49 protein-coding genes (2 of these 49 only partly in view) are annotated in these 57,671 nt (G+C 39.8%); 14 read left to right on the top strand and 35 right to left on the bottom strand.

All coding sequences use genetic code 11. The features are described 5' to 3' along the window. From H9L23_RS03050 to H9L23_RS03040, 3 genes are all read right to left on the bottom strand, one after another. A protein-coding gene (locus H9L23_RS03050) for an immunoglobulin domain-containing protein (protein ID WP_187593616.1) crosses the window boundary here: on the bottom strand, window positions 1-308 show its 5' end (the start). It extends 1,759 nt beyond the left edge of the window; only the first 308 of its 2,067 coding nucleotides appear in the window; the start codon lies at window positions 306-308; its stop codon lies off the left edge, out of view. Window positions 309-856: 548 nt separating this feature from the next. Beyond that, entirely contained in the window at window positions 857-2,818 is a 1,962-nt protein-coding gene (gene glgB / locus H9L23_RS03045; RefSeq protein WP_246474828.1) for a 1,4-alpha-glucan branching protein GlgB, read from the bottom strand. Between the two features lie 58 nt (window positions 2,819-2,876). After that, complete coding sequence (locus H9L23_RS03040) at window positions 2,877-5,339, bottom strand: glycoside hydrolase family 31 protein (RefSeq protein ID WP_187593614.1); 2,463 nt, start codon at window positions 5,337-5,339, stop codon at window positions 2,877-2,879. 337 nt (window positions 5,340-5,676) lie between these two features. Here H9L23_RS03040 and H9L23_RS03035 point away from each other — a divergent pair, with 337 nt between their 5' ends. From H9L23_RS03035 to H9L23_RS03025, 3 genes are read left to right on the top strand one after another with little or no spacing between them, the layout of a single operon-like run. Continuing rightward, the gene (locus H9L23_RS03035) at window positions 5,677-6,315 is read left to right on the top strand and encodes a type IV toxin-antitoxin system AbiEi family antitoxin domain-containing protein (RefSeq protein WP_187593613.1); all 639 of its coding nucleotides are present in this window, start codon (window positions 5,677-5,679) and stop codon (window positions 6,313-6,315) included. Further along, window positions 6,312-7,172 carry a nucleotidyl transferase AbiEii/AbiGii toxin family protein gene (locus H9L23_RS03030; protein ID WP_187593612.1) on the top strand — a complete coding sequence of 287 codons (861 nt, stop codon included), beginning with the start codon at window positions 6,312-6,314 and terminating at the stop codon, window positions 7,170-7,172. The genes H9L23_RS03035 and H9L23_RS03030 overlap by 4 nt, the downstream gene beginning before the upstream one ends. A gap of 57 nt (window positions 7,173-7,229) precedes the next feature. Continuing rightward, on the top strand, window positions 7,230-7,685 hold the full coding sequence (locus H9L23_RS03025; RefSeq protein WP_187593611.1) for a helix-turn-helix transcriptional regulator: 456 nt from the start codon (window positions 7,230-7,232) through the stop codon (window positions 7,683-7,685). Window positions 7,686-7,887: 202 nt separating this feature from the next. On the opposite strand, the gene H9L23_RS03020 is transcribed toward H9L23_RS03025, so the two are convergent. Beyond that, a complete protein-coding gene (locus tag H9L23_RS03020) occupies window positions 7,888-10,809 on the bottom strand; it encodes a TonB-dependent receptor (protein WP_187593610.1) in 2,922 nt (973 codons plus the stop codon). A 221-nt stretch (window positions 10,810-11,030) separates the two neighbouring features. On the opposite strand from H9L23_RS03020, the gene H9L23_RS03015 reads away from it, so the two are divergent. From H9L23_RS03015 to H9L23_RS03005, 3 genes are read left to right on the top strand one after another with little or no spacing between them, the layout of a single operon-like run. Next, entirely contained in the window at window positions 11,031-13,460 is a 2,430-nt protein-coding gene (locus H9L23_RS03015; protein ID WP_187593609.1) for a penicillin acylase family protein, read from the top strand. A 5-nt stretch (window positions 13,461-13,465) separates the two neighbouring features. Then, entirely contained in the window at window positions 13,466-13,825 is a 360-nt protein-coding gene (locus H9L23_RS03010) for a hypothetical protein (protein ID WP_187593608.1), read from the top strand. A gap of 19 nt (window positions 13,826-13,844) precedes the next feature. Continuing rightward, on the top strand, window positions 13,845-14,828 hold the full coding sequence (locus tag H9L23_RS03005) for a LuxE/PaaK family acyltransferase (protein WP_187593607.1): 984 nt from the start codon (window positions 13,845-13,847) through the stop codon (window positions 14,826-14,828). Here the strand turns inward: H9L23_RS03005 and H9L23_RS03000 are convergent, their stop codons facing one another. Genes H9L23_RS03000 through H9L23_RS02965 form a run of 8 tightly spaced genes read right to left on the bottom strand, consistent with a single transcriptional unit; the run spans window position 14,829 to window position 19,008 of the window. Continuing rightward, on the bottom strand, window positions 14,829-15,266 hold the full coding sequence (locus H9L23_RS03000; protein ID WP_187593606.1) for a Fur family transcriptional regulator: 438 nt from the start codon (window positions 15,264-15,266) through the stop codon (window positions 14,829-14,831). It lies immediately after the preceding gene. 20 nt (window positions 15,267-15,286) lie between these two features. Further along, entirely contained in the window at window positions 15,287-15,736 is a 450-nt protein-coding gene (locus H9L23_RS02995) for a hypothetical protein (RefSeq protein WP_187593605.1), read from the bottom strand. After that, window positions 15,733-16,167 (bottom strand): hypothetical protein, encoded by a 435-nt coding sequence (locus H9L23_RS02990; RefSeq protein WP_187593604.1) that lies wholly within the window; start codon window positions 16,165-16,167, stop codon window positions 15,733-15,735. The genes H9L23_RS02995 and H9L23_RS02990 overlap by 4 nt, the downstream gene beginning before the upstream one ends. Then, the gene (locus H9L23_RS02985) at window positions 16,167-16,607 is read right to left on the bottom strand and encodes a hypothetical protein (RefSeq protein ID WP_187593603.1); all 441 of its coding nucleotides are present in this window, start codon (window positions 16,605-16,607) and stop codon (window positions 16,167-16,169) included. Before H9L23_RS02985 ends, H9L23_RS02990 begins: the two co-directional genes overlap by 1 nt. Beyond that, window positions 16,608-17,819: an ABC transporter permease gene (locus tag H9L23_RS02980; protein ID WP_187593602.1), complete on the bottom strand. Its 1,212-nt coding sequence runs from the start codon at window positions 17,817-17,819 to the stop codon at window positions 16,608-16,610. Further along, the gene (locus H9L23_RS02975) at window positions 17,819-18,445 is read right to left on the bottom strand and encodes an ABC transporter ATP-binding protein (RefSeq protein ID WP_187593601.1); all 627 of its coding nucleotides are present in this window, start codon (window positions 18,443-18,445) and stop codon (window positions 17,819-17,821) included. Before H9L23_RS02975 ends, H9L23_RS02980 begins: the two co-directional genes overlap by 1 nt. Continuing rightward, the gene (locus tag H9L23_RS02970) at window positions 18,438-18,602 is read right to left on the bottom strand and encodes a hypothetical protein (RefSeq protein WP_187593600.1); all 165 of its coding nucleotides are present in this window, start codon (window positions 18,600-18,602) and stop codon (window positions 18,438-18,440) included. The genes H9L23_RS02975 and H9L23_RS02970 overlap by 8 nt, the downstream gene beginning before the upstream one ends. 10 nt (window positions 18,603-18,612) lie before the next feature. Continuing rightward, a complete protein-coding gene (locus tag H9L23_RS02965; RefSeq protein WP_187593599.1) occupies window positions 18,613-19,008 on the bottom strand; it encodes a MerC domain-containing protein in 396 nt (131 codons plus the stop codon). A gap of 87 nt (window positions 19,009-19,095) precedes the next feature. Here H9L23_RS02965 and H9L23_RS02960 point away from each other — a divergent pair, with 87 nt between their 5' ends. Next, window positions 19,096-20,304 carry a GTP-binding protein gene (locus tag H9L23_RS02960; protein WP_246474827.1) on the top strand — a complete coding sequence of 403 codons (1,209 nt, stop codon included), beginning with the start codon at window positions 19,096-19,098 and terminating at the stop codon, window positions 20,302-20,304. Between the two features lie 354 nt (window positions 20,305-20,658). Here H9L23_RS02960 and H9L23_RS27030 read toward each other — a convergent pair whose 3' ends face one another. The 3 genes from H9L23_RS27030 to H9L23_RS02945 all read right to left on the bottom strand — a co-directional run bounded on the left by H9L23_RS27030 (window position 20,659) and on the right by H9L23_RS02945 (window position 24,512). Continuing rightward, window positions 20,659-20,847, bottom strand: coding sequence for a LytTR family transcriptional regulator DNA-binding domain-containing protein (locus H9L23_RS27030; RefSeq protein ID WP_394355251.1), 189 nt, complete (start codon window positions 20,845-20,847; stop codon window positions 20,659-20,661). Between the two features lie 1,026 nt (window positions 20,848-21,873). Beyond that, window positions 21,874-23,160 carry a tyrosine--tRNA ligase gene (tyrS, locus tag H9L23_RS02950; protein WP_187593598.1) on the bottom strand — a complete coding sequence of 429 codons (1,287 nt, stop codon included), beginning with the start codon at window positions 23,158-23,160 and terminating at the stop codon, window positions 21,874-21,876. Window positions 23,161-23,210: 50 nt separating this feature from the next. Continuing rightward, on the bottom strand, window positions 23,211-24,512 hold the full coding sequence (locus tag H9L23_RS02945; RefSeq protein ID WP_187593597.1) for a patatin-like phospholipase family protein: 1,302 nt from the start codon (window positions 24,510-24,512) through the stop codon (window positions 23,211-23,213). 119 nt (window positions 24,513-24,631) lie between these two features. On the opposite strand from H9L23_RS02945, the gene H9L23_RS02940 reads away from it, so the two are divergent. The 4 genes from H9L23_RS02940 to H9L23_RS02925 all read left to right on the top strand — a co-directional run bounded on the left by H9L23_RS02940 (window position 24,632) and on the right by H9L23_RS02925 (window position 29,018). After that, window positions 24,632-25,309, top strand: a complete 678-nt coding sequence (locus tag H9L23_RS02940) for an ACP phosphodiesterase (RefSeq protein WP_187593596.1) — start codon at window positions 24,632-24,634, stop codon at window positions 25,307-25,309. Window positions 25,310-25,549: 240 nt separating this feature from the next. Then, window positions 25,550-27,562 (top strand): NAD-dependent DNA ligase LigA, encoded by a 2,013-nt coding sequence (gene ligA, locus H9L23_RS02935; protein ID WP_187593595.1) that lies wholly within the window; start codon window positions 25,550-25,552, stop codon window positions 27,560-27,562. Window positions 27,563-27,650: 88 nt separating this feature from the next. After that, window positions 27,651-28,538 carry a 4-hydroxy-tetrahydrodipicolinate synthase gene (gene dapA / locus H9L23_RS02930; RefSeq protein WP_187593594.1) on the top strand — a complete coding sequence of 296 codons (888 nt, stop codon included), beginning with the start codon at window positions 27,651-27,653 and terminating at the stop codon, window positions 28,536-28,538. Window positions 28,539-28,757: 219 nt separating this feature from the next. Then, on the top strand, window positions 28,758-29,018 hold the full coding sequence (locus H9L23_RS02925) for a hypothetical protein (RefSeq protein WP_187593593.1): 261 nt from the start codon (window positions 28,758-28,760) through the stop codon (window positions 29,016-29,018). 55 nt (window positions 29,019-29,073) lie between these two features. On the opposite strand, the gene H9L23_RS02920 is transcribed toward H9L23_RS02925, so the two are convergent. From H9L23_RS02920 to mraZ, 17 genes are all read right to left on the bottom strand, one after another. Beyond that, entirely contained in the window at window positions 29,074-29,547 is a 474-nt protein-coding gene (locus H9L23_RS02920) for a GNAT family N-acetyltransferase (RefSeq protein WP_246474826.1), read from the bottom strand. Window positions 29,548-29,752: 205 nt separating this feature from the next. Beyond that, on the bottom strand, window positions 29,753-30,727 hold the full coding sequence (locus tag H9L23_RS02915; RefSeq protein ID WP_187593591.1) for a helix-turn-helix domain-containing protein: 975 nt from the start codon (window positions 30,725-30,727) through the stop codon (window positions 29,753-29,755). Between the two features lie 346 nt (window positions 30,728-31,073). Further along, window positions 31,074-31,250, bottom strand: a complete 177-nt coding sequence (locus H9L23_RS02910; protein ID WP_187593590.1) for a histone H1 — start codon at window positions 31,248-31,250, stop codon at window positions 31,074-31,076. A gap of 258 nt (window positions 31,251-31,508) precedes the next feature. Then, window positions 31,509-32,750, bottom strand: coding sequence for an aminotransferase class I/II-fold pyridoxal phosphate-dependent enzyme (locus H9L23_RS02905; RefSeq protein WP_025144499.1), 1,242 nt, complete (start codon window positions 32,748-32,750; stop codon window positions 31,509-31,511). Window positions 32,751-32,920: 170 nt separating this feature from the next. Further along, window positions 32,921-34,552, bottom strand: coding sequence for a cell division protein FtsZ (ftsZ, locus tag H9L23_RS02900; RefSeq protein ID WP_187593589.1), 1,632 nt, complete (start codon window positions 34,550-34,552; stop codon window positions 32,921-32,923). A gap of 130 nt (window positions 34,553-34,682) precedes the next feature. Continuing rightward, window positions 34,683-36,041: a cell division protein FtsA gene (gene ftsA, locus H9L23_RS02895; protein ID WP_086545007.1), complete on the bottom strand. Its 1,359-nt coding sequence runs from the start codon at window positions 36,039-36,041 to the stop codon at window positions 34,683-34,685. 5 nt (window positions 36,042-36,046) lie between these two features. Continuing rightward, window positions 36,047-37,282, bottom strand: coding sequence for a cell division protein FtsQ/DivIB (locus tag H9L23_RS02890; RefSeq protein ID WP_187593588.1), 1,236 nt, complete (start codon window positions 37,280-37,282; stop codon window positions 36,047-36,049). After that, entirely contained in the window at window positions 37,275-38,630 is a 1,356-nt protein-coding gene (murC, locus tag H9L23_RS02885) for a UDP-N-acetylmuramate--L-alanine ligase (protein WP_187593587.1), read from the bottom strand. Before murC ends, H9L23_RS02890 begins: the two co-directional genes overlap by 8 nt. Before the next feature lie 109 nt (window positions 38,631-38,739). Beyond that, window positions 38,740-39,843, bottom strand: a complete 1,104-nt coding sequence (gene murG, locus H9L23_RS02880; RefSeq protein ID WP_187593586.1) for an undecaprenyldiphospho-muramoylpentapeptide beta-N-acetylglucosaminyltransferase — start codon at window positions 39,841-39,843, stop codon at window positions 38,740-38,742. A gap of 184 nt (window positions 39,844-40,027) precedes the next feature. Next, a complete protein-coding gene (locus H9L23_RS02875; RefSeq protein WP_187593585.1) occupies window positions 40,028-41,221 on the bottom strand; it encodes an FtsW/RodA/SpoVE family cell cycle protein in 1,194 nt (397 codons plus the stop codon). 14 nt (window positions 41,222-41,235) lie between these two features. After that, the gene (gene murD, locus H9L23_RS02870; RefSeq protein WP_187593584.1) at window positions 41,236-42,624 is read right to left on the bottom strand and encodes a UDP-N-acetylmuramoyl-L-alanine--D-glutamate ligase; all 1,389 of its coding nucleotides are present in this window, start codon (window positions 42,622-42,624) and stop codon (window positions 41,236-41,238) included. Between the two features lie 114 nt (window positions 42,625-42,738). After that, window positions 42,739-43,986, bottom strand: a complete 1,248-nt coding sequence (gene mraY / locus H9L23_RS02865) for a phospho-N-acetylmuramoyl-pentapeptide-transferase (protein ID WP_187593583.1) — start codon at window positions 43,984-43,986, stop codon at window positions 42,739-42,741. Then, the gene (locus tag H9L23_RS02860; protein WP_187593582.1) at window positions 43,986-45,443 is read right to left on the bottom strand and encodes a UDP-N-acetylmuramoyl-L-alanyl-D-glutamate--2,6-diaminopimelate ligase; all 1,458 of its coding nucleotides are present in this window, start codon (window positions 45,441-45,443) and stop codon (window positions 43,986-43,988) included. Before H9L23_RS02860 ends, mraY begins: the two co-directional genes overlap by 1 nt. A gap of 75 nt (window positions 45,444-45,518) precedes the next feature. Then, the gene (locus tag H9L23_RS02855; protein ID WP_187593581.1) at window positions 45,519-47,621 is read right to left on the bottom strand and encodes a penicillin-binding protein; all 2,103 of its coding nucleotides are present in this window, start codon (window positions 47,619-47,621) and stop codon (window positions 45,519-45,521) included. Further along, on the bottom strand, window positions 47,611-48,033 hold the full coding sequence (locus H9L23_RS02850) for an FtsL-like putative cell division protein (protein WP_187593580.1): 423 nt from the start codon (window positions 48,031-48,033) through the stop codon (window positions 47,611-47,613). Before H9L23_RS02850 ends, H9L23_RS02855 begins: the two co-directional genes overlap by 11 nt. Beyond that, the gene (rsmH, locus tag H9L23_RS02845) at window positions 48,030-48,935 is read right to left on the bottom strand and encodes a 16S rRNA (cytosine(1402)-N(4))-methyltransferase RsmH (protein WP_187593579.1); all 906 of its coding nucleotides are present in this window, start codon (window positions 48,933-48,935) and stop codon (window positions 48,030-48,032) included. The genes H9L23_RS02850 and rsmH overlap by 4 nt, the downstream gene beginning before the upstream one ends. After that, window positions 48,925-49,392 carry a division/cell wall cluster transcriptional repressor MraZ gene (mraZ, locus tag H9L23_RS02840; RefSeq protein WP_025144486.1) on the bottom strand — a complete coding sequence of 156 codons (468 nt, stop codon included), beginning with the start codon at window positions 49,390-49,392 and terminating at the stop codon, window positions 48,925-48,927. Before mraZ ends, rsmH begins: the two co-directional genes overlap by 11 nt. 443 nt (window positions 49,393-49,835) lie before the next feature. Between mraZ and H9L23_RS02835 the strand changes: the two genes are divergently transcribed. Next, on the top strand, window positions 49,836-51,872 hold the full coding sequence (locus H9L23_RS02835) for a beta-N-acetylhexosaminidase (RefSeq protein WP_187593578.1): 2,037 nt from the start codon (window positions 49,836-49,838) through the stop codon (window positions 51,870-51,872). A gap of 84 nt (window positions 51,873-51,956) precedes the next feature. On the opposite strand, the gene H9L23_RS02830 is transcribed toward H9L23_RS02835, so the two are convergent. Together H9L23_RS02830 and H9L23_RS02825 are read right to left on the bottom strand one after the other, a co-directional pair. Then, complete coding sequence (locus tag H9L23_RS02830) at window positions 51,957-52,466, bottom strand: nucleotidyl transferase AbiEii/AbiGii toxin family protein (protein ID WP_187593577.1); 510 nt, start codon at window positions 52,464-52,466, stop codon at window positions 51,957-51,959. 66 nt (window positions 52,467-52,532) lie between these two features. After that, on the bottom strand, window positions 52,533-53,033 hold the full coding sequence (locus H9L23_RS02825; RefSeq protein ID WP_187593576.1) for a DUF6922 domain-containing protein: 501 nt from the start codon (window positions 53,031-53,033) through the stop codon (window positions 52,533-52,535). 198 nt (window positions 53,034-53,231) lie between these two features. Here H9L23_RS02825 and H9L23_RS02820 point away from each other — a divergent pair, with 198 nt between their 5' ends. Continuing rightward, window positions 53,232-54,794, top strand: coding sequence for a PepSY-associated TM helix domain-containing protein (locus H9L23_RS02820; protein ID WP_187593575.1), 1,563 nt, complete (start codon window positions 53,232-53,234; stop codon window positions 54,792-54,794). Between the two features lie 67 nt (window positions 54,795-54,861). Here the strand turns inward: H9L23_RS02820 and H9L23_RS02815 are convergent, their stop codons facing one another. After that, window positions 54,862-55,836 (bottom strand): 3-keto-disaccharide hydrolase, encoded by a 975-nt coding sequence (locus H9L23_RS02815; protein ID WP_187593574.1) that lies wholly within the window; start codon window positions 55,834-55,836, stop codon window positions 54,862-54,864. 518 nt (window positions 55,837-56,354) lie between these two features. Between H9L23_RS02815 and H9L23_RS02810 the strand changes: the two genes are divergently transcribed. Beyond that, window positions 56,355-57,671, top strand: partial view of a SusC/RagA family TonB-linked outer membrane protein gene (locus tag H9L23_RS02810; RefSeq protein WP_223191034.1) — the start only. It continues 1,839 nt past the right edge of the window; the window shows 1,317 of its 3,156 coding nt (coding positions 1-1,317); its start codon is at window positions 56,355-56,357; its stop codon lies beyond the right edge, outside the window.

The following is a 57,671-nucleotide window of genomic DNA, read 5'->3' as shown; positions in this document are numbered from 1 at the left end:
CCAATAAAGGTACCTACCTCAATAGTTGCTGCCACTGCCAAAAAAGAAGACGGGATAGATACTTTTACAATCACTGGTGTAGTTGCCGGAAGCAATCTCTTGCCGTTGTGGGTACCATCAGTACTAAACTCCAGGTATTGTGTAATGGAAGAAGCGCCAAGCACATTATTTACAGATAAAGTAGATGCTGTTGCAGGATCCGTATCAACTGACTTCGTATTATTGCTGATAGATACCGAGCCTAGCCCCGCCGGAGCACTTTGTGAATCCTGAAAACTAGCATATACGCGGCTTTGATTCGTACACAATTGTGCATACAAAGGTCCAGAGAGGACCGATAAAAGTCCTAATAATAAGAATAGACAAAAAAACCGCTTCAATTTGTTTGGGAGAGCAAAATTTAGGGTTATCTTTTCGTTACGTAAAAACGGAGGAAACGGTTTTTAAAACGTTCATTTTATTTTTTTTGTAACTGCGACAAAACTAAATAACGCCTTTGTAACCCATGTTAAGAAAGCATGCTGTCACAAATAAAAAGCAAACAAATCAGGAATACTCATACTAAAAATAGATATCCGATAAACTAGTGTCAGTGCCAATAGCGCAAGCTGATTGCCTTTATATAAATAATTTAGCAAATAATACTTGCAGGAGAAAAGAGATATCGTATATTTGCACCCTCTCTGGAAGCTTCCACTCCAGAGTTTAAGAAAGCTTTCCAGCAATGGGAGGCTTTTCTTATTTTAAGCCTATCAAGATCAGACTGGCATTAACCCTTCACACTACCTAATTAATTGACCAACAAAAGAGATAATAAATTAACGAGTTTTGGCGTGATATAAAAATGAAATTAATCTTATTTGCTTTTGAAAATAGTTACAGCTAATGGTGGCAGATCAACCATTATCGAATATTCCTGCCCATTGTAACCTGCTAAGTGAGGCACAATATCACCACGGTTATTAATGCCTCCGCCGTAATATACAATATCGTCGGTATTGAAAATTTCTTTCCACTTGGTTTTAAAAGGTACACCGATTTTATAATTCTCGCGGACTACCGGGGTTAAATTTATGGCAATTACCAAAGTATCTTTTGCTTTTGGCCCTTTGCGCATGTAGGTGAATACCGATTCGTTTGCATTATCGGCATCGAGCCACTGGAAACCTTCGTAACTAAAATTGAAATGATAAAGCGCAGGTTCTTTCCGGTAAAGGAAGTTTAAGGCTTTAACCGTTTCCTGCATCCCTTTATGAGGCGGGTATTGCAACAAATGCCAATCGAGCGATTGGGTAAAGTTCCACTCATTAGTTTGACCGAACTCATTCCCCATAAACAGCAGTTTTGATCCCGGATGGGTAAACATATAACCGTAAAGCGCCCTCAGGTTGGCAAATTTCTGCCAGTCATCTCCAGGCATTTTATACAGCATGGGCGATTTACCGTGTACGACTTCATCATGCGAAAAAGGCAGCATAAAGTTTTCGGTAAAAGCGTAAGTCATGCTAAAACTCAACTGGTGATGGTGGTGTTTCCTGGCAAGGGTATCTACTTTAAAATATTTCAGCGTATCGTTCATCCAGCCCATCATCCATTTCATACCGAAACCCAATCCGCCATTATGTACCGGATGGGTTACCCCCGGATAAGTGCTGCTTTCTTCGGCAATGGTCTGCACGCCTTCAAAATTACCATAAACGGCCACATTCAGGTCTTGTAGAAACTGGATAGCACCAATATTTTCACTTCCACCATATTCATTGGTTGCCGCATCGCCGTCTTCCCTTGAGAAATTAAAGTATAACATAGAAGCCACCGCATCAACCCTGAGTCCATCTGCATGATACTGATCGAACCAGAATATGGCATTGCTGATTAAAAAAGAGCGGACTTCGTTCCTGTCATAGTTGAAAATGTAGGATTTCCAATCAGGATGAAAGCCTTTTTTCATATCGGCGTGTTCGTAGAGATGCGTACCGTCAAACTCATATAAACCATGCCTATCGCCAGGAAAATGAGAAGGAACCCAATCGAGTATCACGGCAATGTTGGCTTTGTGCAGTTCATCGATCAGGTACATTAAATCCTGCGGTGAGCCATAACGCGAGCTTGCACCGAAATAACCTGTAATCTGATATCCCCAACTTGGAAAATAAGGGAATTCCATTACCGGCATTAGTTCTACATGGGTAAACCCCATTTCTTTTACATAAGGCACGAGCCTGCTGGCTACTTCCCTACAGTTTAATACACGCTCAGGGTTGTCAGGATCACGCTCCCAGGAGCCTAGATGGATTTCGTAAACGGATATAGGCTGATCCAGCGCATTTAATTTCGCCCTTTTACTGAGCCAGGTATTATCTTTCCAGGTATAATCGGTATCCCAAACAATACAGGCCGTTTGTGGAGGGTGCTCCCAGCGGCGGGCATAAGGATCGCCTTTTAAATGCTCTGATCCATCAAAACCTTTAACAAAATATTTATAAACCTCGCCTTTGGCAATACCGGGAATAAAACCTTCCCAGATACCCGATTTATCCCAGCGTTTATATAGCGGATGCTGCGCGTCGTTCCAATCGTTAAAATTACCAACTACGCTTACATTTGTGGCATTGGGTGCCCAGACCGAAAAATAAGTTCCGGCGGTGGCTTCAACACTAATTAAATGTGAACCCATTTTCTCGTACAGCCTAAAATGTTTCCCAACCAGAAAAAGATCAATGTCGTAATCGGTAAATAAACTGTGTACCCAAACGGATTTCTTTTTATCGATTTTTGGTAAAACTGCTTTTTTTGCAGGAACTTTTTTTGCTGACATAGATATTTTGGCTAGATAAATGAAGCCCCAAACACTAAACAGCATTTGGGGCTAAATGTTACAGACTTAAGATCTGAATTTCTAAGAAATTTTTATTGCACTTGAAATGCAGGATGTTCTGATCGTCGGTATAAAAATCCTGAACCTCTTTATTATCGATAATGATCTTTTTAACCTGGAATTTTACGCCAATAATATTGCAGACATAAAATTCATAATTAGGTGTATACAAGCCTTCGCTGCGCTGGTTTACCTTAATGGCCTTGCTATCGCCTTTTACAGTAAATTTCTTTTCCAGGTAAATATCCTGTTCGTAGGCAAAGGTATCTCCATGATCTTCGTACATGTACGAATTCACTTCGTAATCGCTATGGTAAATATTCAGCACTACCTCTGTGATCGATTTCTCATCCACATACTGCATTACCGGATATTCGGGTAAAACGGTACCTGCACGCACGAACATCGGCATACTGTCTATCTTTGCATCAACGGTATATTCATTACCACCATCCAGGATTTCGTTGGTCCAGAAATTGTACCATGTTCCTTTTGGAAGGTATACTTTTCTTGATATTGCGCCTTGTTCTAAAACCGGGCAGATCAACAATTTATCACCATAACAGAATTCATCCTGGCGGAAACTGTTACTGATATTTTCCTGCTCTAGCATCACCAATGGCCTTAAAATCGGGAAGCCATAACGGTGGTGCTCCCAAAACACAGAATACAGGTATGGCATTAAACGGTACCTTAACTCGATAAACTTACGGTTAATGTCTTCGAAAAATTCGCCAAAACTCCAGGGTTCACGTTCGGCAGTATCACCTGCAGAGTGTGCACGCATAAAAGGAGAAAATGTACCCAACTGGATCCAGCGGGTAAATAATTCACCATCCGGTTCGCCACTAAAGCCGCCAATATCTGTTCCGCAGAAAGGCACACCAGAAACGGATAGGCGCTGACACTGAATATTACCTATTTTTAAATGTTCCCAGGTAGCAATATTATCACCCGTCCATACGCTGGCATAACGCTGCATACCCGAATAACCCGCCCTTGTAATGGTAAAGGGACGTTTATTGCGCATCAGTTTTTTAAGCCCTTCGTAAGTAGAGCGTACCATCTGCATGCCATAAACATTGTGCGCTTTCCGGTGCGAGCCGCGGTAACCATCATAATTATGACGCACATCGTTAGGGAAAGTACCCGAACCAAATACTGCAGGCTCGTTCATATCGTTCCAGAAACCCGCCACGCCCATATCTACAAGTTCTTTGTAAAGGTTACCCCACCAGCTACGTACCTTAGGGTTGGTAAAATCAGGAAACTGGCAACGGCCTGGCCAAACATGCCCTTCCATATAATAATCGTCGCTGCGGCGACAGAAAAATCTTTTCTCTTTACCTTCTTTAAAAACCCAGTAATCATCATCAACCTTAATTCCGGGGTCGATCATTACAACGGTTTTAAAACCATCATCAGAAAGTTCTTTGATCATCCTCCGTGGATCCGGAAAGTATTTTTTGTTCCAGGTAAAACAGCGGTAACCGTCCATATAATCGATATCCAGGTAAATGGCATCACAAGGAATTTTACGATCTCTGAACTGTTTGGCTATTTCTTTAACCTTGGTTTCAGGATAATAACTCCAACGGCACTGCTGATAACCCAATGTCCATTTTGGCGGCATCGGGTGTGTTCCGGTTAGGGTTGCATAACGTTTAACCACATCCATGATGTGTGGTCCGTGGATATAGTAGTATTGTAACTCGCCACCATCAGCCCAGAAACTGGTTTTATTTACATCCTCGTTCCCAAAATCGAAATACGATTTAAAGGTATTATCGAAAAAGATACCATAAGCAGCCTGATTGTGCAAACCGATATAGAAAGGTATAGTCCTGTATAGTGGATCCTGGTTCCAGCCAAAAGAATAGGCATCAGTATTCCAGTTTTCGAAACGGCGGCCACGCAGGTTAAAATTGCCAGATTTATCACCTAAACCAAAGAAATTTTCTTCAGGATGGCATTTTTTGGTTGCATAAATGTAATAACCGCCAAAATCTACATTTTCTTCCCAGTGCATGGAGTTGGCTTCATCAACCATTACCACATTGGTAATATTATCGGAGAATGAAATATGAAAGTTTGCTTTTTCGATCTTACAGGTTACCGCGTGAGTAGAAATGGTGTAATGATCTTCGTGCTCCTGCATTTTAAAAACAGAAACCTTTTGATCTACTTCTGGTACAGCATAAGAGAAATCATCCAGAAAAACGCCATGTGGCGCAAGGCGTACCCTGATAATATCATCACTTACTACCCTTACCTCTACCCTTGCATCGCCATCTGAAAAATAAAAACGGTTACCTTCTTTCTTTACTTTTTTAACTTCGCCGAGGTATTGTTTAACGATTGGTTTTACCGATATATCAACCGGATTGTTTAAATGCTGTATTTCCTGCTCTTTTTCGATCAGGTCATTTGTTTCATTCGGTTTGTCGTTTTGCGCTTCCATCCTTATTTATTCAATTTTTTAAATTCCATAGCTCTTAAACTGGGATGTGCTTAAGAAAGTACTATAATACAAATATTTTATAAAAGGGATGTAGCTTTTTTATAAAAGATGCATTTAATAGTGTAAGTTTTACACTAACCTAGGTTATTTGAGTAAGATATGGCTGAAACGAATGATAAATTTATTAGAGGTAAGCGTATAAAAAATGTAAATTCAGCACAAGATAAACGATTTATAACCGTTTATCCTATTCAAATTTGTCAATATAAATTATTAAATGTAATTTTAACACAAGATAAACGGACAATAGTCGTTTATCTTATTTAATTTTTACATTATGAATATCCAGACAGCTCTTATAGACAAATCTCATCAACCGATAACCCATCAGCTTTTGGTCGATTTATTAAAAGATTATAAAAGACCAAATGATAAAATACTGGCATTAAAGGCTGATGGATTGATCGAACCCATAAAAAAAGGACTTTATATTGTGGGGAGATCTGTCGGACCGGAGAGGCCTGAAAACGCATTATTGGCTAACCATATACTCGGGCCGAGTTATCTTTCGATGGAGAGCGCGCTATCTCATTACGGGCTCATCCCGGAAAAAGTTTATGCAGTTACCTCAATGACAACAAAGGCAACAAGAAAATTCGAAACTCAAATAGGGCTATTCACCTATACAAACCTTCCTTTGCCATACTATGCTTTCGGCTTGGCCATGATAAACTTTTCCAAAGACCAGAAAGCAATGGTTGCCACCCCGGAAAAAGCCTTATGTGATAAAATTGTCACAACAGCAGGTATTAATTTAAGGAGCATTTCCACAGCAAAAGATTATGTATTCAGGAATCTGCGGATGGAAGAAATTGAAATTGCAAAATTTGATACATCAACTATCAACAGCTGGCTTGAACATGCCCCTAAAAGTAAAAGCCTGGAAATGCTAACTAAAATGATCGAAACAATATGATAAAAGACTGGCTAGATAGCTATCATCCAGCTAACAGAGATGAGGCAAAAGATGCATTAAGGGAAATTATGCAGGAAATTGCTCTTGCCGGACTAAACCGGGCTGGCTTTTTTGAAAAGGCAGCATTTTATGGGGGAACAGCGTTGAGGATATTTTATGGTTTAGACCGTTTTTCAGAAGACCTGGATTTTTCCCTTCTCACTCAAAATCCTGATTTTTCCTTAGAAAAATACCAGGATGCTATTGTAAACGAATTTGCGGCGCTGGGCATGCAGGTATCCATTACTGAAAAAAAGAAAACAATAAAGAATAATATCAATTCAGCATTTTTAAAATCGGAAACCATCTGGAAAGAACTCGTTTTGAAAGAGATTATCCCTCAAAACGGGCTTAAAGAAGTGGCAAACATCAAAATCAAAATCGAGGTAGATATAGAACCGCCACTGGGTTTTGCAACAGAAGAAAAACTATTGTTACAACCCTTTTCGTTTTATGTAAAGTGTCTTTCACTTCCTGATCTTTTTGCTGGAAAAATGCACGCACTTTTATTCCGCAAATGGGGCACCAATGTTAAAGGGCGCGATTGGTACGACATGGAATGGTATATTAAAAAAGGTTATGAACTTAACCTCAATCACTTTCTCCTGCGAGCGATAGATAGTGGCGACTGGAAAAAGGATAAAATGAGTGAAGCAGAATTCAGGGCTTTATTAAGCGAAAAGATTAATCATGTGAAATTAGATTTTGTTAAGGCAGATATCTCACGTTTTATTAAGGATCCTAAAAAACTCGAAATATGGTCAACACAATATTTCCATGACCTGGTTGAAAAACTAAAAATCAGTCAGCGAATTTGAGAAAACAAAACTTAAGTATAAACAATAAATTATAAACATTTTTGTTTATTTTTGATTATGGAAAAATTGATCAGTAAATTTAAAGGAATCCATCCAGGGATTATTTTGGAACGGGAACTTAAAAGGAAAGGATTAAAAAAAGGTCCGTTCGCACTTTCACTGAATGAATATCCACAAACTATAAATGACATTACAAAAGGCAAAAGGGGGATAACAGCCTCTCTTTCGATTAAATTAGACCAGCGTCTTGGTTTGGAAGAAGGCACGATGTTCCTACTCCAGGCCCATTATGAAATACAAAAAGAGAAAGACAAAAAAACTTCAAACGATAAACCTGATTTGTCAATTATTAGACAGATCCTCTTTTGGGACACTGAGTTCGAAAAAATAAACTGGCAAAAACAATATCAGGCGGTTATTAAAAGGGTAATGGAACGGGGAAATGATGATGAAAAAGATGAAATAATCAGATATTATGGAAAAGACAAGGTGGATGAGGTAAGAAACAAATGATTTATCCTAAAAACTTAATTTCGACTAATATTTATTTGCAATGAAATCTTTAGGCTCTTTGCCTAATGCGATCGTCATGCTGAACTTGTTTCAGCATCTTTCCCGCTAGATAGACACTGAAATAAATTCAGGGTGACGACTATAAGTAAAAAAGCCCTTCATACCTCAAGTTATGAAGGGCTTTTAAGCGTTAATAGATTCTTTATGGATTAAAGCTATAAGCTATATAATAAATCGCCCCGGCTGATGGGTTTCCGTAAGAAGTGAAATAATATTTATTCAATACATTCGAGCCGCCCAGTTTAATTACCGATTGTACCGAAGGAATTCTTAAACTAAACTGTGCATCAAGCGAGCTGTATGCTGGTACCTGACCTGAGGCAAAAGAAGAATTCCAGTAGAACTGATCCTGCCAGCGGTATGATACGTTGAAACCAAAGTTTTTGATGATTTCTTTATTGCCAAGTCCAAGGTTGTAACGGATTTTTGGCGTATTAAAGTCGTTAATATAATTAACAGGAAGATCGCCAATCTGGTTATAGGAAACGTTACCGCTAATGGCATATTTACCCACAAGATAATCCAGGCCTAAAGCAGCACCATAAGAGGTTACTTTACCGGCCGCATTTACGGGAACGCCGAATTTCACAAAACTGCCGTTCACATTCTGATATACATCAACAGCAGTAATAAAATCTTTGTAAATGTTGTAATAACCATAAGCATCAATCAATAAATTAGGAAGGATTAAACCTTTGTAGCCTAATTCGTAAGACTGAACGCTTTCCGGACGGACACCTTTGGCATCAAAAGTATATTGTTGTAAAAGTGCCTGATTAGGCGCTCCGCTTGCTGCTGAAGCTAAAAACGCACGGTAACTTACATCTGTAAATGGTTTGTTGCTGTCTAGATGATATTTACTGAACATAATTTCAGGTAAACCACCGATCAGTCTTTGAGACCCGCCACCTACCGAAAGGTCGATATATTGGTTCTGGGTAGTTGGATTACGGTAGCCTGTTTGATAAGAAACCCTGATGTTATTGTTCTTGGCCACAGTGAATACACCTGTTATCCTTGGAGTAAACCTGCCTTCAAAATTCTGGCTTTTATCATAACGGCCGGCAAAAGTAAATTTAACTTTATCGTTAAAAAGTTTTTTACCAATCTGCGCGAAAGCACCATATTCTTTAATGTCGATAGATTCGTTTAAATCGTTAAAAATGGTACCTGCCGAATTTAAATCGTATAAACGATAAGATGCACCTACCTGAAACTCCACTACCTTATTAAAAAGGTTGGTGAAGTTATACATGCCTTCGTAATGATAAAGATTCGATTTATCATCAAATTTAGCGCCGTAAACACTTTTAGAAGGATCAACAGCGTTAATATTGGTCGCACTGATGGTGGTGTTCAAAATTTTATCTTTTGCTACCTCATACTGTGCACTGCCTGGCACAAAACGTCCCTGATCGGCTACACTCCTTGCAAAAGCCTGTGCCTGTGCATCTGTTTGTCCCGCAGCCCTTGCACCTACATAATTACCGATATATTGTGGAAACCAGGTAGTTGATGGTTTAGATACCTCATTGATATAACTTCCCAAAATAGAAGAGATATAAGAATCGCCGGAACGTTCCTGCGTGGTGTAGGCTTTTAAGAAAAAGTCTTCCCCTTTTAGCTCTAACTTATACTGCCCGATGTTAAAATTACGTAGCGAATAACGGTCAGAACCGGTATAAACAGAAGTTCCTGTACCCCAATTGGCCTGACCCACTACCTGAACCGTATTACTGATGTTGTAATATAATGCTCCTGATGCTTTTAACGATTTGGTATCATAATCAACCAGGTTTTCTTCATTATATCCTGTCCTGGAAATATTTTGATCTGGAATCAGGCCTGCTTTTAAACCTACATAAAAAGGGAGGTAATTTTGTACGGTAGAGCGCAAGGCTGCTGGTAAAGTAGCCAAAAAACCCGCCTGTTGCGCTGCATTTGGAATGGCTGCCCCAAAAGCCCCATCTAATGTGGATTTAATATTGGGGATTAAACCACCTGTTGCGGCATTGATACCCGCTATAGTTCCGTTTTGAACACTCAAGGCCACATTACGCATATTCTGGCTCACTTCATCACCGTATACGTTGATACCATCATAGTTGGGATCGCTGTTTCTGTCACCGGATTTCGCCGTTCTGGCTACCCTGTCGAAGTTTGAATAATTATTGCCGAACCAATCTTTGGCCTGTAAAAACGAGAATGCTGCTTTTACCCCAAACTTATTGTTCCACGATCTTGCCACACGTACATCCAGTTGTTTAAACGGCTGTACTTTACTGTCGCCATCGTTAACATGGTTCATACCGGTTTTAAACTGAAAACTATTCCCAGGATATTTAAAAGGATCTTTTGATGTCATTAATAAGGTACCGTTAATTCCGCCAGCACCATAAAGCGCTGAGGAAGCACCTGGCAATAACTCTACATTATCTACATCAAGTTCGGTGATACCCACAATATTACCTACAGAAAAATTCAATCCAGGCGCCTGGTTATCCATTCCGTCAATATATTGATTAAAACGGGTGTTTCCGTTCGAGTTGAATCCACGGGTATTGATTGATTTAAAAGTTAGACTCTGTGTGCTGCTTTCCACGCCTTTCATATTATTTAAGGCATCATAAAATGATGGAGCGGCTATTTCCCTGATTGATGCTGCACTCATACGCTCGATTGAAACCGGCGATTCCAAAATACGTTCTGGCGTACGTGAAGCCGAAACCACCACATCGCCACCTAATACAACAGCAGTTTCAATTTCGAAGTTAATACCTGTAGTACTTCCGGTAATCTGTTGTTCTACTGTACCGTAACCCACATAAGAGGCTACTAAAGTAAAAGGGACTTTTGCCGTTGTGGTAAAACTGAAACTTCCATTGCTGGAAGATGCCGTACCGCCCGACTGGCCCTTGATGGTTAAACTTACGCCCGCAAGGCCTTCTTTTGATTGCTTATCTTTCACGGTTCCGCTCACCGTAATGCTCTGTGCCTGTGCAGCAACATTAATTGCGCACATTAATAATAACACATAGAAGATCTGTGTAAAATTTCTGCTCATAAAAGATTGTTAATTTGGTTATTTGGGTGATTAGTTAATTCGGTTGTTTGTATTATTAGTTATATAAACTTAAATCCTTTTTTTGAATTAAACAAATTATGTTAGCATAATAATATCTATGCAAATTATAATTTTGATTGATATACAGTTTGTTGTATTTTGCAGTGAACATAAACCGTCATTTTGCGCTATCTTAGTAAAAGACATGTTAGCTAACCATTATGAATAAAATTAAGGTCTTATTCTGCGTCATCATTCCGATCGCACTAGCTTTTTTATTTAATACCAAATTAGGTAGTACACCTCCTTTGTTAAAATTCCTTAATCCTTTTATGGGTTTCTGGCAAAATGCAGAAAATAATCACTTTATGTTTAACCATAAAGCGAAAATTAAAGGGGCAATAGATAAAATAGAAATCGTTTTTGATGACCGCATGATCCCTCATATTTTCGCGCAAAACGATCACGATCTTTACCTGGCGCAGGGTTATGTAACGGCCATGCACCGCCTCTGGCAAATGGATTTCCAGACGCGTTTTGCTGCAGGCAGAATTAGTGAAGTGGTGGGCAGTAAAGCCATTGAGGTTGACCGTTACCAACGCAGGATGGGTATGGTGTACGGTGCAGAAAATTCTTTAAAAGGCATGATGGCCGACCCGAAAGCAAAAGAAATGATCCTCGCCTATACCGAAGGGATTAATGCCTATATCAAAACGCTTTCTCATGCCAATTATCCATTAGAATATAAAATACTCGATTTTAAACCCGAAGACTGGACACCTATCAAATGTGCTTTGTTGCTTAAACAGATGTCGGCCGTTTTGGCGATGGGATCAGACGAATTTTACATGACCAACATCCTGAAAAAATTCGGGCCTGAGGTTACCAAAAATCTTTTCCCTGATTATCCTTTCCGCGAGGATCCGATTATTCCGGTAGGCACCAAATGGAATTTCTCCCCTCTACCTATCCCTAAAACACCAGAAAGCTTTACGCAGGCCCAAACGGGAGAAGTAAAAACAAAAGAAAAGGTAGAAGGTATCGGCAGTAATAACTGGGCACTATCCGGGGCTAAAACGGCTTCGGGTTACCCAATTTTGGCAAACGATCCGCATTTAGATTTAACGCTTCCATCAATCTGGTACCAGATACAATTACACGCCCCTGGCGTAAATACCTATGGCGTTTCCCTGCCTGGTGCACCTGGGGTTATTATCGGCTTTAACCAGAAAATTGCCTGGGGAGTAACCAATGTAGCTGCTGATGTACTGGATTTTTATCAGATCAAGTTTAAGGATTCATCACATAACGAATACTGGTACAATAACCAGTGGAAAGCGACAAAAAAACGCCTGGAAACGATCAAAATCCGTGGTGGAAAAGATGAAGTAGATACTGTTTATTATACCCATCATGGTCCCGTGGTTTACTTCCAGAAACCAAAATATGGCAGGGCTGACAATGTACCGGTTGGCGATGCGTTAAGGTGGATTGCCCATGAAGAATCGAATGAGCTGATGACTTTTTATTACCTCAACCGGGGAAAAAATTATAATGATTACCGCAAAGCGTTAACTTTTTACACGGCACCTGCTCAGAATTTTGTTTTTGCCAGTGTGGATAACGATATCGCCATTACCCCAAATGGTAAATTTCCTTTGAAATGGAAAGATCAGGGTAAATTTATTCTTGATGGTACTGATCCGGCTTACGATTGGCAGGGCTGGATCCCAAATGCACAGAACCCAACGGTAAAAAATCCACCACGTGGTTTTGTAAGCTCAGCCAACCAATCTTCTACCGATACCACTTATCCATATTATATCAACTGGGAATTTTCGCCTTACGAACGCGGAAAGAGGATTAACGATCGTTTATCGGCAATGAACAAGGCCACCATGGATAGTATCCGCTTAATGCAGACTGATAATTACAGTATCCTCGCCCAAAACCTGGTTCCGGCATTGTTGCCTTTGTTAAACAATGAGCAGCTGAACGCCACGCAAAAGGAAGCATTGGCTTATGTGGATAAATGGAATAAGCGTTACGATGCACATGAGATTGCAGCCAGTGTATTCGAAATATGGACCAAACGTTTAACTTACGATATATGGGGGGATGAATTTGAGGTAAAAGGAATCCCGATGCGTTATCCATCCAGAGACCGTACGGTAGAAATGATCCTGAAAGAACCGAATGCTACCTGGTACGATAATATCAATACCCCTAAAAAAGAAACACTTACTGATCTGGTAAATGAATCTTTTAAATATAGCTGCGATAGTTTGGAAAGGCGTTTTGGCCCGATCAATAAAGATTGGGCCTGGGCAAATGTAAAACAGAGCAATGTACCGCACCTGGCGAAAATACCGGGGATGGGATCGAAAGTATTGCAGATCGGTGGTGCAAAATCGACCATTAATGCCTTGGGTGAAAGCAATGGTCCTTCGTGGAGAATGGTGATCGAACTTGGTAAAACACCAAAGGGACACGGTGTTTATCCTGGAGGGCAATCGGGTAACCCCGGAAGTAAATTCTATGATAACATGATCGATACCTGGGCAAATGGTAAACTATACGATCTGTTTTATATGCAAAGTCCTGATGATAAATCGGGCACAATTATCTCTCGTTTAAAAATTTCTAAATAAGTAAAATGGTTTTCATCGTTATCGCAATAATCTGTTTTTTCTTACAAATGATCGCCCCCTGGTGGACCATCATTGTAATTTCTTTCGCTACCTGTGGCATCATTGGCAAAACAGGAAAAATAGCCTTTTGGCAATCGTTTCTTGCTATTTTCTTGCTTTGGATCGGCTACGCGCTTTTTAAAAGCCTGCCTAATGATAATGTACTGGCCGGCCGTGTGGCGGTAATGACGGGCATAAAACTTTGGTGGGCACTATTATTGGTTACTGGTATTTTAAGCGGTTTGGTGGCTGGCATCAGTGGTTATTGCGGATACCAGTTCCGTATGGCAATGCTGGCGAAAAAAACTGACGAGAAAATAGCATAATGCTTTGTACTTTTGCAGCGTGAATTTAACAGCTGAGGATATATTTTCTATAAAAAGTGCGGATGAGTTTAATGCGCTCGCCCTGAAGATTTTTAAGTTACAGGCGCAAAACTGTAACGTGTACCGCGAATATATTTTCCACCTGGGGCTTGATGCCGACGAAATAAGCGAAGTATCACAGATTCCATTTCTGCCGATCAGTTTTTTTAAAAGCCATTCGGTATTGAGCAGTACCGCTCCTGTTGAAATCACTTTCAGCAGCTCGGGTACAACGGGCATGGTGCAAAGCAGCCACCATGTAACTGATGTAAAACTGTATGAACAAAGTTATCTGCAGGCCTTTACCGAGTTTTATGGGGATGTTACCGAATACTGCTTTTTAGCGCTGCTTCCTTCCTATCAGCAACGTTCAGGTTCATCTTTAATCTATATGGTGAACGATCTGATCGAAAAAAGTGAACATCCGCAAAGTGGCTACTTTTTATACAACCACGATGAACTGTTGCAAACCCTGCTCGATCTGCAATCGAAAAAACAGAAAACTGTTTTAATTGGTGTTACTTATGCCCTGCTTGATTTCATTGAAAATTTCGATATCGATTTCCCTGAACTGATTGTAATGGAAACCGGCGGCATGAAAGGCAAACGCAAAGAAATGGTGCGCGAAGAACTGCATGAACAGTTAACAAAAGGATTTGGCGTAAAAACCATCCACAGTGAATACGGGATGACGGAATTACTTTCTCAGGCTTATTCTTTAGGTGAAGGCATTTTCAATTGTCCTAACTGGATGAAGGTGCTGATCCGTGATACCAATGATCCACTGAGTCTGATCCCAAATGGCAAAACCGGAGGCATCAACGTAATCGATCTGGCCAATATCAATTCTTGCTCATTTATCGCTACACAGGATCTGGGCAGGATCAATCCTGATCAAAGTTTTGAAGTACTGGGCCGGTTTGACAATGCGGATATAAGGGGGTGTAACCTTTTGGTGCAGTAATTAATTTACTTTATCCGAGCAACTGGCGCAGATACCGGTAGCAATCAGGTTTAAATGTTCTACTTTAAAACCTGCAGGAACTTTTAAGGCCGGGATTTTAACCGTATCCAGACAGTAAATCTTATGGCAGTTATCACAATTAAAATGCACATGTTCATCATGATGATCGTGCGCACTGCAACCATCCGAACAGATGGCATAATTGGCAGTTCCCTGCTGATCTAAAACCTTGTGGATAATTCCTTTTTCCTCAAAAGCCTGTAATACGCGGTATAAAGTAACACGGTCGGCATCTTTGCCCATTACCTGCTCTAAATACGGCTGCGAGGTTGCAGAATCTCTCCCACTCAAAATTTCCAGCACCTGTAAACGTGGCGCGGTCCTTTTTAACCCGTTTTTAACCAAAAGTTTTTCGAAACGCTCTGTTTTATTTTCCATAGCAATACAAAAATAAGCAATTAATTAATGAGTTTTGCATTTTTGATGCTGATTGGCGGGGCATAACTCGCATCCTTCTGTTCCAGTTTTAAAATCCCTTTCACGTGGATCGGTTTTTCGCTATAAGCTATAGCACTTTCCATTTCGATCATGATCATCACCGGAACACCGTTCTGTCCACAAAAATAACACTGGTTGATAGGTAGCGTGGCCAGTAAGAACTTCTGTTGCTTCTGTCCGCTTTTTATTGGGATGAGGTAACCTCTGAGGTCAAACTCTCGGTTCTCAAAACGTTTGATCGATTCAGAAAAAAGCGGCAAAAGTTCATTCTTATCGGTTAGCTCAAATTTTACCGAACCGATTACATCCCAGTTTAGAGACCGAAGCTGATCGCTGGGATTGTGTTTCTGTGTCTGTGCTAAAGCAGCACTTCCCCATAACAAAAGAAATACAAAATATAGTTTTTTCATTTTTTCCCGGCATCTAAAAGAAAAAAGGTAGACCGGCTATCACCAGAATCATTGATAACCAATTTTCCTTTAAGGATAATAGGTTCTTCCGTCCAGGTAACCGGCTTTAATGTCTTAACCTCTATCATCGAGGGGATATCACCCGTACCGCAGTAAGGACAGGAAGCAACGGGCACAATTGAAAACATAAACTCAGTAAAACTATTGCCCACCTTAGTGGGAATAATAAAACCGGGCAGCTCAATAATCTTGTTATTAATTGCTTTTAATGCCGGCGGAAAAACAGCCTGCCAAACCAGAGGTTTTACCTGTTTATCGTATTTCAGGCCGATCAGGTTCCAGGTTGGCGTACGCATATCAGTATGTACATTTACCTGTGCAATAGCCGAAAAAGAAACCAGGATCAATAAAACCGTTAAATGTTTTTTCATTACAACTGTTTTGCATTTAAAAGAAAAAATTCGCTCCGGTCATCGCCCGAATCATTAATGATGAATATTCCTTTTAGTTTGACTGGTTTTTCGGTAATGGGAATAGAAGTCATCATTTTTACCTGGATCATTGCAGGAATATCGCCCGAACCACAATAAGGACAGGAGGCGATGGGTACAATGGAGAACATAAACTCGCTGAATTTAGCACCTACTTTGGTGGGAATGATATAACCCGGCAGCTCGATTACCTTATTGTTTAAAGCCTTTAAAGCAGGCGGAAAAACACTCCCCCATTTGCCCGGTGCAAGTTCGGCATCATACCTCAGCCCGATAATAGTCCAAGTTGGCGTGCGCATGTCGGTATGAACCCGAACCTGCGCCGCCATTACCTGGAAACCTAAACATAAAAAAACTAACAAACCTAATTTCTTCATCACTTAGCGGTCTTTCGTTAATGTTGCCGCAATATCAACCTTATAAATCTGCATGGCCGGAATTAGCGAGGCTAAACTGCCGATATATAAACCAGTCCAGATTAAATATACTTCTTGCGGAACGGCAGTCATTCCGGTTAGTTTTGCCTGCGAGGATTGTTGATAAGCGCCGATTACTTCGAGTGCAATATGTCCGATCAATAAACCCAAACAGGCCCCGATCAGTGTAACCAGGATGCCTTCAAACATCACCAGAAAAAACAGTTTCGATTTGGATGCACCCAGGCAGCGCATCACCGCAAGATCATATTTCCGCTCTTTCATGGCATTATACAGGCTGATGAAAATACTTAGTGCCGCTATGGCCATGATAAACACCGCGAACCATTGCAGGGTATCAATCCCAACGCCAATCAGTGAAAAAAGCCTGGCGCTTTCCATCGCCGGTGAAGCCGCCTGCATGTTGGTACTTTGGTTCACCATTCTTGGAAAGAGGATAACCGACATCGGCGATTTATACTGGATCAATAAGGCCGTAATCTGTTTATCGTTAATTTCCTTGGTTTCCGCTGCCGGAGAATGATGGCTCTCCTCATGCTTTTCTTCATGCATTTTGTACACGCTGCCAATATTGGTCAGGATCAGGTTATCGGTAATATTGCCCTGTGGCTTTAAAATGCCCTTTACCAAATAGGCGTGCTGCTTATGGATATCGCCATTGCCCGATAATCCGTGCGCACCAAAAAACGAATCGCCAATTTTTAGTTTCGATTCAGTGGCCACTGTACCGCCGATGGTTACTTCTAAATCCTTTCGCCAGAAATCCCCCTTCTGAACAGCTAAACCATAAAGGTGGCTGAAAGTGCTATCGGTGCCCACAATACGGTAACCATTATAATTATCGCCCAGGGCCAATGGAACGGCGCGTTTAACCATTGGGTGATGTGCCAACTGGTAGGCATCTTTAGCCGGAATGTTTCCTGTTGGGTAATCGATGTGGTAAATACTGCTTAATATCAACTGTAACGGACTTCCCTTAGCGCCAACAACGAGATCGATATCCTTCGCATTTTTTTCGAGCTTATTACCAATCTGATTCGAGGCGAGAAAAAGAATGGATAAGATGCCAACCCCAAAAGCAACCAGAATTATGTTCAGGATGGTGGTCAGTTTATTCCTGACGAGGTTTTTGCTGCTGATTTTAAAAATATTCATTAGAGTAGATAGGTTTTAGCAATATGGTCCCGAACCCTTTGATCATGCGTCGCAATGATCAGTGCAGCGCCGTTATCCTTCGCCTGGCTGGTCAACATCTTAATTACCTGCGCAGCATTTTCATCATCCAAACTCGAGGTAGGTTCATCAGCAATCAGCAGATCTGGTTTATTCACCAATGCCCGCGCTACCGAAACCCTTTGCAACTGCCCCTGGCTCAGTTCATCCGGATACCTTTTGGCTAATTCTATAATGCCAAGCTCTTTTAAAAGTAAAAGATTGCGTTCTCCATCGATCGGTAAACCAGCCATTACCGCGGCAAGCTCCAGGTTATCAAGTACATTAAGCGAGCGGATAAGGTGGGGCCTTTGAAAAATGATACCAATATGCCTTCCCCTAAAACGGTCCATATTTCTTGCCGTTAACTGATAGAGATCGGTATCGTTGATCAACACTTCGCCCAGCGTAGGTTTTAATAAACCAGAAATAATATTCAATAAGGTACTCTTGCCACTGCCCGATGAGCCCAGTAAAAGCCATTGTTCCATATCTGCAATTTCCCAATCGGGAAATTTTATTCTTCTTCCCTGCTCATAAAGATGAGACAATGATTTGATGTTAATCATGAGGCATCATCTTTTGCATTTTTTTTACCACAATATTTTTGATGGCATAACGCCTGTAAATTTCTATACCATCGTTTGTGCCGTGCTTACAGGCCGGATTCAGCATCGTGATGAACAGCAAAGCTGGAATAAAAAGGATTTTATAATTTTTAGACATAAGGCTATTTTTAGTGTTGATGGTCTATCGGGCAGGATTTGAGCATCCGCAGGTTGATGAAATGTGCAGCAGCAATGGTAAAGCCACCTAGTGGGATCAAAACAGGCTCCAACAGCTCAATCCCGGAGAAGTGCCCCATTGCAATACAGGCAAAACCTGCGATAAGCACTAAAATTGGTAAAATACGATGGTGCTGTTTCCGGTAAGCCGAACTGAGGCTCCATATCCCAATGATCAATGAAACTACTATCATCGCAATTTCAACCGCTTCGTTGGCCAGAAAATCCATACCCCACATTGGCAATACAGTAATAAAAAATGGTAGGGCAGCGCAGTGTATGGCACAAAGTGTTGAGGCGGTAATACCGATCCGGTCGAGGTTGATTTTGTAGCTCCGTAATTTCATTAAAAATAAATTTAGTCCACAAATATAAAAGCAATATGGTTGCATTTAAAATATTCAGCACTATATTTGCAACATAATTGCATTAACATGATAAAAAAATTACCGGTAACCGTATTAAGCGGTTTCCTGGGCAGTGGTAAAACCACTTTGCTAAACGCTATCTTAAAGAATAAAAAGAACTTAAAAGTAGCTGTAATTGTGAACGATATGAGCGAGGTAAACATTGATGCCTCCTTAATTAAAAACGAGCACAGCCTATCGAAAACAGAAGAAAAACTGGTTGAAATGAGTAATGGCTGCATCTGCTGTACGCTGCGTGAAGACCTAATGATCGAAGTGGAAAAACTGGCAAAAGAAAACCGTTTTGATTACCTGCTGATTGAAAGTACCGGCATATCGGAACCGGTCCCTGTTGCACAGACTTTTTCTTTTATTGATGAAACATCGGGCATTGACCTTAGCCGGTTTAGCCAGCTGGACACCATGGTAACCGTGGTAGATGCCTATAACTTTTATCAGGATTTTGGCTCAGCAGAAAAACTGGCTGATAGGAATATGGTTGATGATGCCGCAGACAGGCGCACGATTGTAAACCTGCTTACCGATCAGATCGAATTTGCCAATGTGATTTTATTGAACAAAACCGACCTGGTAAGTGATAGTGACATTAAAGTACTGAGGGCATTAATTTCCAAATTAAACCCGGATGCAAAAATTTATGAAACACTTTTTGGAGAAATAGATCCTGCCCTTATTTTAAATACAGGACTGTTCGATTTTGAATCGGCATCAGAAGGTGCAGGCTGGAAAAAAGAACTGGAAGAGGTTCATCAGCCCGAAACTGAAGAATACGGCATCAGTTCTATGGTATTCCGCTCCAAAAAACCCTTTCACCCCGAAAGGTTATGGCATTACATTAATAAAGAATTCCCGCAAAACGTAATCCGCTCAAAAGGCATATTTTACCTGGCAGCTATGCCAGAGCAGGCCATTAACTTTTCGCAGGCAGGTGGCTCTTTACGTATCGATCCTGCCGGTGTTTGGTGGGCAAGTATGAACCTGCAGGAACGGGAACAATACAGCTATTATTTGGAGAACAGAGTAGCAATACATGCTGATTGGGACAATGATTTCGGTGACCGTAAAAATGAGCTGGTTTTTATCGGTCAGGAAATGGACGCTGAAGAATTAAAAAAATCGCTAACCACATGTTTATTAACGGATAGTGAAATTATGAATTATAAAACTGGAAAAGGTTTTAAAAACCCGTTCGAGCGTGTAATCTTCCAGGATTAATGGAAAATAGTCGACGAAATAAATAAAATGGTAGTTTTTCTACTACATTATTTGCATTTATTTTGTTTAAATTTGATTTCCCAAACAACTATACTTACTATGACATCGCCCAAGGAATTATCTGTGGTTTCAACCTGTCCATCCTGTCCAAAATGCAAAAATTTTGAGACCTACAGGGTGCCGAGAGGTTTTATATTCAAAACACTCATGCCATGGGTTTCCATCAAGCGGTATAAATGTTATAAATGTTTTAATAAATTTTACGTATTTAAATAGTCCCGTCTAGTACTAATCATTTAAGCCACCCTAAAAAGTGGCTTTTTTGGTATCATACCTGGTAGCATCAAACTAATATCATTTAAGTGCAGCATGCTGCAGCTTTTTAAACACATATTCTTTATAACTTGCGCTAATAGGAAGCTCTTTGCTCCCAATTTCCACATCATAGGCTGTAAAAGCAGTTACTTTTTTCAGGTTAACAATAAATGAGCGGTGAATACGCAAAAATACAGTTTCCCCTAACTCCGTTTCCAGATCGCCGATTTTGTATTTAGCAGTGATTTTTTTATCTGTGCAGTGAATGACAATATAATCCTTTGAACTATCGGAAGATTAACCACCGCTACATTGGTTTACCGTTTTAACCGGAAGAAAGATGAAAAGGACAGGTTGCCGGATCAGGAGTAAATCAAAAACAAATAAATTAAACTTAAAATAAAAGCTTTTAGATCCTATATCATAGTGGGAAAGGTTTTTTTTGAAAGAAAGCCAACTATATATCCTTTATATAGAAAAATTTATCAAAAACTGTTAATTTTGACATACAGGATAAATCTTAAAATAGAAATGCCAAGTTTGAATATAATATCGAAGCGATTAGAACACTTGTCTGAAATCCCGGATAAAAAGGAAACAATATTTCTAAACGATATCCGTAAAGAATTCCGGCAGGATCTCCAGCATTTTATTTTTGGAGAAACCCTGATGATTAAAGAGGGAAAACCTGTTATCGGGAAAAACCTTTATAGAAACTGGCTTCTTAAAATTAAGACCAAAGGGTTTGATTATGATATTAAGTTTCTTTAATGGAGATTTCAGTAATCAATTTATTTCCTTCCGGGTAACATTGTTAAAAATTTCGTGCATTTTATTTCTAAGATCGATTCCACTTTGAATATTCAAAACAGTGAAAGCCAGTACAAAGGGAAAAATGAAATATTTAAAACCAAATAACATTACAATAAGCATTAAAATGCCCATTATTACTCCAAATACAGATAGCGAAAATTGAAACTTTAAACTTTACTTTTTGCTGACGCTGTTAATTTCGAAACTTCCATGATTTACCCTGCCCCAATCAGACTGTTTAGTAATATATGGACCGCCATGCCATCTTTCTCCAAACAAGATTTTTTTCTACGTTCGGTCCGCAACTTCATAATCCAGTTTTCTTAATTCCTGGATATACGTTTCATTAGAATTTCTTCCGGAATATCAACTTCCCGTTCTATTTTAAATTCAAGCCCAATGAAAAAACCTTCTATTTTTATTTTCATTGGGCTTGTAAATTTATTCTGCAATTAAAAGAAAGTAGTTTTTCTTTCCTTTTTGTACCACGATGAATTTATCGTTGATTAGATGATCTGCATTAAAGATCTGCGCCATTTCAGCTACCTTTTCCTTATTTACAGAAACACCCCCACCTTGAATAGTCTTCTTAGCCTCTCCCTTTGATGGAAAAATGGCCGATTTTTCTGCTAACAAGCTTGCTGCATCAATTCCAGCTCCAAGCTCTTCAATCAGAATCTTATATTGAGGAATCCCATCAAATATATCTAATACGGCTTTATCTGATAAACCCCTTAAAAATTCAAGAGATCCGTTTCCGAACAAAAACTCAGAAGTTTTAATAGCGGTTTCGAAGGCTTCTGCCGAGTGCGTTTTGATGGTGATATCCTCAGCCAAAGCTTTTTGAAGAATACGCAGGTGTGGTGCAACATCGTGTTCTTTTTCCAAAGCCTCAATCTCTTCTTTAGTTTTTAGCGTAAAAATACGGATCCATTTTTTCACATCATCATCTGATGCATTTAACCAGAACTGGTAAAATTTATATGGTGAAGTTTTCTCAGGATCCAACCAAACGGCGCCACTCTCGGTTTTACCGAATTTGGTTCCATCTGCTTTTTTGATCAGCTGCGTGGTAATCGCATAAGCTGTTCCGGCATCTTTCCTTCTGATTAGCTCTGTACCTGTAACAATGTTTCCCCATTGATCGGAACCACCCATCTGCACTAAACAGTTTTCATTTTTCCATAAATGGTAAAAATCGTATCCTTGAATCAACTGGTAACAGAATTCGGTAAACGACAAACCAGAATCGCCTTCCAAACGTCTTTTAACGCTGTCTTTCGCCATCATGTAGTTTACGGTAATGTGTTTACCTACATCCCTGATAAAGGTAAAAAGGTTCATATCCTTAAACCAATCCGCATTATTAACCATTACCGCTCCATTTCCACCTTCTTCAAATTTCAGGAATTTAGCCAACTGCTTTTTCATTCCTTTTAGGTTATGCTCGATCATTTCGGGCGTTTGAAGATTACGTTCATCAGATTTTCCCGACGGATCGCCCACCATACCTGTAGCTCCACCCACCAAAGCAAATGGCTTGTGACCTGCATTTTGAAAATGGATCAGCGTCATGATCTGCGTTAAGTGACCAACATGCAATGAATCTGCAGTAGGGTCAAAACCGATATAACCAGATGTCATACCCTCGTTTAACTTTTCCTCAGTATTCGGCATAATATCATGCAGCATGCCACGCCATCTTAACTCTTCAACAAAATTCGTCATTGTACAAACACTTTAATAATGTGCGTGCAAAGATAAAATTTTAGCTTAGTTTAAAGCAAATTAGTTGGATTTGTAAACCAGTTCTTAAAATCAGTCATTGCCGCATTAAAATCGTGATGGCCAATGAGGCAGTTGAGGTTTGAACTGCTTCTGATCGACTGATTGGGTACTCCTTCGCCATCCAACCAGTTATCGCATAGTTTTTTGATCAGTGCTACCTCCTCATCTTTTACCGCATCCATATCCATACTGTTGAGTTTCACATAATCTTCTTTATTGATGCCAGCAGGCAGGTCCCAGTATTTACCGGCAGCATCGTCAACCAATATCGGTCTTAGTGCCGGATTCATACGTATAAAATCTACCGGTTTTCCTGGCATATCAGGATTCAGGATCATGTAGGCCACAAAAGCCGCAGTATCAGGCGGATCGTTTAAAATACTCGTCCCCATTTTCTGGATATCCCTGATCAGTCCCGGAGCTTCTTGTTTTGCTTTAAGTTCATCATATTTTACCGGGGTTTCTTCATCATACTGCAGTTGCGAAACTGTACCGGTACCAATAGAAAGCACCTGTACATGCTCAATGCCGCTGCGCATCCTGTTACAAATGGCCTCTGTTACAGCAACAAGTACCGGATTATTATTGCCCGTAACCCCTCCATCCCAATAATATTTCGGTTTATTGTTGACCAGAAAAGTAGCGGGTTCATTAAAATAGTTTACGGGTGCGGTACTGGAAGCATGCACGGCATCAACCAAACTCACCATACAATCAGACGGTGCTGCAGCCTGTGGAGACAGGTTTTTAAGTTTGCGTTCGATAACAGAAGTGGAGGCCATACTATCACAATCTGACCTGAAAAGTTCGGCCCTATTTCGGTAATAATCGTATCCAACGATCAGAAACTGTGTCTTGCTTTCATTATCCAAAGCAATATGCGCCGGGATATCCGTCAAGTCAATTTGCGCAATGCCTGGTAAAATTTCCTTTAGCGCCAGGTGTTTGCGTTTGGTAGCATATTTGGCACCGATTTTAAATATTCTTGCGACACTCGCCAGTAAACTTTTTTCGAAGAAGCTCAGTTTTGAAAAAACCTTGTTCCGCAGTTTTTCATCTTCAAATATTTTTTCTATTTCAGAAAGTTTAAGGTTTTCTGCCATGGCTGCTGCCACTAAACTACCACCACTGTTGGCAGATACCAGATCGAACTTTGCCAAAACTTCGTGACCAGTGGGATCGGGATTATTAAAGGTTTCGGCAAAGAGTTTGCGCAGGCATTTCACCTGGATGAGCGCCCAGGAACCACCGCCATCGAGCGATAATATCCTGTAAGTTTTAGCATTAGGCATGATGCGTGGGATTAGGAATACTTAAAGCTATGCATAATTAAGCGGCTAAACAATAAAGATTTATGGTCAATATTTATAATTCTGGTTTTACAACCTGCAATAAAACATTACCTTGCAGCATGAATTTTTTATCCCATTATTATTTCGATAGGGCAAATATTGATGCCAATGTGGTAATGGGAACTGTTTTGCCTGATCTGATCAAAAACGCAGCAAAGGAGGCGAATTTATATCCCCAAAAGAATGAATTCCTGTTTAAGGGAAATCTGGATGAAGAAGGCCTGCTAAGTGGCTGGAAAAGACATTTAGCGGTAGATCTGTATTTCCACTCTTCCGATTTCTTTCTGGAAAAGACTACCGAACTTAAACAGCTTGTTAAGCCCATTGTAGAAAACACTGCTGTAAGGCCTTCATTCCTTGCCCATATTGGTTTAGAACTTTTGCTTGATCATTTATTGATCGAACATAACCTTATTCAGGTACATCACTTTTACGATAAGCTCAATGCCGTAAAAAAAGAATCTTTAAGTGATTTTCTGGAACATTGTAACCTGAAAAATCCGCAAGTATTTTTTAACTTTCTGGAGAAATTCATCAGCAGTAAATACCTCTTAAGCTATCAGCAACTCGAAAACATCAGTTATGCGCTGAACAGGATATGCATGCGCCTTTGGCCCCAAACACTAAACGAAATACAGCTGCAACAACTTACTTTCGAACTTGGGATTTTTAAAGCGGTTTTACAAAAAGATTTTATGGATGTTTTCAAGGAAATTGAGGGGAAGATAAACCTGTAAGAGAAATCGTCATTTCAACTAGAACGTAGTGGAATGAAGAAACCTAAAAAAAGTCGCCATATCGAGGCACTAAGCAATCTTAAAACAATTGCTATAATCAAGGGCCGCAGATTGCTTGGTCGGCTGAAAAAGTCTTTTCGCAGTGAAGATTTCTCGCAAACTACATAAAAATGCTAAACAGAACGTTTTTTTTTGTTTTCCACACCATAAAACCCTTTCATCCTTTTTTTATATTTGTAAATGCCCCAAATTGCAATAAAAGAAGAAATGGACACCCTTGTGGCCGAATTAAACCAGCACAATTATAATTATTACGTGCTGGCTATGCCCACTATTGGCGATTATGAGTTTGATAAAAAATTAAAACATTTAGCCGAGCTGGAGAAAGCAAACCCTGATTTTGCAGATCCCAATTCGCCTACCCAGCGTGTAGGTGGCGATATCACCAAAAACTTCATCACCGTAAACCATAAATACCCCATGTTATCCTTGGGGAATACCTATAATGAGCAAGATCTCCGTGACTTTGACGAACGTATCCGTAAAGCTATTGGTGATAATTTTGAATATGTATGTGAGCTTAAATTTGATGGTTTATCCATTAGCCTGACCTACGAAAACGGTAAACTTTTGCGTGCGGTTACCCGTGGCGATGGTACCAAAGGCGATGATGTAACCAATAATGTAAAAACCATCCATACCATTCCCCACCAGATTAAATCGAGCGTTGCGCCTGAACATTTCGAAATTCGTGGAGAGATTTTTATGCATAAGGCGGCTTTCTTACGTTTAAATGCTGCCAGAGAAGAATTGGGTGAAATTCCTTACGCAAATCCGCGGAACTTTGCCTCTGGAACCATTAAAATGCAGGATAGTAAGGAAGTGGCTAAACGACCTTTAGACGGCTTCATCTATTTCCTTTATACAGATAAAAATGAATTCAAAACCCATTGGGAAAGTTTAAATGCAGTAAAAGAGTGGGGTTTCCACGTTTGCGAACACAACAGACTGGTTTCCAATATAGATGCCGTTTTGGAATTTATCCACCATTGGGAAAATGAGCGTTTTAAGCTCAGTTACGATATTGATGGTATTGTTATTAAAGTTAACAATTACTCGCAGCAGCAAGAGCTTGGTTTTACCTCTAAATCACCTCGTTGGGCAATCTCTTATAAATATAAAGCTGCAGAGGTTGAAACTGTTTTGGAAAAAGTTACCTACCAGGTTGGCAGAACGGGTGCTGTTACCCCTGTAGCCAATTTAAAACCTGTTTTACTTGCCGGAACGACCGTTAAACGTGCCACTTTACATAATGCCAACGAAATTGACCGTTTAGATTTACACGAAGGGGATACCGTTTATGTAGAAAAAGGAGGCGAAATTATCCCCAAAATCATCAAGGTAAATTTAGATAAACGTTTCGCAGGGGCAGCAAAAGTACATTACCTGCATAACTGCCCTGAATGTGGAACGGAACTGATCAGAAAAGAAGGTGAAGCGGTACACTACTGTCCAAACGATGAGGGCTGTCCACCGCAGATTGTTGGGAAAATACAGCACTTTATTTCTCGCAAAGCGATGAATATTGATGGACTTGGCGACGAAACCATCGAAACATTTTACAAGCACGGTTTGGTAAACCATATCAGCGATTTATATACGCTATATCAAAAATCAGATCAGCTTAAAACATTAGACCGTTTCGGAGAACGTTCAATTGAAAATATGCTTGCCGGGATTGAAAAGTCGAAAGAAATGCCTTTTGAGAAAGTGCTTTTTGGTTTGGGAATCCGCTACGTTGGCGAAACTGTCGCCAGAAAAACAGCCGCCGGAGTAATGAATATCGACAATCTTGCTAAAGCTACCGTAGAAGAATTGATTTCAATTGATGAAATCGGACAGCGCATTGCAGAGAGCATTGTTGAGTATTTTGGAAAAGAAGAGCACTTAAAGCAGGTGGAATTATTAAAATTAGCAGGATTACAGTTCGAAATTGAAGAAAAGGTAATTACGCTTGATAGTGACAGACTTATTGGAAAAACATTCGTAATTTCGGGCGTTTTTGAGAACTATAGCCGCGATGAGCTAAAAGACTTGATTGAGGCCAATGGAGGCAAGATGCTGAGCGGTATATCGGGTAAATTAAATTACCTGGTGGCGGGCGATAACATGGGGCCTTCAAAACTGGAAAAAGCGAATAAACTAAACGTCCCGATGATCAGCGATGCTGAGCTATTGGAAATGATAAAATAAAGTGAGAGAAGGGTTGAATTAGTGAATGATAAAATGCAGCAGACGTTCTATCATTCACTAATCAAAATTCAATAATTATAAATTAAAAATGAACAAATTTCAGGGTACTGGTGTAGCATTGGTTACGCCTTTCAACACAGATGGATCAGTTGATTATAATGGCTTAAAAAACCTGATTAATCATTTGGTAGACGGAGGGATAAATTACCTCGTTTCTTTAGGTACAACCGGCGAAACCGCTACAATGACCAAGGACGAGAAGAAGAAGGTGTGGGCCTATACTGCTGAAATTAATAACAACAGATTACCATTGGTTGCCGGAATTGGTGGAAACGATACTTTAGCAGTTGCTGAAGACATTAAATCATTCGATACTACCGGTTATAGTGCAATTTTATCCGTTAGTCCGTATTACAATAAACCTACACAGGAAGGCATTTACCAGCACTATAAGTATTTAGCTGAAGTTTCCCCTTTGGACCTCATTTTATACAACGTGCCAGGCCGTACAGGAAGTAATATGAGTCCGGAAACAACCTGCAGATTGGCGCATGATTTTAAAAACATCATTGCAACAAAAGAAGCTTCAGGAAGTTTCGACCAGTTTAACCAGATTATGAGAGATAAACCTAAAGATTTCCTTTTAATCTCTGGCGATGATCCGGTTACCTTACCCATGATTGCCTTGGGCGCTGCTGGTATTATCTCGGTAATTGGAAATGCATTGCCTAAACAATTTACCGATATGGTTAATCTGTGCCTGGCAGGAGATTATAAAGCAGCTTTGCCTGCACACTTAAGTTTGGTAGAATTTACCCGTTTGGCTTTTGCAGAAGGTAATCCTGCCGGCGTTAAAGCTGCACTTAAACACATTGGCATTTGCGGTGATACTGTTCGACTACCATTAGTTAAAGCTTCATCGTCTTTAGAGAAGCTTATTATTGCCGAAGTTGAAAAACTAAGTGTAGTAGCTTAAGATATCTTTCAATAATAATATTCGGGAACAGACTGTTTGATTTTGCTAAAAGCGCAAAAGATAGCAGTCTGTTTTTTTATGTGTAAATAAAAAAATAGAAAACAAACTCATCATCAGCACATTAGAACTAAAAACAAAAAATTTAGTTTGATTGAAGTTTTAGTGTCGTTCAGGGCATTATTATTGAATTGCGTTTCTACACACACAAATAAACACACAATGAGAAATTTAATTTTGATTGGCCTGGCATTGGTTATGCTAATCTGTAGGGCCTTTGTTGGCTTCGACCCTAATTTTACAATGGGCATGTCGGAATCTGATTTTAAAAAGAAAAACAAGCCAGAGCTGGTTGCTGCTAATGAAGGTGGAACCAGAATTTACAGTACCTATCATGCCGCTACGGATTTCAAATTTTTCTTCTTCCGCAACGAAAAACTTGTACGGTTCGAAAAAGGGAAAAATGCAGATGATTATCAGTGATTGAAATACTAGCAAAGAAGGCTTCGAATGATTTTCAAAGCCCTTCTCTATCTTTTTAGGCAATTAATTTATTCCTTCTTTCCACTAAAAGGTTATCCTGCCATACACCTTTCGCTTTCCCTATCTTTTCGCGGTACCCTACTACTCTGAAGCCAGCTTTTTCATGGATTTTTAATAATGCAGAATTCTGCAGAAAAATACCTGCTTGAAGCATCCAGATGCCCTTTTTATCACTTTCTGTAATTAACGCATTTAATAAAGATGAACCTATACCCTGCCCTTTATATCCCGATTTAACGTAAACTTCGATTTCTCCAACACCATTAGCATCATAATTTGCTACCACAGGCAAAAGCGCACTCCAACCTATGATTTCTTTATCTTGTAGCGCCACAAATCTGCAGCCTTTAAGGTGCGATGAATCCCAATCCTTCCAGGAAATATCAGGCGTTCTAAAACTTGCAGTTCCTGTTTCAATTCCTTCCCGATAAATCGCACTAACTTCCTCCCAATCTGATGAGCGCATCATTCTAATCATAGTTTAATCAATTTTAGCAATTCTATTAACCTATAAATCCTATAGTTTATGTTTGATATACTAAAATAATTAATCGAAATCCTTATTACATAGTTTGCAGAAACAAGTTTGTCCTGTATTATAAATCAACACAACTATATCAACAAAAATACCTTATAAGCTATTTTTCGTAACAAAAACGTTAGATCAATGTTTTTTACTTATTTAGGTTTTTCGAGTATTCCAAGGGACTCATCCCGACAAATTTTTTGAAAGCAATGTAAAAGGCGCTTCGCGAAGAAAAGCCTGCACTATAGGCCAATGCTTCCAAAGTAAAGTTTTGCATAATCTCAGGGTTCCTGATGCTTTCTTTAATCCAGTTTATGCGGTACTGGTTAATGTAATCGATAAAACTTTTGTTGAAATAACGGTTCAATACAACCGAAAGCCGATGACTACTTATTCCTATATCTTTAGCGAGCGCGTGGAGCCTGATATCCTTATTCCGAAATGACTGTTGTTTATTTACATGCATCTCCAACTTTTTGCCCCATTCTTCAAGTTCTTCATTTTGATTTTTAGGAAGAGTAAAGCTTTTTCTGATGGATAAAAGCGTTGAGGTTTTAACATTCAGCAGCGAGGCGATTAGCTCTAAGGGTAAACGGTCTAAATAACCGGGATTGGTTTTGGCAAAATAGAGGTATCTTTCTTTGGCATTCCCTACACGTATAATATGCGCACGTTGCTGGGCATCTTTGTAATATTTTTCCAAAACCACCCTGAAAATATAATTCAGTTCGAAATGATGGGAAAAAAGCCGGTTAAGCTCGCTGTTGTGCATGGCAAGCAATTGGGTATCTTCTACCGCTACCACATATTCATGGGAATAGTCAGAGCCATGAAGCCCCGAAATGGAACTTACAAAATCGTGCTCAACAGATATATAAGTGGTGATTTTTCTCTTATTATGTGTGGTACAGCCCATTAACGCACCTTTAACAATGAAATACATGTATTCACATAACTCGTTCTCGTTGAAAAGTATCTGTCCTTTTTTGATCTGTACACGTAAAAGGTTCTGCTGAAACGCTTCGATTAATTTAATATCTACAGGATGCACAGTACGCATAACATCCAGCACAAGCCCGACATCTTCACTATTTGCCTGATGATAATGTAAATGTTCTGACACCTGATATTGTTAACAGTGGTAATTATTTATATCTATTTATCTGAATACGCAGATCTTTTTGAGAGCGGTGCCATTTTCTTATTATACTTTACATTTAAACGCAAGGTATTAATAAACTAAAAATGGTGAAGTTAATTTTTGGATTTTTTACAAGGATCAACAGAAATGTGGACATCCTTTGTAAAAGAAGAAAGCTATGAAAAATTACGCAATCGATGATAAATTGTCTTATATATTTTACAGTATTTCGCAGTTATTTTATCCGTCTCGAAAACTTGACTAAAATGGACATTAACAAAAAAAGCCCCAGGAAATTCCCTGAGGCTCATATAAATATTTTGATTGCTTAAGCTTTGTTTTTGGTATCTTGTACTTCCAAACGAATTGCTTGAGCTAAATTTTTCAGATCCTGCATGCCTTTACGAACACGGGTACCAGCAGCACTATTACCTTTGCTATAAAATTTGTCTGCATCAGCTTCCAAAGCTGCCACTAAACTTTTTACTTCTTCGAATTTTTTCATTTTTAATTAATTTATGGTTCTTTTAAGGTGATTTTAAATTACGTAACTCTAATTTAAAGTGTTTGATGAAATAAAAAAATTTTTGGAAGAATAAAAAACAGGCTTATTTATCATTTTTTTCCACATATATGGGGTTTATACACATATTTAGCAAAAATTAATTACACAAATACCTAAAGAACAACAACTTACAAAAAACATTTAAATAAAAAAGCCCTTTAAAGGTATTTAAAGGGCTTTGTAATATTTTAATTGATCTTAAACGGTTGCGAAAAGATTTTCTTTATAATATCCGTTTTCTAATTTTTCTGCTACTTCACTAAAAGCATCTAAAGTACGTTGCACATCTTCTAATGTATGAACTGCAGTAGGAATTAAACGTAATTCGATCATGCCTTTTGGAATTACCGGATACACTACGATTGAACAGAAAATACTATAGTTTTCACGTAAGTCGTAAGTAATTGCAGTTGCATCAGAAAGCTCTCCTTTTAAGAAAACAGGGGTAACTACTGAATCGGTAACACCTAAATCGAAACCGCGTTCGCGTAAACCCTTTTGAAGGGTCATGGCAATTTCCCAAAGTTTATCTTTTAACTCAGGCTGGCTTTTCAGCAGTTCTAAGCGTTTTAATAAACCAATTACCATTGGCATAGGCAATGCCTTTGCAAAGGTCTGAGAACGCATGTTATATCTTAAGAAATTAGTGATCTGTTCGGTTGAGGCCACAAAAGCACCAATACCCGCCATTGATTTGGCAAAAGTTCCGAAATAAACATCAATACCATCGATACAATCCTGCGCTTCGTGTGTACCGGCACCGGTTTTACCCATTGTACCGAAACCATGAGCATCATCAACCAGGATACGAAAATTGAATTCTTTTTTAAGCTCAACAATTTCTTTTAATTTTCCCTGGGCACCGCTCATTCCGAAAACACCTTCGGTAATTAACAGGATACCCCCACCAGTTTCTTCAACCAGCTTGGTAGCACGCTCTAATTGTTTACGGGCACTTTCGATATCATTATGTTTGTACACAAAACGTTTACCCATGTGCAAACGCAATCCATCTACAATACAGGCATGAGATTCTGCATCATACACCACTACATCATTGCGATCAACTAAAGTATCGATAATAGATACCATGCCCTGATAACCATAGTTTAATAAAAATGCATCAGGCTTGCCAACAAATTCGGCCAGTTCTTGCTCTAACTGCTCGTGATAGTTAGAGTTACCGCTCATCATGCGGGCACCCATCGGGTAAGCCATACCAAATTTAGCAGCTGCCTCTTCATCAGCCTTTCTAACTTCCGGGTGATTGGCTAAACCTAAATAGTTGTTTAAACTCCAAACCAAATGTTCTTTTCCGCGGAACTGCATGTGAGGTGCAATCTCTCCTTCTAATTTTGGAAAAGAGAAATACCCATGAGACCATTTCTGGTGTTGACCTAGCGGTCCCATGTGTTTTGCTATTTTATCAAATATATCCAATGTATTATCTGTTTTTTTTATAATAAGAATTTTGCAAATTTAAGCTTTATTCGTCTTAAAATCAACCAACTTGATCTTTTAGGTGTCAATTAAGATTTTTTAACACACTAATTTTATGCCAAAAAAGCCCCGGTTTTACATCGGGGCTTTAAAATTATATTTGGTTTGATCTAATCAACGTTATCGTGCAAGAAAGAATTGTTCGGTCTGATCTCTGTACCGCCATCCTGATCGTTGCTTAAAGTGAAGCGGCTCACCTGCGATTCAGATGAATGCTGTACCTGTTGCAACTGCATTTGTTTACGTTTGTAAGCAGGTTCATTTTCCAGTTCCTGTAAACCGTTTGTGGTGCGCAATTTCATACTTAAATCTTTTAAACGTAAGATACGCTCTTTAGATTTTTTCAACTGCTCTTCCATCGATTCGTCGCTTTTATCATCATCCAAACCAACAACAGGCATTTCGATTTCTGGTTCAGGCTCTGGCATTGGCGGCATCTGGGCAACCGGAGCTTCGAACACGAAATTGGTTTCGGCCAATTTCACCTCAAATTCAAATCCTGTTTCCTGCGCTTCTTCCACCTGTGGTTCTTCTTCCATTAGGGTATGACGAACCACATTGTTTTCAGTATCCTGATTTTTTTGAGCTTCAGCTTTATTGAACATTCCTCCAAACAGATCTGCTTGTGAAACTCCTTCTTTAGCTTTCAACACAGGCTCATAAGAAGGAACTTCTTTTGGCTGCATAAAAGAATTTACAGGCTCAACAAGGCGAACCAACGGTGCTTCTTCTGGTGTTAAGAGTGATATTTTCTTTTTATTTTTTTCTTCTTTTACGCGTTCTTCTGAAGTTTGGAAGCCTGTAGCAATAATGGTTACCGATAGTTTATCACTCAAAGATTCGTCGGTACAGTTACCCCAGATCAAATCGGCAGATAAACCTGCTTTTTCCTGGATGTAATCAGTTATGATCGAAACTTCATCCATCGTTACTTCACGAAGACCAGAACTGATGTTCAATAAGATATAACGGGCACCTTCGATTTCGTTATCCTTTAACAGCGGAGAAGCTAAAGCGCCTTCTACAGCCTGTAAAGCACGGTCTTCACCTTCGGCAGCAAAGCTACCCATGATGGCCACACCGCTATCTTTCATTACGGTACGCACATCTTTAAAATCCACGTTGATATAACCCGGAACAGTAATGATCTCTGCGATCCCTTTTGCAGCAGTTGTTAAAATATCATCAGCCTGACCAAAAGCAGAACCTAAGGTTAAGTTTCCGAAGATTTCGCGCAGGCGGTCGTTTGAGATCACCAGGTAAGAATCTACGTATTTCTTTAACTCTTCCATTCCTTCATCAGCCTGTAACCTACGTCTCTTTCCTTCGAAAGAAAATGGCGTGGTGATGATGGCCACAGTTAAAATATCAAGTTCTTTAGCGGCTTTGGCAATAATCGGAGAAGCTCCTGTACCAGTACCACCACCCATTCCTGCTGTAATGAAAAGCATTTTGGTGGTATTCCCTAACATCGCTTTGATATCATCTATATTTTCTATCGCCGAGTTTTTACCAACCTCAGGGATAGAGCCAGCACCCATTCCTTCGGTTAAACTAGCACCTAATTGCACCTTGTTAGGTATTGGGCTAGATTCCAAAGCTTGGGCATCTGTATTACAAATAATAAAATCCACACCAGTGATACCTGAAAGGTACATATGGTTCACTGCGTTGCCGCCACCGCCTCCAACACCAATTACTTTGATGATTGAAGACTTATCTTTTAACATTTCGAACTGCATATCTTTATGAATCAGTTGTTTAAAAATTTTTAAATTCTGTTCATTACTCAATGTAATATTAACACTTTTTCAACAGACGTTTTCCACAAGTGTTAATAATGTGGAAAACTCTTTCTTTGTGGAAAAATAATTAACTTTTTAAGTAATCTTCATCACTCACATTCATATCATCCTGAATGAAAGTTCTTGTTTTTGCAAGTAATTTATCGAACAATCCTGGTCCGCGTTTCTCTTTTTCTTTTGCCGTTTTTGGTTTTTCTACAAAAACACCAGGCTGTTTCATCTCTTCGATCAGTTCTTCTGCCTTTTGGATTCCTTTGATTAACAAACCAACACTGGTTGCATACATTGGGCTCTTAAGGTCATCGTAAATGGCTTTAGGCATATCTTCGTATTTAGATAAATGCTCGTTCGGATAACCGATACGGCAATCTAAACCAGTTACATATTCTACCGCCTGGGATAAGTGTTTCAGCAAAGCACCACCGCCTGTGATTACGATACCTCCGATGAGTTTTTTCTCATACCCTGAAGATTTGATCTCATAATATACGTGCTCGATGATCTCTTCCATACGGGCCTGGATAACATAGGCCAGGTTTTTAACTGAGATCTCTTTTGGTTCGCGGCCACGCAAGCCAGGAACACAGATAATTTCGTTTTCTTTGTTCTCCTCAGCAAGTGCAGAACCGAAACGTGTTTTTAAAAGCTCGGCCTGGTTGCGCATTACAGAGCAACCTTCCCTGATATCTTCGGTAACGCTGTTGCCCCCAAATGGGATTACAGCAGTATGACGGATAATGCCTTCGTGGAAAATGGCTATATCTGTAGTACCACCACCAATATCAACCAATGCAATACCGGCTTCTTTTTCTTCCTCGCTCAACACCGATTCAGAAGAAGCCAATGGCTCAAGGATTAAATCCTGAGTTTGAAGTCCTGCATTGTTAACACATTTGATAATGTTTTTTACCGCGGTAACCTGACCTGAGATAATATGGAAGTTGGCTTCAAGGCGCACACCAGCCATACCGATCGGATCTTTGATCCCCGGCTCGTTATCGATGGTAAATTCCTGAGGCAATACATGGATGATCTCCTCACCCGGTGGCATAACCAGTTTAAACATATCATCGATCAACTTATCGATATCTTTTTTACCGATTTCGTTGTTTAATTCTCTTCTTGTTAAAATTCCTCTGTGCTGTAAGCTCTTAATGTGCTGACCAGCAATACCCACATTTACCACCTGTATTTCAACATTGGATTGTCCGCTTGCTACTTCAACTGCTTGAGCAATGCCCTGTACGGTTTTTTGAATGTTAGAAACCACTCCGCGTGTCACACCCGCCGATTCTGCCTTGCCAATTCCTAAGATTTCTATCTTACCGTGCTGTGTTCTACGACCAACGATAACACAAATTTTTGTAGTACCGATATCCAATCCTACTACAATGGGCGACTGACTGGTAAATTTTGCCTTGTCCATATTCGTTAATTTTGCTGAGTTTTATACTGTTTTTCTAGGGCTCTGATTTCTTTTTCTCTTGCTTCTTTTTCTTTTTTCAACTGAGCCTCAGATTTTGCCGTCTTTGGCTGCGTTGCTCCGGTTTGCTTCGGTTTCTCTTTTTTATCCGCTGGTTTTGTTTCCTTTGGTTTAACAGCCGCTACAACTACCGGCTTTTTTATTTCTGTTTTTACTGGTTCAACCTTTTTAGGCGTGACCTTTTTTACTTCTGTTTTTTTTGGCTCCTCTTTTCTGGCTTCCACCTTTTTAGGTTCAGGCTTTTTAGGTTCTGGCTTTTTAGGCGCTGCCGCTTCTGGCTGATTGGCTTCAGGGCGATCGTCCATTACTGTACTAATTGTATTTTTTATTAATGAATCAGTCACGCTTCGCTGTATCCTCAAACTATCAGCCGCCGAAAATGTTTTTGCTTTTTTCCCTAAACCTGTCGAATCTCTTTTTTCGCAAACAATCTGATTGGTATATTTAATATTGATGGTTTTATAAGTATCCCAACCCACCTGCGGCATTGCTTTTTTATAGAAGAGCAAAAGGTTTTTCATCTTCTTTTCCAATGAATCCGCATCGCCTAAAATGATACGCTGATTGCCCACTCTCGGAATCAGTTCTATGTCGTTTTTCTGATCGACGACAATCTGCTCGATCTGCGAATCCCAGAGCGTATCTTTTTTAATGTACTGCGCTGTTTTATAAAGATCTCTTGCAAGTTGCGTATGCAAGGTATCAACACGGCTACCGAAAACCTCGCTGATATGACCTGTTGCCACCAGTACGTTAGCGGTAAAGTTTGATGAAATCGGCATTTTCAACCCATCATTATCAATATAAAAATCCTGTCCGTTCTCATTCAGAATGCGGAGAATCGGCTGCCGCTGTTTTACCTCGATATGTAATACACCATCCATATCTACGTATACCTTTGCAAAACCGATATATGGGTTAGACTGCAGTTTTTGCTCAATTTTATGAATGTTGATATTTTCGAGGTTACGACCCAATAATATGCCCTGATCTTCTTTTAGGATGGCATCAATCTCTTCTCGTTCAATAAAATTATCGGCACCAGGAATCAGGATTTTAACATCGGTACATTTAACCGTCTGCTTTTTCACGTTGATGAAACTCAAAAGCACAACCACTCCCGCCAGGCTGATCAGCCAGGCAAAGCCGGTAAAAATTGCGCTCCAGTTTATCCGTTTAAGCATTGTTCAATATATTTTTTAGGGGCTCAATAACCGTATCGATATCCCCTGCTCCTACTGTTAAAATTAATTCAGGTTTGGTGTCCTTAACATGCTGAACAACAAAATCTTTTCCACATACTTGTTTATCTGTTAAAATGATTTTATCCAACAAAAACTGCGCGTTTATATCTTCAAGGGGCAATTCTCTTGCCGGATAAATTTCCAGCAGCAGCAGTTCGTCGGCAGTACTTAAAACTTTTGCAAATTCATCTGCAAAATCCCTCGTACGCGTGAAAAGGTGCGGTTGAAAAATCACGGTTAACTTCTTATCAGGATAAAGCTGTCTCACTGCGTCAAAACAGGCTCTCAATTCCTCAGGATGATGTGCATAGTCATCAATGTAAATCTGATTGCCATTATTCACAATATATTCGAAACGGCGTTTAACTCCTTTGAAATTTGCAACAGCTTGTTTTATTTTTTCTGCATCAATACCCAATTGTAACGCGATGGCAATAGCAACGGTTGTATTTTCTACATTGTGTTTGCCTGGAAGCATTAAACTGATATCTGTTATGCGCTGCGTGGCATCTGCATAATCGAACACAAATTTTGATCCTTCCACCCTCAAATTCTCAGCCTTTGCTTTCGCTGTGGGGCTAGCCGCGTAACTGATGCTATTTTCCAAGGGTAATCCTTCATGTGCATAAAGGGTACCTTCGGCCTTAAGTTGTCCGGCAAATAGCCTGAAAGATTCTTCGAGGTGGCTTTTATCTCCGTAGATATCCAAATGATCGGCATCCATCGAGGTCACCACTGCAATATCAGGATGCAATGTCAGGAAAGATCGGTCATATTCATCGGCTTCTACTACTACCACATTATTATCACCGAAAAGTACGTTACTGTTATAGTTACTGGTTATCCCACCCAAAAATGCTGTACAATCGTAACCGGTATCTTTTAAAATATGTGCTACGATAGACGATGTAGTGGTTTTACCATGTGTACCGGCAACAGCGATGCAAAACATACCTTTGCTGATGATACCCAAAACCTCTGAACGCTTTTTAAGTGAAAAACCTTTGTCAATAAAGTGATTTAAAACTTTTGAATCTTTAGGAATTGCCGGGGTATATACCACCAATGTATCTTCATGATGATCTAAAAATGCGCTAGGCAATGAAGCATCGTCGTCAAGATAGGTAATCAAAATCCCTTCCTGTTCTAATGTCTCGGTCAACTTGGTACGGGTTTTATCGTAACCACAAACCACTTGTCCGCGTTTAGCAAAATAACGGGCAAGCGCACTCATGCCGATACCACCGATACCTACAAAGAAAACCCTATTTATTTTACTTAATTCCATTTTTTTTCATTTGAGATGCTAGATGTGAGATTTGAGATATGAGACTTGCGAGTTAACGCTTAATCTCAAATCTAACTTCTCATATCTCACATCTGATTTTTTTATACCTTTATTTAATCAGTTTCAATACTTCGCCTGCAATAATTTCATCGGCTTCGGGCAGTGCCATTTTACCTATGCTTTCTGCAAGCTTTTCACTTTGTTCTTTATTGTTTAGCAGGGCCAGTGCCTCATTAACCAAGGTGTCTTCAGCAGAGCGGTCGTTAATTAATAAAGCGGCTCCGTTTTTTACCAAAGCCATTGCATTTTTGGTCTGATGATCTTCAGCAACATTTGGCGAAGGCACCAGGATCACCGGTTTTTTAATCAGACAAAGCTCAGCAATGGTTCCTGCTCCAGCACGGCTGATGATTATATCTGCAGCAGCATAGGCCAGATCCATTTTATTTAAAAACTCGAGGATGCGAACGTTTGGATGGTATTCAAGCCCCAACCTTTCGATTATTCCCTGATAGTAGTATTTACCTGTTTGCCAGATTACCTGCACATCCTGTGCAATGATTTCGGGCAAATGTTTTTCAATTGCTTTATTCAGTGTTCCCGCACCCAAACTCCCTCCGGTAACCATAATGGTCTTTTTCAAAGGGTCTAATTTTAGCAGCTCCGCACCCTGAAAGTGTTTCCCCTGAATATCGACTACTTCTTTACGCACAGGGTTTCCGGTTTTTAAAATCCTGTCGGCAGGGAAAAACTGATCCATGCCATCAAAAGCGACACATATTTTGGATGCTTTTTTACCCAACCATTTATTGGTTACCCCAGCATAAGAATTCTGTTCCTGGATAAGGTACGGAATCGCTTTTAATGAGGCAGCGTATAATAAAGGTCCGGAAGCGTAACCACCAACACCCACAACCGCATCAGGTTTAAAATCGTTTATAATCTGTATAGCCCTGCGCACGCTGCCGATGACCTTAAAGGGAAGCGACAGGTTTTTTACGATCGAGCCACGCTGCATACCACTGATATTTAAACCAATTATTTTATATCCGGCTGCAGGAACTTTTTCCATTTCCATGCGGCCATTTGCGCCCACAAATAAAATTTCACAAGCGGGCACCAAGCGCTTCAGCGCATTGGCTATGGCTACGGCGGGAAAAATGTGCCCGCCGGTGCCACCACCTGATATGATAATTTTTGGGGAATTATTCATTTTATTGTTTATCTATTTTTTACCACAGAGTACACTTAGTTTTCACAGAGGGCACTGAGTTTTTATTATTTTTAACCACAAAGAGCGCTGAACTTATATTTTCACCACCTAGGCACGAAGACACAAGGTTTGTCGATGCTTAATTAACTTTTCAACATTTTAACTTTCCAACATTTCAACTTCTCTAAGCTATCGCAGGTATCTCACCTATTATTACTTTATTTCTTACCTTATCTTTTTCTTCTTTTGTTGCTGCGTTTGCATTTTCTTCAACATCGCGGCTTACGCTCAAAATAATTCCAAAGGCCACACTGGTAAAAATCATCGATGTACCCCCCATACTTACCAATGGAAGCGGAACTCCTGTTACCGGGCCTAAACCTACTGCTACAGCCATGTTTGCAAAAGCCTGGATGGTCAGACTAAAACTTAGTCCGGCAGCCAGCAATGCCCCGAAGGCCTTGGGCGCCCGGGTTACGATCTTGATACATCGGTATAAAAGCACCAGGTATAGTATCATAATTACAATTCCTCCCACAGTTCCCCATTCTTCAATAATAATGGCGAAAATAAAATCGGAATATGGGTGTGGCAGGAAATTGCGCTGTGTACTATTACCTGGTCCTTTACCAAAAACACCACCAGTAGCTAAGGCGATTTTCGCCTGATCTGCTTGGAAAGTTTTATCTGAATGCTGCATTTCGGGATGCATAAACGTATTGATACGCGACATGTATGTTTTTCTCCTTGGCCCCAAAAAGAAAACGAATAATAGCAGTATAAAGCCCCCTGCACAAACAATCGCAATCTGTTTAATACTAATCCTGCCGATAATCAACAGCAAAATACTTACACCAAACAGCATCAATGCTGTTGATAAGTTGGCAAGTGCGATTAAAACAAATACCACACAAACCGAACCCATAATTGGTATAAATGATTCTTTTACGTTTTTAATATTTTCCTGCTTTTTGGTAAGCATACGCGCCAGAAAGGTGATCAAAGCTAATTTCGCTAAATCGGAGGTTTGAAAAGTTAATCCAATTACAGGTATTTTAACCCACCTGGAAGCATCGTTTAAGTTGGTACCGAATATTAGTGTATAAAAGAGCAAGGGAATGGTTACGATCATCAAAACCTTCGAGATACCGGCATAATAACGGTAATCGAGCAGGTGGGCGATGTAAATCATACCAATACCCATCAGTACAAAAATAAGGTGCTTGGTTAGCAAAAGTTTTTCTACTGCTTCTCCTTTTTTATAGGCCAATGTACCAGTTGCACTATACACAGCCATTACTGATATAAGCGAAAGCAGGATGATGATCAACCAGATCCACCTATCGCCTTTTGTTTTATTAAGTAATGCCTGAAACATATTTAAGCCTCCTATTATAATTCTCTAACTGCCGCTTTAAACTGGTTACCGCGGTCTTCATAATTTTTAAACAAATCGAAACTAGCACAGGCTGGTGATAACAATACTGCATCTCCACGTTTAGCTAAATGGAAAGCGATCTGCGCTGCCTCATCAGCCGAAAAAGTATTTACAATTACTTCCACGTCATCCTCAAATGCATCGTGGATACGTTTGTTATCCTTACCCAAACACACAATAGCTTTTACCTTACTTTTAACCAGGTCTTTAAGCATGTTGTAATCGTTTCCTTTATCAACACCGCCCATAATCAGCACTACATCACTGGTCATGCTCTCTAAAGCATACCAGGTAGAGTTTACATTGGTTGCTTTACTATCATTGATGAAATCAATTCCAGAAATTTTGGCCACATGTTCTAACCTGTGTTCAATATTCTTGAAGTTGCCCATGCTTTCGCGGATAGTCTCATTTCTTAATTCTAAAACTTTCGACACGATTCCTGATGCCATAGAATTATAAATGTTGTGCTTGCCTTGTAAGGCTAAATCTGAAATCGTCATGGTTAATTCGTTATTTGGTTCTGTAAGGATATGTATTGTAGTTTCTTCTAAAAAAGCACCAGTTTCAACCTTTTTAATAATTGAAAATGGATAACTTTTTGCCAAAGGTTTTGTTAAAGCAATGGCTTTTAAGCTTTCTTCATCATCAGCGCAGTAAATGAAAACATCATCTGCCGTCTGGTTTTGAACGATACGCATTTTTGATGCGGCATAATTTTCCAGCTTATAATCGTAACGGTCTAAATGATCTGGCGTGATGTTCAACAAAACCGCGATATCGGCTTTAAATTTGAACATGTCATCAAGCATGAAGCTCGAGATCTCCAGCACATAATAATCATAACTTTCTGTAGCCACCTGCGCCGCAAAACTCTGACCAATGTTACCTGCCAACCCCACATTTAAACCTGCATTTTTTAAAATGTGATAGGTTAATAAACTGGTTGTCGATTTACCATTTGAACCGGTAATACAGATGGTTTTGGCATTGGTGTATCTTTTGGCAAACTCGATTTCCGATACCACTGAAATCCCTTTAGCAACCAACTTTTTAATGATCGGCGCGCTTGGCGGAATACCTGGACTTTTAATTACTTCTGTAGCATTTAAAATCAGCTCTTCGGTATGTTTTTCAGACTCGAATGGGACGCCAAGTTTTTCTAAAGCAGCTTTGTATTTATCGCTGATTATTCCATAGTCTGATACAAAAACCTCGAAGCCTTTAGTCTGGGCCAATTTTGCAGCACCAACACCACTCTCACCAGCACCTAAAATAACTACACGGCCATTCCCTGCCATTGCTGACTTAGTATTGCTTGATGTAGTATTATTTGTGCTCATTTTATTTTTTTAGTATTAAGTAATGGGTATCAAGTATTAAGACAGGAATACCATTACACTTTTATTTTTTATTATTCTTTCTTTTATCTTTCAGCTTTTCCCTTCAACCTCAACCTACCTCAACTTCAATGTTACTATCGTCATAATTGCCAGCATGATTCCGATGATCCAGAAACGGGTTACAATTTTGGCTTCGTGATAACCTTTCTTTTGATAATGGTGGTGCAGCGGCGACATCAGGAAAATCCTTCTTCCTTCGCCAAATTTCTTTTTGGTATACTTAAAATAAGATACCTGCATAATTACCGACACCAGTTCTACCAGGAAGATTCCACATAAAATCGGGATCAAAAGTTCTTTACGAATCATTAATGCAAATGCTGCTATAATGCCTCCTATGGCCAAACTTCCGGTATCACCCATAAAAATCTGGGCGGGATAAGAGTTGTACCAAAGGAAGCCCACACACGCGCCGACAAATGCGCCAGCAAAAATCATCAGCTCCGCCGAATTGGGGATATACATGATATTCAGGTAATCAGCCATTATCGTATTACCCGATACATAAGCCAAAATACCCAGTGTGATCCCAATTACCGCAGATGTTCCGGTAGCTAACCCATCAATGCCATCGGTAATATTAGCTCCGTTCGAAACTGCTGTAATAATAAATACGGTAAAAGCCAGGAATATGATAAAAGCATATTTCTGGTAATCGCCACCTAAAAACTTTAGTACCTTGGCGTAATCGAACTCATTGTTCTTATAAAAAGGCATATTGGTCTTGCTGGATTTCACATCCTGGGTATAATAGAACGTTTCGCCTTTTTGACGCAATACCATCGGCACAGACGAAGTGTTTTTAACATTATCCTGAACGGTTTCCCTCACCACTATATTTGGGTGAAAATACATCGTAGTACCTACAATCAGTCCGAGTCCTACCTGGCCAACCACTTTAAAACGGCCAGCTAAACCCTCTTTATTTTTTTTGAAAACTTTGATATAATCATCCAAAAACCCAATGGCACCCATCCAGATCGTGGTGATGATCATTAAGATCACATAGATATTGGAAATATTGGCAAATAGTAAGGTAGGGATCAGAATACCTAACAGGATAATAATACCACCCATGGTAGGGGTACCCTGTTTTTGCATCTGGCCTTCCAAGCCTAAATTCCTTACCGTTTCGCCTACTTGTTTTTTATGCAGAAAATCAATCAGCCTGCGACCATATACCGTAGTGATGACCAGTGATAAAATAATGGAAATAGAAGCACGGAAGGTTATATACTGGAACAACCTCAATCCGGGGATATCGTAATGCTTATGCAGGTATTCGAATAATAAATATAACATTAGCTGATTGGTTTTAGTTGTTCAAGTAAAATTTCTTTATCATCAAAATGGTTCCTTACGCCATTAATTTCCTGGTATTTTTCATGACCTTTACCCGCAACCAGAATAATATCTCCAGCTTTTGCCAAATGACAGGCTGTTTTTATAGCTTCTCTTCTATCTAAAATGGATAAGGTTTTACGCTTATTAGTGGGCGATACCCCTTCTTCCATTTCACTGATAATCGTTTGCGGATCTTCAGTACGCGGGTTATCAGAAGTTAAAATCACTTTATCGCTCCAATCGCAGGCCACCTGTGCCATGATCGGGCGTTTGGTTTTATCACGATCCCCACCACAACCGATTACGGTAATTACCTGTTCGGTTCCCTTACGGATATTGGCGATGGTACTCAATACATTCTGAACCGCATCGGGAGTATGGGCATAATCTACAATACCGATAATTTTATCTTCGGATGTAATGTAATCGAACCTTCCCTCGGCTCCTGACAAACGGCTCAACAGCGTTAGTACCTTTAACTTATCCTGTTCGAGTAAAACTGCTGTTCCGTAAACTGCCAAAAGGTTATAGGCATTAAAAGAACCAACGAGTTTGAAATAAACATCTTCGTTATCGATATCTAAATGCAAACCACTAAACTGGTTTTCGATAATTTTTGCTTTAAAATCGGCCAGTTGCTTAAGCGCATACGTTTTTTTATATGCTTTTGTGTTCTGCAACATCACCATACCGTTTTTATCGTCGATATTGGTCAATGCAAATGCCGATTTAGGCAAGCCGTCGAAAAATGCCTTTTTAGCTTTCAGATAAGCATCAAAGGTTTTATGAAAATCCAGGTGATCGTGTGTGATATTTGAAAAAACACCTCCCGCAAATGTCAATCCCTCAATACGGTGTTGTGATACCGCATGCGAACTCACTTCCATAAAGCAATAATCGCAGCCTGCATCAACCATCTGCCTTAACAGTTCGTTCAATGCAATCGGATTGGGCGTAGTATGAGTTGCGGTAACAACTGTCTCGTTGATATAATTTTCAACCGTTGATAAAAGCCCGGTTTTATATCCTAACTCTTTTAATAATTTGAAAAGGATTGTGGCGATCGTGGTTTTCCCATTAGTTCCGGTAATGCCAATCAGTTTTAAATCTGCCGACGGATTTCCGAAATAATTACCCGCCATGATGCCCAGGGCCACCGAAGTATTTTCTACTTTAACATAGGTTACGGTAAAATCATCGATCTCTGGCAGATTTTCACATACAATTACCCCTGCACCCTGTTTTACGGTTTGATCGATAAACTGATGCCCATCTGCTAAAGTTCCAACTACAGCAAAGAAAACATCATCTTTCCCTACTTTACGCGAATCGAAATTAAGCGCATTGATTTCCCTATCGGTTTTTCCAACCAATTCTTTAATCGTTACGCCATAAAGTAAATCCTGTAATTGCATTTTTTATTCTTTTATTAGCAAGTAATAGTTATCGAGTATCGAGACCTTAAACCTTTCTACCCTCAACTCTCTACCTTAATTCAACTCTATTTGTACACCAACTCCTTTACCCACCTTTGTTCCGGCGATAATGGATTGGCTAACTACTTTTCCTGACCCCAGAACTTTGGTTTTTAAACCGGCATTACCCAAAAGGTATAATGCATCTTTAAGGCCCATCCCCGATACGTTTGGCATTACACCTTTACGTTCGTTATTCTCCTGAAAAATTGTTCCTGCACTGGTATCTATAATATTATAATACTCCGATTTAGAAGCAAAAAGCGGTTTAAAACCAAACGCTTTATACACTTTCTGAGTAGCTTTGCTCTGTCCTGCTTTTGTTGGCGGATTACCTGTGTTACCAACCAAACGGGTCGGCATATCATTATACATCTGCATGTCGCTGGCATAAATACGGTCGGCAATCTCCCTGAACACCGGACCAGATACTGTAGCACCATAATAAGCCCCTTTTGGATCGTTGATTACCACAATCAGGGAATACTTGGGTTTATCAGCCGGGAAATACCCTACAAAAGATGCCTGATATTGTTTATTGGCTTTATATCCTTTATTCGCATCAGCTACCTGCGCAGTACCTGTTTTACCGGCAATCGGATATAACGGATTGTAAACCACCTGCTTTCCACTACCCTCCGTTACTACCCCTTCAAGCATTTTCTTGATTTTGCTTAAAGTAACATCCGAACAGATTTTATCATTGATTACCCTAGCTTTAAACTGCTCTATCGGGTTACCCAGTCTTCTGATCTCTTTTACAAAAATTGGCGCTACCATTTTTCCATTATTAGCCACCGCATTATACATGGTAAGCATCTTTAATGGTGTTAACTGCATTTCATAACCATAAGCCATCTGCGGAAGGGTCATGTTTTTATTCCAGCTTCTGTTGGTTTTAGGATTTTTAACCACCGGCATGGCCTCTCCAGGGATTTGTAAGTCCATTTTCTGGTTCAAATGCCAATCATACAGGTGATCGGTAAATTTTATAGGATCGTTACCATAGTGCATATTGATCAGCTTTGCAATTGCAGCATTCGAAGAAGTTTCAAAGGCTTTTTTCGCCGTAACTGTTTCAATTTTTGGGTGAGAATCTGTGATCAGCTTTCCAGGGATCTGGTAGTATCCCGTCCCGATCATTGTATTTGTATCAATAAGCTTATCTTCCAAAAGTGCCATGTATGAAGCCAGTTTAAAGGTTGATCCCGGATCCTGATTACCCGCAATCGCATAATTAAACTTCTCTTTATATACGCCTTCTTCTACTTTAGAAAAATTGGCCACTGCACGGATCTCGCCTGTTGCCACTTCCATCAATATCACCGTACCGTGATCGGCCTGCGATTTGATCAGCTGTTTTTCTAAAGCACTTTGCGCTAAATCCTGCATGTTCACATCAATGGTGGAGATAATATCGGCACCATCTTTTGGCGCCACCTCCGCCTCTTCATTCACCGGGATGTAGACCCCACCTGCAATGCGCTGCATCAATCTCTTTCCGGTTTCACCGTTAATGTATTCTTTATACGCCCCCTCTAAACCTACACCATTTTTAACATTCTCATTTTTATAACCGATGGTACGTGCAGCCAAAGCCTGAAAAGGAAGAATACGCTTGTTTTGTTGAACAGCGATTAATCCTCCACTAAACTTTCCGATGTTATATAAAGGAAAAGTCCTGATTGTTTTAAGATCAGCATAACCCACTTTACGGTGGATCAACAGGTAACGGGCACTATCCTGACGGCCTTTACGAAGATAACGGGCATATTCTTTAGCAGTTTTATCCTGAAAAAGCTGCGAAAGTTTAAAACCCAGCGAATCCACTTTTTCATCGAACACTTTACTATCAGCAATACCGCCAGCGAACATATCCATACGCAGTTCATATTCCGGTATAGAAGTAGCTAATAAACTGCCGTCGTTAGAATAAATATTCCCACGGGTAGCCTCTACGTTAACGTAGCGCGTAGAAAGACTATCTGCCATAGCTTTCCATTTTTTTCCCTGTACAAACTGCACCTGACCGAGGCGTAAAAACACCGCGAAAGCAAAAAGCACAATTAAGCCAAATGCCAGATATACACGAAGCAAGATGTTTGCTCTAATATTCATCGCTTTTAACAATTATTTTTTTTGGTGGTTCAATGAGTTCTTTTATCCCAAGGGTATCAACCTTTTTGGCAACCTCTGTTAATTTGCTTTTAAACATGAGGTCAGCCTTTAACGATTTATACTCCCATCGTAATTCTTTTACTTCTTTATTTAATTTATCAATACGGCGAACATTGTTTACCGCAAAGTGGCTGTTGGCAATATATACCATTCCCAAAAGGGCCAAAAAACACAAATAAGGCAGAGCATCAGTTGCCGCCTCTTTACTTACTAATCCATCATTAAAAAGCTTGCTGATAAATGAATTACTATCCATTTTTTCTTCAGCAGTTTTTGGCCGCCTGGGCGCAGCTTTCAGCTCTGGTTCGAGCCCAATCTCTTCTTCCTCTATCTCTTCCCTAAACCTGTTCATATCTTTTCTGCAATTCTAAGTTTCGCACTGCGGGCCCTGTTGTTGCGGGCAATTTCCTCATCAGTGGCAATAATCGCTTTACGTGTAATTACACTAAATGGCTTTTGCTGATTTCCGAAGAAGTCTTTTTCCACCTCGCCCTGGAATTTACCTTTGGCCATAAAATTTTTAACCGGTCTGTCTTCAAGCGAATGGTAGGACATCACCACCAAATGACCGCCCGGCTTTAACACCTCAGCGGCTTGCTGTAAAAAATCTTCAAGCACCTGGATTTCAGCATTCACCTCTATACGCAGCGCCTGAAAAACCTGCGCCAGGTATTTATTTTCTTTTCCTTTCGGGATATAAGCTGCAATAGCCGATTTTAAACTATCGATATCGGTGAAAGGCTGCTCCAAACGCGAGGTTACAATGGCACGCGCCAATGACTTTGCATTTTTTACCTCCCCGTAAATCCCGAAAATTTTATGCAGCTTATCTTCTGTGTAGGTATTCAGGATCTGCGCAGCGGTTAAATCGCGGTGTTGATCCATACGCATATCCAGATCAGCATTATGACGGATGGAAAAACCACGTTGTGGTACATCAAACTGATGTGATGAAACACCAAGATCAGCCAGAATACCATCAACCTGCCTGAAACCTTTTAAACGGAGGTTATTTTTTAAAAAACCAAAATTCTGATCGATAAAAACAAAACGTTCGTCAGCAGGAATATTGGCTTGCGCATCTGGATCCTGATCAAAGGCTATCAACCTTCCTTTCGGACCTAAATGCTTTAAAATTTCTTTAGAATGGCCTCCGCCACCAAAAGTAACATCCACATATACCCCATCCGGTTTAATATTTAAACCATCAATACAAGGCTGCAACATCACAGGAACATGGTAATTATTCGCCATCTGCACCTCCTTTCTTATCACCCATTACTTTTTGAGCAAGGCTTGCAAAATTCGCCGGGACATCATCAAAAATATCTTCGTAAGATTTTTTATCCCACACCTCGATTCGATCCAATTGACAGGCAAGCACAAGATCGCTACCAATACCTGCATATTCCACCAATGATTTAGGTAAAAGCACACGGCCGGCTGCATCGAGCGAAAGCTCGGTTGCCCCACGCGTAAAAGCCCTTACAAAGGCACGGTTTTCCTGATCGTAAATATTAAGCTTGGCAAGATCGGCCACAACAGCATCCCAAACTTGCTTAGGGTATATTACCAGGTTTTTCTCAAAACCGCGGTTGATAATGAGCCCATCATTTTCGGCATTAGGCAATTGTTTCTTAAGCGCAGCTGGCACCATAAGGCGGCCCTTTGCGTCAAGTTTACAATCGAATTCTCCTAAAAGTTGGGTCATAGTGGTATCTACACTTTTTATCTAGTGTAAAAGTAAAGAGTTCTACCACTTTTTACCACTTTTTACCACAAAAAAGTTTTCCACATCCTTTTTGTTACATTAATGGCCTCACAATATACTCATAATAAACCATTCAGCAGACCTAAAAACCCATTAAACACTGATAATTAGCCAATTAAAAATATTCCAAAGCAATGTGTCACGTCCGCCCATTTTTGCCCATATTTTTCAATTTCTGAGCAAAAAGCGCTCATTTATAGCCTTTAAAAGGTGGGAGATCGGCCCATTTTTACCTCAGTTTATATCGGATGCGGGTGAAAAATCCCACCACAAAAATTCGAGTACCTAGCTAAAAGATTACGCAAACGTTTGCCCGTTATTTTGTCTTTCTTTATCGGTTGTTTATCTCTAATTTGGGGGGTAACCAAAACAAAAAACACCAAATGATAACCAAATTCCTAAAAATTTCACTCGCGCTGAGCGTCAGCTATTCTATCTGCTTTGCCCAGCGAACCCAAACCAAGCGCCTGACTTCAAACCATATTATCCCAAAACCACTCTCGGTAAATGCCACTCAGGGGACATTTGAGCTCAAAGCAAACACAACATTTTATTATACTAAGGATGCGCTTGCACCAATCGGCGTATTCACCGCCTTATTAAAAAGCAGTACAGGCATTAACTTTAAAGCCACTCCCTTAAAAAATGAAAAGCAAGGCATCCTCTTCATTACATCTGATACCTTGAATAGCCTGGGCAATGAAGGCTATCACTTAAAGATCAGTCCAGAATCTATCCGGGTTTATGCCAAAACAGGAGCAGGGATTTTTAATGCCACGCAAACCTTAAGGCAGCTCCTGCCAAGCCAGATCGAAAGCAAAAAGAACAATAAAGCAAATTGGACGATCCCCTGCGGCGAAATTACCGACAAGCCCCGTTACAGCTGGCGCGGATACATGCAGGATGTAAGCCGAACTTTTTACGGCGTGGATGTAATGAGGAAATATATGGATGTAATGGCACTTTATAAATTAAATGTGCTCCACCTGCATTTAACTGACGATCAGGGCTGGAGGATCGAAATCAAGAAATACCCTAAACTTACTTATAAACAAACAACAGTTTTTGATGCAAGCTCAAAACAGCCTGCCGAAAGAAGCGGTTTTTATACCCAGGAACAGATCCGCGAGCTGGTTAAATATGCTGCAGCACGCAACATCAGGATCATTCCAGAAATTGATGTCCCGGGACATTCGTGGCCGACAGTACTGGCCTACCCTGAACTTGGGGTAAACCAGAACCGCAAACCCGATTATATCTTTCCGTTTTTAGATTCCTGGTCGCATTGGGGCAATCAGTTTACACCGAATACCCTGGACCCGACTAACGAAAAGGTTTACGAATTTTTGGATGGCGTATTTACCGAACTTGCCCAGTTATTCCCAGCAGAGTACATTCACTTTGGCGGTGATGAAGTGCGCCATGTGCTCTGGGAGAAGGAACCGCATGTGCAAGCTTTTATGAAAGAAAAATCGCTTAAAAACACCAATGAATTGCAAAGTTATTTTGTGAGCCGGATATCGGCCATTATCAAACAAAAGGGTAAAAAACCGATCGGCTGGAACGATATTTTAAGTGATGCGAAAAACCTGACGAAAGAAACGGCAATCATGTCGTGGTTGGGCGACGAGGCTATCGCCGATGCAGCGAAAAATGGTTTTTATGCAGTGGCTACCCCTACCGATCCTTTTTATTTCGACATTACCCAGGCCGACCGGAATGATGGCACGATGAGCGACCTCGCTTATGGCAATATCAATTCATTAGAAAAAGTATATAATTACGAGCCAGAAACCGGATTAAGCCCCGAGGAAGGCAAATTTGTTCTGGGCGTACAGGCCAACCAATGGACTGCGATTACCCAGGAGCTTAAAGACATGAACGTACAGAATTTCCCTAGGCTTTTGGCGCTTGCCGAAATCGGGTGGATCCCGAAAGGGAAACGCGATCTGGAAAATTTCAAAGGTCGCCTTGAACTAAATCTAAACCGCCTTGATGCACTAAAAATCGACTATTATAAACCCAGCGGATACATTACAGGAAAATGGGGACCGCAGCAATTGGGCAACGATTATCAGAACTTAGAATGGGATGTAACGAAAAAAACCTATTCCGACGGAAGGATTATGGCCGGCTTTTATTACACCAGCGGAGCTAATTTTATGGAGATCAAAAAAGTAGAGCTTTTGGAAAACGGAAAAGTGGTTGCACAGGATGAGCATCCAGGGATTGCCGATAAATTTAGGGGGACGCATAAAACCAAAAGCTTTTTGTACCATTTGGAACTAAACCATTATAACCCAAAAGCGAAATACACGTTAAGGGCCATTGTAAAAGGAATCAATGGAACAGACAGCAACGGAAATTTCACCTATAATTTAAGCCCTTATAATCGGTTGAATGTGGTTGAGCCGAGATAAAAAATCATCATTATGATTTTAAATATGATTTCAGGAAAAGATAGCGCAATTGCTATCTTTTCTTTTTAGTTCTAACCGTTATTATCAGTGAAGATTTTTAACTGACAACAGAATACAATCCGCAATATTTTTCCACTTCAGGGTTTTATCCATCAGCATAACTGGTACATTTAGATCAATATCAGCATGGTAAGAAAGAGATGATTTAGCCATAGATGTGTTTACGTCAGGATATTTTAGACAGTAGTTATCTAATATTTCTTTTAAACTCATTATTTTCAATAAATAGTAAATATCTATGAAATCTTTAACCCGTTGCCCGCTATTTACGATTGCGTTTATTTTCATGGCGGATATATCATCTACCGACATCATTCTTATCCCTTCTATTTGTTCAATTGGTTTTATTTCAGGGTAATTATGACAGATAAAATGAAATGCAACAACACCAATATTACCACTTACATAATTTGATTTGACACGTTTAATCTCTGCATTATATTGGTTTATCAAATGCTGAGCCAACAGGGGTCCATCAAAATTAACAGAACAAAACATATCTATATCAATAGATTTCCGATGCCCAATTTTCAACGAAAGTGCGGTACCTCCAACCAGGTAAAAAAAAACTTAATTCGGAATCACGCATCAATCTAAAAATCAGATCCAGTGTTCCTGCTTCAACTGTTTCCTTGTATAACATTTAAGGGCATCTTCTGTTAAATCAAAATATTTACAAACCTCGTCAACCGTTATATCATTGAGATAATTGATCTCATTTTTTAATGAAAATAAAACATTTTCTATTCCATAAAAAAGGATCATTTCCTCCCACTCGACTTGGCTCCCTTTATCTAATACACGCTCAATTACCGTTTTATAACTTCTCCGCCAATCAATTTTTTCAAAGTCAAAGTCCCAGAAAAGTGTTTTAGGTAAATCTGGTTTCTTCATCTTAGTAATTAGCGGAAGACGCTCTATTTTCACCTCATCATTTTCAAAAGGGATTTTTCTTTTTGAAAGATAATTGTTCAGTGTGTTGTAATTATAGCTCGGAAAGCTTTCACAAAATCCTTTTAAACTTGTAAAAATGTCCAATTCATTTCCACCAAACCTTTTCCACTGTATCACTATTACACCTTTATTTGCTTCTTTAGCCATAAATCAAAGATAAAATTATTTTGCAATAATGACCAATATATTGAAATATTTGTCAATAATAGAATCTTCAGCATGAAAAATCACTTATTTAGACTTATTAAAAATAATTTGCATCAATGCATATAAAATGATTTCTTTGTAGGTGAAAAACCAATTCCGCTGAAACGATGAGAAGTAGGGGGAATATCACGCTCAATAATGAAATCAGAAAATCAACCCAAAAGATTAAACTGGGCAAAACATCAAAAAAGATGGTTTGGCAAATGGCATTTATACATTGGCATCATCGCCGGCGGAATTGTTGCTTTTGTTGGCCTTACCGGCAGTATTCTTGTTTTTCAGGATGATATTGACCGTGCTTTAAACCCTGAACTTTTCGAAGTGGTTGCCCAAAAACAAAAATTACCTGTAGAAAAAATTGTACCCTTAGTTAGAAAGAATAACCCAAAATTAAAAATAGATTATCTTTTCCTGGGCGAGGTCAAAAATCCCAACGAGGCCTATAGCACGACAAACCTTAAAACAAATGAGCAGACTTTTATCAACCCATATAATGGAAAAATAAGTGGAAAAAGAATTTATACCAGCTCTTTTATTAGGGTAGTTACCGAATTGCACAGAACTTTGCTTATTCCTGTTGCCGGCAGGTATATCTGTGGCCTGGCATCGCTCTGTCTTTTAATCTTAACCATTTCAGGGCTTCGTTTATGGATTCCAAAGAAATGGAAACAATTAAAAACGGTACTTACCGTGAGGTTTAAAGGTTCTTTTAAAAGACAGAATTACGACTGGCATAATTCGTTGGGCTTTTACTCCTCTCCCATTGTAGCAATACTGAGTTTAACGGGATTTTCGATTACTTTTTCTACGCTGGTTATACCGCTGCTGTTCTTATTGAGTGGAAAATCGCCACAGGGTGTTGCAAAATTATTGGGTGCAAAATCAGCATGGCATGTACAGGCAACTCCATTGCCGCTTACAGCTATTGTTGGTGCAGCAAAAGAAAAAATGCCCAATGCCTACATCGGCGGTATTGCCTTCCCGGCAGATAAAATGGGCACCTATCGCCTTGACATGGTTAGCGGAAACCTTCCGAAGGTTGGAAAACGGGAGATGCTGATTGTAGATCAGTATACAGGAAAAACTTTATTAAACAGCCGGAAGGATTTCCCGAATGTGGGCAATGCTTATCTGAGCTGGTTAACTCCGATCCACTATGGTAGTTTCGGTGGAAGGCCTACACAGGTGATTGCCGTTATTGCCGGTTTAATACCTCTGGCTCTTTTCATTACAGGATTCATTATCTGGTGGCCGCGTTATAAAAAGCAAAAGAAGGGAAAGAAAAAGCAATTGGCATTAGATGGGCAGCAGGAAGATTCTATAACTGACAAAGCCCTACAACCAGCAAAAAGTAAATTGCCCCTTCCAAAATTGGGAAGATATTTTATTATTCAGTTTTTATCAGGGTTAAAATATGCATCGGTTATTCTACCAATTAGTTTGCTAATGGGTGCCTTATATGGTCTTCCATCGGGCATTATAATACAACCTGCTATTTTTGTGGTGGCTTTTAGCTGCGTGATGGTCTGTTTGAATTTTATATGCGCTTTACTATCAGAAATGTTTAATATTCTATTTCTTTGGCCATTTAAGAAAGGGAGCCATAAAGTGACAAGGTATTTTGCCTTATCTACGGCATTTTTGGTATGCTATTTAGCCGTTTATATGTTACTGCTGAATACTGGATTCGAAGTTTTTTAGTTTAACCCTTGTTTTAGCCTGCTGTGGTGTCAGATGTTACTCATCTGACACTCAACATAGCCTTTATTTATTTTGCAGGAGTAATCACGATTTTCCTGAATTCGATTGGTGCATGATCGCCCTGTAGATAAATCGGGCCTGGTTCGCCTTCGTTACTATCCAATGCCCCTCCGGTAATGCCCGGAATTTCCTGATTGCTGATAATGGTTTTACCATTGGCCACTACGGTTACCAAACGGCCAACAAGGGTAATATCATAACTTTGCCATTCATCCGGACCTAGAGTTACCATTTCATTGGGCGACAAAAACCCATAAATACCACCGAACAATACACTGTTTGGATGGGCGTCTTTTTTACTGTCTTCGATCTGTACCTCATAACGGCCCCTAAGATATGTCCCGCTATTCCCTCCTTTTGCATATTTAAATTCGACATGGAGTTTGAAATCATTAAACTTTTCTTCAGTGATGAGGTTTGACCCGGTCTTGGGACTGGTAAGGATGCCGTTTTTCACAATCCATTGATTTTGCCCGCTGGCTTTCCAGCCTGCAAGATCTTTACCGTTAAACAGGTTAATCGGCTTGGCCCATGTAGGCATAGCTGTTCTTTTCAAATATGGAGCTTTAACGCCTTTCCAGCTATATTGCTTGCCATTACAATCGGTCATTGTGCCCTGGATTCCAGTACCTGTCAGATTCCCATCGATCATGAGGTTCGATGTACCGCTTTCCCATTGTGGCGGGATTTCAAATTTAAACTTTCCATCGGCAAATTTAACTTCAGAAACCGGACGGGCACTGCCGGCGGTAGATACAAAATAGCCCACCAATGTTTTTACGCCAGAAAGTTTTACTTCGAGCCAGGCTGGTGCCGGTTTTCCGTTTACCTCAACTGTGATATCCCAGCGGCCTATCAGGTCAGCAGGCTCGGCTGCAAGTTGCATGCGCTTAGGTTCTGCAGTTGCTGCAGCAAAAGTTTTTTCAGGCATAGCCGCAATTAGCATGCAGCCCATACCGAACAAAAAGATATTTTTTCTCATCAATGTAATTTATTTATTATAGGGTTCATGTTTATCTTAAAACCGCCATTAATTGGGAAACCAAGACAATTATTATTCAATATAGAATTTATTTTTTTAAGGGCAATAACTTTAAGGAAATGGCATTATTTCGGGCAATTTTGCAACAATTCATCACAAATCACCTGATCGTAGTCTTTATTTTTTATCGCGATAAATGTCAACAGAAATAATAAAAATTATTTTTTGTTTATTTCATTGTATCAAGATTTTTACTAATTTACACCTACCAAATTAAATATCGGTGTAACCACCAAATAACAAACAACTATTAACCTTAACCTTTAATTACTTATTAATTAAAGACTAAAACTTTATTGTTCATCGCATAGATCACCATTATTCATTTAGTGGATGCATAAAACGTTTTTCGTCCTTCTTTCATGAGCAAAAGGCCTTTAGTTAGAGAGATTGTTTCTGGTACCGAAATTTAACTGAGGACATTATTAAACTAAACTAAACCAACAAATTGTATGAAAATGAGGAAAATTTATTCCGCAATCAGCGCCCTAGAGATCAAATTTCCTAGCGCAACCAGAGGCCTGCGGAACCTGACACTCGTAGCTGTTGCTAGCCTTGGCTTACAAAATGCCGCCAAGGGCGAAGACATTGCAAGCAACAAAAAGATTATTCCAATTCCATTCGCCATGCTGAACCATCCTAATGGCATCAGCGAAAGGCTATCCAAAACGATTAGTGGATTAGTAACTGATGAAACAGGGCTTCCACTACCCGGCGCAACGGTGGTAGCCAAGGGAACCAATGCTAAAACACTCACGGGACCTGATGGAAAGTTCTTGTTAACCGTTCCCGATAACGCCACAGTATTGGTGGTTTCTTATATCGGAATGAATTCGCAGGAAGTAAACATCAGCAACCTGACCAATGTGACCATTAAGTTACTTCCATCAGGAAATTCGAATTTAAATGAAGTAGTGGTTACCGCTTTAGGTGTAAAAAGGGAAAAAAGGGCACTTACTTTTGCTGCTCAGCAACTCGCAGGCACCGAATTAACCAAGGCAGGAAGTCCGAATTTTATGGAGGCTTTGAGCGGTAAAGCTGCCGGCGTTGATGTGGGAATTAGTAACTCCGGCGTTGGCGGTTCGACAAAAACGGTACTAAGGGGTTCTAAATCAATTACAGGAAATAGTGAAGCACTGTTCGTTATTGATGGGGTTCCTGTTGTAAACAATAAAGGCGGGCAGCCGGGCTCTTATGGTGGCACCGATGGCGGCGATGGTCTTTCTGCATTAAACCAGGATGATTTTGAATCCGTTACCATCTTAAGGGGAGCAAACGGAGCCATTTTATATGGCAGCCAGGGTGCAAATGGCGTAATTTTAATCAACACTAAAAAAGGCCAGAACGGCAAAATCGCTATTGCTTTAAATTCTACCTTAAATTTTAGCCAGGCTGCGACATTACCTGAATTCCAGTTTAATTATGGCGCAATAGCCGGTAGCGATTACAGCTGGTCTAAAACGAAAGGAGATTATCAGAGCAACTACATTGATGATTTTTTTCAGACCGGAGTAAATACGATTAATTCAATATCGGTGTCCGGTGGGAATGAGCGGACAACCACCTATTTTTCTTACGGAAATAACAACGCATCAGGCATTGTGCCTACTAGTACTTATAATAAACATAATGTTACCTTAAGCCAGGAAACAAAATTATTTAATGATAAACTTACACTAAGTGGAAACGTGAGGTTCTCTTACGAGAAATCAAAGAACCGTCCGGGTGCAGGTTACTATAACAACCCGTTAACGGGGTTATATTTATTCGCCAGG

It is taken from the genome of Pedobacter roseus (assembly GCF_014395225.1).
GTDB classification, from domain to species: Bacteria; Bacteroidota; Bacteroidia; order Sphingobacteriales; family Sphingobacteriaceae; genus Pedobacter; species Pedobacter roseus.
This window is presented reverse-complemented; position numbering and strand designations above follow the sequence as displayed.

Bases quoted from the DNA above. Each gene is read 5' to 3' on its own strand.
- murD (WP_187593584.1), bottom strand. From the start codon at position 42,624: ATGAGCACAAATAATACTACATCAAGCAATACTAAGTCAGCAATGGCA.
- dapA (WP_187593594.1), top strand. From the start codon at position 27,651: ATGAACAAATTTCAGGGTACTGGTGTAGCATTGGTTACGCCTTTCAAC.
- H9L23_RS03030 (WP_187593612.1), top strand. From the start codon at position 6,312: ATGATAAAAGACTGGCTAGATAGCTATCATCCAGCTAACAGAGATGAG.
- H9L23_RS03040 (WP_187593614.1), bottom strand. From the start codon at position 5,339: ATGGAAGCGCAAAACGACAAACCGAATGAAACAAATGACCTGATCGAA.
- H9L23_RS02920 (WP_246474826.1), bottom strand. From the start codon at position 29,547: ATGATGCGCTCATCAGATTGGGAGGAAGTTAGTGCGATTTATCGGGAA.
- H9L23_RS02945 (WP_187593597.1), bottom strand. From the start codon at position 24,512: ATGCCTAATGCTAAAACTTACAGGATATTATCGCTCGATGGCGGTGGT.
- H9L23_RS03000 (WP_187593606.1), bottom strand. From the start codon at position 15,266: ATGGAAAATAAAACAGAGCGTTTCGAAAAACTTTTGGTTAAAAACGGG.
- tyrS (WP_187593598.1), bottom strand. From the start codon at position 23,160: ATGACGAATTTTGTTGAAGAGTTAAGATGGCGTGGCATGCTGCATGAT.
- H9L23_RS02990 (WP_187593604.1), bottom strand. From the start codon at position 16,167: ATGAAAAAACATTTAACGGTTTTATTGATCCTGGTTTCTTTTTCGGCT.
- mraY (WP_187593583.1), bottom strand. From the start codon at position 43,986: ATGTTATATTTATTATTCGAATACCTGCATAAGCATTACGATATCCCC.
- murG (WP_187593586.1), bottom strand. From the start codon at position 39,843: ATGAATAATTCCCCAAAAATTATCATATCAGGTGGTGGCACCGGCGGG.
- murC (WP_187593587.1), bottom strand. From the start codon at position 38,630: ATGGAATTAAGTAAAATAAATAGGGTTTTCTTTGTAGGTATCGGTGGT.
- H9L23_RS02825 (WP_187593576.1), bottom strand. From the start codon at position 53,033: ATGGCTAAAGAAGCAAATAAAGGTGTAATAGTGATACAGTGGAAAAGG.
- H9L23_RS02835 (WP_187593578.1), top strand. From the start codon at position 49,836: ATGATAACCAAATTCCTAAAAATTTCACTCGCGCTGAGCGTCAGCTAT.
- H9L23_RS03025 (WP_187593611.1), top strand. From the start codon at position 7,230: ATGGAAAAATTGATCAGTAAATTTAAAGGAATCCATCCAGGGATTATT.
- H9L23_RS02820 (WP_187593575.1), top strand. From the start codon at position 53,232: ATGAAATCAGAAAATCAACCCAAAAGATTAAACTGGGCAAAACATCAA.
- H9L23_RS02995 (WP_187593605.1), bottom strand. From the start codon at position 15,736: ATGAAAAAACTATATTTTGTATTTCTTTTGTTATGGGGAAGTGCTGCT.
- H9L23_RS02980 (WP_187593602.1), bottom strand. From the start codon at position 17,819: ATGAATATTTTTAAAATCAGCAGCAAAAACCTCGTCAGGAATAAACTG.
- H9L23_RS02975 (WP_187593601.1), bottom strand. From the start codon at position 18,445: ATGATTAACATCAAATCATTGTCTCATCTTTATGAGCAGGGAAGAAGA.
- mraZ (WP_025144486.1), bottom strand. From the start codon at position 49,392: ATGACCCAACTTTTAGGAGAATTCGATTGTAAACTTGACGCAAAGGGC.
- ligA (WP_187593595.1), top strand. From the start codon at position 25,550: ATGCCCCAAATTGCAATAAAAGAAGAAATGGACACCCTTGTGGCCGAA.
- glgB (WP_246474828.1), bottom strand. From the start codon at position 2,818: ATGTCAGCAAAAAAAGTTCCTGCAAAAAAAGCAGTTTTACCAAAAATC.
- H9L23_RS03010 (WP_187593608.1), top strand. From the start codon at position 13,466: ATGGTTTTCATCGTTATCGCAATAATCTGTTTTTTCTTACAAATGATC.
- H9L23_RS02910 (WP_187593590.1), bottom strand. From the start codon at position 31,250: ATGAAAAAATTCGAAGAAGTAAAAAGTTTAGTGGCAGCTTTGGAAGCT.
- H9L23_RS02970 (WP_187593600.1), bottom strand. From the start codon at position 18,602: ATGTCTAAAAATTATAAAATCCTTTTTATTCCAGCTTTGCTGTTCATC.
- H9L23_RS03035 (WP_187593613.1), top strand. From the start codon at position 5,677: ATGAATATCCAGACAGCTCTTATAGACAAATCTCATCAACCGATAACC.
- ftsZ (WP_187593589.1), bottom strand. From the start codon at position 34,552: ATGCAGTTCGAAATGTTAAAAGATAAGTCTTCAATCATCAAAGTAATT.
- H9L23_RS02960 (WP_246474827.1), top strand. From the start codon at position 19,096: ATGATAAAAAAATTACCGGTAACCGTATTAAGCGGTTTCCTGGGCAGT.
- H9L23_RS02940 (WP_187593596.1), top strand. From the start codon at position 24,632: ATGAATTTTTTATCCCATTATTATTTCGATAGGGCAAATATTGATGCC.
- H9L23_RS02925 (WP_187593593.1), top strand. From the start codon at position 28,758: ATGAGAAATTTAATTTTGATTGGCCTGGCATTGGTTATGCTAATCTGT.
- ftsA (WP_086545007.1), bottom strand. From the start codon at position 36,041: ATGGACAAGGCAAAATTTACCAGTCAGTCGCCCATTGTAGTAGGATTG.
- rsmH (WP_187593579.1), bottom strand. From the start codon at position 48,935: ATGGCGAATAATTACCATGTTCCTGTGATGTTGCAGCCTTGTATTGAT.
- H9L23_RS02815 (WP_187593574.1), bottom strand. From the start codon at position 55,836: ATGAGAAAAAATATCTTTTTGTTCGGTATGGGCTGCATGCTAATTGCG.
- H9L23_RS02850 (WP_187593580.1), bottom strand. From the start codon at position 48,033: ATGAACAGGTTTAGGGAAGAGATAGAGGAAGAAGAGATTGGGCTCGAA.
- H9L23_RS02890 (WP_187593588.1), bottom strand. From the start codon at position 37,282: ATGCTTAAACGGATAAACTGGAGCGCAATTTTTACCGGCTTTGCCTGG.
- H9L23_RS02860 (WP_187593582.1), bottom strand. From the start codon at position 45,443: ATGCAATTACAGGATTTACTTTATGGCGTAACGATTAAAGAATTGGTT.
- H9L23_RS02875 (WP_187593585.1), bottom strand. From the start codon at position 41,221: ATGTTTCAGGCATTACTTAATAAAACAAAAGGCGATAGGTGGATCTGG.
- H9L23_RS03020 (WP_187593610.1), bottom strand. From the start codon at position 10,809: ATGAGCAGAAATTTTACACAGATCTTCTATGTGTTATTATTAATGTGC.
- H9L23_RS03015 (WP_187593609.1), top strand. From the start codon at position 11,031: ATGAATAAAATTAAGGTCTTATTCTGCGTCATCATTCCGATCGCACTA.
- H9L23_RS02855 (WP_187593581.1), bottom strand. From the start codon at position 47,621: ATGAATATTAGAGCAAACATCTTGCTTCGTGTATATCTGGCATTTGGC.
- H9L23_RS02965 (WP_187593599.1), bottom strand. From the start codon at position 19,008: ATGAAATTACGGAGCTACAAAATCAACCTCGACCGGATCGGTATTACC.